Below are 56612 nucleotides of genomic sequence, written 5' to 3' on the forward strand. Positions count from 1 at the left end.
GGGCGACGAGGCCAGGCACCTGATCCTGCAGAGCAACCATCCATCGCCTTTGTCCGCCACGCGCGGGCCGGTGCCATTCGTGGGCAATGGCCATTTCAGCCAGGCCTGTGCGTTCTGGCAAGAAAAGGGCGCCGAGCTGGACTGGTCGCTGAGCTGATCGGCGTCTGCCGCGCGCATGCCCGCGTGTGACGCATGCACAACATCAGGGCAGAAATGCCGACATGTATTGTAACGCGAAGCGTTAAATTCGCGGCTATTGAAACGGGTGCGTACAAGTACCACCTGTTTGCGGGGCCTAGGGTTCACCCTGATTCGACCGGAAACATTGGAAAATCCTGCATATCGTTCAGCGAAAACTGAATGCATCCATTTTCCGATAGCCCGCGTACGTGCTTCTCTGCTTCGTGTGTACCTGGCAGTGCTTCAGAGGGACCCTCACCATGACCGAAAACCAGTTTTCTGGCCAGCAGGCACCCTCCAGCAGCCTGGGTGTGGTCATCGTCAACTACCAGACCTACGACCTGACCATGCAGTGCGTGGCGTCCTTGCTGGAGCACCACATTGCCCTGCCGCAGCACATCGTCGTGGTCGACAACGATTCGCCGGATGGCTCGGGCCAGCGGCTGAACCAGAGTCTGCCTGAGGGCGTGGTGCGCGTCTTGTCCAAGGTCAATGGGGGTTTCGGTGCGGGCGTGAACCTGGGCGTCGCGGCCCTGAAAACCGATCTGGTGCTGGTGCTCAACCCGGACACCCACTTCCTGCGCAACAACATGGACGTGGTGCGCCGCCTGTTCGACCAGCGTCCCCGGCTGGGTGTGGTGGGCCTCAAGCTCATCAACCCCGATGGCAGCCTGCAGTATTCGGCCCGCCGCTTCTATTCCTTGCCCGACATCCTGGCGCGGCGCACGCCGTTGGGCCGCCTGGCGCCCATGCGCAAGCTGGAGCGCTCGCACCTGCTGACTCGCAAATGGCGCGACGAGCCTTTCGAGGCGGACTGGGTCATGGGCACGGGCTTCATCGTGCGCCGCAGCGCCTTCGACATGGTGGGCCGCATGGACGAAGGCTACTTCCTGTATTTCGAGGAGGTGGATTTGTGCGCCCGCATGTGGGCTTACGGCTGGCGTGTGCTGGCCGTGCCCGAGGTCGAACTGGTGCATGACCACCAACGTGCCAGCGGCGCCGGCATCCTGTCGCGTTCGGGCAAGACCCACCTGCGCAGCATGGCGCGCTTTTTCGCCAAGTTCGGAGTGCCCTGGGTGCGGCGCCCTTCGCGCAACCGCATGGCCGCGGCGCTGGTGCGCTGGCAGCACTCGATCGGCGCAGCGGCGCACATCACGAAGCCACAACATGGGGGGTGAGCCCCGCCATGCGGGTAGCCTGCCGGGTTTCGACCTCTTATCATCCGCGCACGGGCGTTCGCTCGTGCCGAGCCCTGTCTGTGTTTCATGAAGATGTACCTAGTGCGCCTGCTGACCTTTGTGCTTGCGGTATGCAGCCTGTGTGCCTGCACGCCCATGAGCGTCCTCGAGACGCCGGACGAAGCGTCGCTCCAGGTGATCACCTTGTCGACCGCCCAGCTGGCCGCCATGCCCAAGGCGCCGACGCGCATCCACGCGGGGGACACCTTGCGCATCGTGCGCGACGCGCAGGATTCGGCCTCGCTGGACTTGCGCAACCTGGTGGAAGACAGCCAGACACAGCTTTACGTGGTGCGTTCCGATGGCACGTTCTCGTTCCGTTACGCGGGCACCGTCGAAGCCGCGGGCAAGACGCCTGATGAACTGGCCACCCTGTTGCGCAGCAAGCTCGACACCTACTACCGCGAGCCCGGCGTGACGGTCAACATCGTGTCTTCGCCTTCCAGCAAGGTGGTGATCGGTGGCGCGGTGCGCAACCCCCTGACCATCGACCTCAATGCCGTGGCCAACCTGGAGCAGGCCATGTTCGCCGCGGGCGGGCTGGCCGTGTCGGCCGACCCCAGCCGCGTGGCCCTGCTGCGCCTGGATGACAAGGACCGCTACCAGGTCTACTACGTCAACTTCAGCAACGTGCTGCAACAAGCCGGCGATGGGCGCACGTCGATTGCGCTGCAGCGCGGCGACATCGTGTTCGTGCCCAAGTCCACGGCCGGGGGCAAGGCCGATGGGGTGGACTTGTATTTCAATCAGCTGCTGCCGTTCTCGCGCTCCGTGGGTGTGGGCCTCAACGGCAATGTCAATCTGAATCACTGATCGCGCTCTTTACATGATCGATATTCGTTCTTTGCGCGATCTGATTCGCCTGTTCTACATCTTCAACCCTCAGTTCCGCCTGGCCTTCGTGACGACGGTGGTGCTGGCCGTGCTCGGCGCCTTCCTGCTGCCGCACAAATACGTCTCGGATGCGCGCCTGCTGGTCAAGCCTGGGCGCGAGAACATGACCGTGCCCATTGATGCGGGCGACCGTCAGACCATCTACCCGCAGAGCACCACGCGTGACCCGATCATTGACGAGGAGAAGATGATCACGGGCCGCCCCGTGTTGATGGAGGTGGCGCGGCTGTACCTGAACGAGATGAGCGCCGAGAAGCCCAGGGACGGCGTGTTCGCGTCGATCAAGGGTGGGCTGAAGGCCGCCAGGCGCGCCGTGGGCAAGGCCGTCGCCGAGGGGCTGTCCTTCATCGGCCTGGCCGAGGTCCAAAGCGAAGAAGAGGCTCTGGCCGAGTTGCTGGCGGCGCGCTTTCAGGTCAGCCACGGGCCGGGCTCCAATGTGATGGAGTTGAGCTTCACCTGGAGCGATCCGCAACAGGCGCAGCGCGTGCTGCAGACCTGGGTGCGTGTCTACATGGATCAACGCACGGCCGCATTGGGCCGCAAGGGCCTGGTCCTGTTCTATGAGGGCAAGGTGCGTGATGTGGATCAGCAGATCGAATCCGCCAAGTCCCTGCTGCGTACGCGTCTCGAAGAGATCGACGGCACCAGTGCGCAGGAGCGCCTGGACAACCTGGGCAAGCGGCTCAATGACCTGCGCACCCGCCTGGCCGAGATCGTGGCCGAGCGCAATGCCTTGCAGAACGGCATCAGCTTCGCAGCGGGCCGCGCGCGCGCCCTGCCCAAGGAGTCCGTGTCCGAGCGTGACCTGAGCCAGAGCGCCAGCTGGCAGGCGCTGAGTGCGCAACTGGCCGAGCTCAAGCGCCAGCGCGCCGATGCGCTGCGCGTGTTCAAGGACACCGCGCCCACCATCCTCGCCCTCAACGAAAGCATCAGCACGCTGGCGTCGCAACTCAAGGCCGAAGACCGTGTGGTGCAGCGTTCCGAGAAGCGCACGCCCAATGAGCTCAATGTGAGCATGGAGCGCAACCAGCTGGAGAAGTCGGTGCGCCTGCAGGAGCTCAACACCCTGTACGCCGCCTTCGACAAGGAGATCAACGATCTGCAAGCCACGCGCCGCAAGGTGCTGGAGCATGAGCCCGAGCTGGCGCGGCTCGAGCAGGTGCTGTCGGTGGCGGAGAAGAGCCGTGGCCTGTACCTGGACAGCCTGGAGAAGGCGCGCATCGACCAGGCCCTGGACGACCAGCGCATCAACAACATCGCCGAGATCCAGGAGCCCACGTTCAACCCGACCCGCAGCTCGCCCAAGAGCTTGTTGCTGATCCTGATGGCCTTGCCGGCCGGTGGCATGGTCGGGCTGCTGGTGGTGTACCTGTGCTCGCTGTTTGACCAGCGCATCCACGATGGTGGTCGCTTCGAGGAGCGCTTTGGCGTGCCGTTGTGGTCCACCGTGAAGGACATCACCGAAGGCGGGCCGGACAACGACTTCCATGCCAGCCTCTACCGCATCTACGGCACGCTGCCACTGGCGCGCATCAAGCAGGAAGGCCTCGTCCTGGGCCTGGCCTCGGCGCGTGCCGGCGAAGGGGTGAGCTTCATCGTCGCCCACCTGAAAGCCTTGCTGGATGCGCAGGAGGTGGCGGTACGTGTCAACCCCGATGTCGCCAAAGCCGCACCGGGTGAGGTCGTTTTGCTTGAAGCTTCGGGTTTGCACAGCAACCGTGAGGCATTTGTGCGACTCAGTCAGGCCAATCTCATCGTCTTGGTGGTGGAAGCACGCGCCAGCACCATCCCCGTGGTGGACAATGCGCTGGGTGTCTTGCGCACCGCCTTCCGCAAAGTGGACGGCGTCATTGTCAACCGCCGGCGATTCGAACTTCCCCCGAAGGTGCTTCGCTGGCTGCAACGTTGAGGGGCGTTATGCGTCTGGCCTTGTTGTCGCCTTTGCCACCTGAACAAAACGGGATCGCCGATTACGCGGCCCATTTCCGCACCTCGCTCAACCAGGCGGGGGTCGATGTGCTCACGCCGCTGGCAGGGCAGCGTCCGATCGAGTCCCTGGCTGCTGCGCGCGCCTGGGTGGCCGAGCGCGACTGGCGCCGTGTGGACGTGGTCCATGCCGAGCTAGGGGGCGGTCGTCAAAGCGAATTTCTCACCTTGTGCGCCCTGGCCAGTCTGCCGAATCGGCCGGCCTTGTCGGCCACCGTGCACGATCCCGAACGCCTGATCTGGAAGCCCGTCAACCGCGTGTGGTCCATGGTCAACGGCATGTCGGCCATGCCACGCACGGCCAAGCAGGCCGTGGCCTTGCTGTCCGACCCCGCCACGCTGATGGCCGAACGCAAGCTGGCGCGTCAGCTGGATGGCCTGGTCACCTTGACCCAGACCGGCGCGAGCCGCCTGGTCAAGCGCATGAAGCTGCCGGTCGACCGCGTCAGCGTCATCTCGCATGGCGCCCTGACCCTGCCGCACAAGCCGCTGCCGCCGCTGGACCCGATCCGCCTGCTGTACTTCGGTTTCATCTACAGCGGCAAGGGCATCGAGGACCTGATCGACGCGGTGGGCAAGGTCAAGGCGCAACAGCCTGAACTCGCTTCGCGTCTGCGCTTGACGATTGCGGGCGGCACGTCCCCCGACATCGCGTTTGGCGCGCAAGGCAGCTACCTGGACCAGTTGCGCGCCCGTGTCGAGCGACGCGGCCTCACGCCCCAGGTCGACTGGGAGCTCGATGTCGACGAGCGTGACATCCCTTACCTCATCCAGCGTCACCATTTGATGGTGCTGCCTTACCGCGAGTCGCGCAAGCTGGCCTTGCTCGGGCAGATGCGCGGCACCAGTGGCTCGCTGGCCTGGGCCATCGCCTGCGGCCGCGGCGCCATCACCTCGGATGCCCGCGCGTTTGCTGAAGAGATCAGCCATGGCAACGGTTCGTCCTATCGCCAGGGCGACGTGGCGGCCTTGGCCGCGCAGATCGAAGGCGTGCTCAACAAGCCCGAGATCCTGTCGCAATGGGCCGACCGCGCCAGCGCGCTGGCCCAGGAGCGCGCCTGGCCCATGACCGGCCAGCGTTTTGTCGGCCACTTCCAGCGGGCCGTGGCCCGTGCGCCGCGTGCGCGTGGCGTGTCCAGCAGCGGCCCCGCATCGGTGTGGTCGCAAAAGGAATCCCTGTGACCCTGCCGGCCGCCACCCGGCGCCAGCAGCTGCGCCTCGGTGGCGCGCTGGCGCTCGGTGCCGTCGGGATCGGCTCGGGTGGTCGGGCCCTGGCCGGGTGGTCGATGTGGCCCCGCAAGAAGCCGCCTGCCTTGGCATTGATACCCATGCGCCCGGTTGTGTGGCAGGACTTTCTCGGCGTCAATGCGCAGTTTCAGTGGTTCCCGCCCGATGTGGCGCGCCTGCAGGTCGAGCGCCTCAAGGCCCTGGGTTTGAACTGGGTTCGGCTGGCCTTGCACTGGATGCTGATCGAGCCTGAAGCCGGCAAGTGGCAGCTCGACACCACCGACCGCATGATGAGCCTGGTCAAGCAGGCCGGCCTGCACAGCCTGACCTATGTGGTGGGGACACCCCGCTTTGCCAGTTCGGCGCCCGCCGGCGCACCCTACAGCGACAAGTACCCACCCAAAGACCCGGGCGTGTACGCGCAGCGCTTGCAGGGTCTGGTCAAGCGCTACCCCAATGTGGACGTCTGGCAGGTCTGGAACGAGCCCAACATCCCTGCCTTCTGGCAACCTCGCATCGACCCCGAAGGCTATGGCCGCCTGCTGCAACCGGCCGTGGCCGCCTTGCGCCAGGCCGCGCCTGACAAGCCTGTGGCCATGGCAGGCATGGCCTATTACAGCCAGATGGCCGGCCGCGATGGCCTGATGCTCGATGCCATGGGCAAGCTGGGCGCCTACCAGCTCAAGCTGATTGCCTGCTACCACCCCTACACCGCCGAGCCCGAAGGCGCTGACGACGGCTCGCGTGATCTGCTCACGCACGTGCCCTTCCTGAACAAGGGCTTGCGTGCCTATGGCGTCAAACAGATATGGGCCACCGAGTGGGGCTGGTCCAGTTACGACGGCCCGGTGGAAGAGCAGCCCCTGGTGGGCGAAGACGGCCAGGCCAGCTACACGCTCAAGCGCCTGGCCCTCATGGCCACGCAGGACTTCGACCGCGTCTTCCTGTTCACCCTGGCCGATCTGGATGACCCTCGCGTTGGCCCACGCGACAAGCGCTACGGCCTGCTGCGCGCCAATGGCCAGCCCAAGCCGGTCTACACGGCCTTGCAACGCTTCCTGTCCATCAGCGGGGCACGCCTGGAGCCTGCCCCGCTGATGCGACTGGCCGAGGGCAAGCCTGAAGGGCTGGTCAGCATCCAGTGGCAACGCGGCGATGGCAAGCGCCTGTGGATGGCCTGGGCGCACGAGCCCATGCGCGTGACCCTGCCCGACGTCAAGGCCGGCGTCTGGCACGACCCACAGCGCGGCACACAGCGCGCGCTCAAGGCGGATGCACAAGGCCTGGTGCTGGACATCGGCACCGATCTTCAGATGCTGGTGTACGCATGAAGCCTTTGCGCATCTTGCTGACCATGCCTTATCTGCCCTGGCCCATCACCAGCGGGGGCAAGGCGCGCCAATATCACCTGCTGCGTGCGATGGCGCAGCGTGGCCATGACATCACCCTGCTCGTGCAAGCCAAGACAGAGGCCGATGCCGATGTGAAAGCGGCGCTGGCCCCATGGGTCAAAGAACTCATCGTCTTGCCGCGTCGCGCCCTGAAGGACCCGCGTACCTTGTGGCGTGCGGCCTTCTCGCCCTTGCCCCTGCTGACCACGGTCAACGGCCATGCACCGGCCTTGACCCGCCAGTTCGAGCAGCTGCTCCAGCGCCAGCATTGGGACATCGTCCAGATCGAGCACAGCTATGGCTACCAGCCTTTCGAGGCCGTGTTGAGTCGCCATCGTCAGCCCTTTGTGCTCGTTGAGCACAACGTGGAGTCCGAACTCGGGGCGGCCACCTACGGCAAGTGGCCCGCGTGGGCCAAGCCCTTTGCGCGTTACGACCAATGGCGTGGCCGACGCTGGGAACGGCATGTGCTGGGTCAGGCCAGCCTGGTCGTGGCCGTCACCGAATCGGATGCGCGCAAGCTGGGGGCCTGGACGCGCCGCCCGCCGCATGTCGTCACCAATGGCGCGGACATCCAGGGTTTTGCCAGCGTCAAGCCTGATCTGGCCAGCAAGCGCGTGCTGTTCGTGGGCAACTACGAATACGCACCCAATGTGGACGCCATCGAGTGGGCCATGGAGGCCATCTGGCCGCGCCTGTGGGCCTTGCAGCCTGACGCGCGCTTCGTGGTGTGCGGCCACGCCTTGCCACCGGCCTGGCGCCAGCGCTGGGCCGACCCGCGCATCGAATGGCGCGGTTATGTCGACCACCTGCCCTCGGTGCAGTCGCAGTCGGCGGTGTTCCTGGCGGCGCTGCGCTTTGGTGGCGGCTCCAAGCTCAAGGTGCTGGAAGCCCTGGCAGCTGGCCTGCCCGTGGTCAGCACCACCGAAGGGCTCTCCGGCCTGGGGGTGAAAGCGGGCGAGCAAGCCATGGTGGCCGACAACGCCGAGGCCATTGCCCAGGCTGTGTCTCACTTGCTCGATCACCCCGAGCAGGCGGTGCAGATGGGCCTGCGCGCACGCGCACACGTTACCGCGCGCTTTGACTGGCAGGCCTGTGCCACGCAACTCGAAGCGGCCTACGCTGCCTTGCTGGCCGATGACAGAAGGGAGCCAGCATGCGCGTAGGGCTGGACATCCGCCCCTTGACCGCGGCGCCTTACTCCGGTGTGGGCCGCCAGGCCCTGGCGCTATACAACACCGTGCGCCTGCGTGCAGACACCGAGGTCGTGCCGTTCACCAACGCGCCCTTGACGCACCAGCACCGCACCTGGGCCTGTGCGCCGCAGCGCCCCGCCGCCATCGAGGGCCTGCGCAGCCCGCGCGAGCGCCTGCGCTTCGAGCGCGACTTCCTGCCTGACGCACTCAGCGCCCTGGCCATTGATGTGTACGTGGCCACGGGCAACATGGGCCTGCCCATCGGCCTGAGTGATGTGCGCCGCCAGCGCACACGCTGGGTGCTGCAGCTGCACGATGTCTTTCAGATCACGCAGCGCGACCCGCAGCAAACGGGCGTGAAGGCGCTGTTTCATCGCTGGTGTGACCGCTGGAGCATCGGCCATGCCACTCGTCTGGCCGATGCCATCTGGGTGCCGTCCACCTACACCGCGCAGGCCCTGGTTGATCTGTTTCCTGACACGCGGCAACGCATCCGCCTCCTGCCTGGTGCGGTGCCTTTTGAGGCCTGGCAATGCCTGCAGCAGGATGTCTTCGCGCCGCCGCGTTACTGGTTGATGGTGGGCACGCACGCACCGCGCAAGAACATCGCCTGGTTCCTGCAGGCCTGGCAACAAGCCCGCGACACCTGGCCGGACCTGATCCCGCAACTGGTGGTCATCGGCCACCCACGCGATGTGCCCGACGCACCCTCCCAGGTGCGTTTCGTGCATGGCATCAACGATGCGCAACTGGGCAACTGGTACCGCCAGGCCGAGCGCCTGTGGCATCCCTCGCTGGCCGAAGGCTTTGGCCTGCCCGTGCTCGAAGCGGCGGCTTGCGGCACGCCCGTGGCCACAGCCCGCGGCTCGTCGCTGGATGAAGTCACGCCACATGGCGCCCCGCGTTTCGACCCCGAGGACAGCGTGGGCCTGGTCCAGCTGATGCACCGCGTGGCACGGCAGGGCCGCAGCGAGGATGAGTCGCTGGGTGCCTTGCATCAATGGGCGCAACGTTATGACCTGCCCACTTACGCCAGTCGCGTCGACGAACTCTTGCGGGAGCTGGCATGAGCCTGCTGCCCCGTTTGCAACTGAGCGCGTCCACTCTGCTGCCCGTGCTGGCCGGGCTGCTGTTTGGCAGTTTGATGCTGCTGGGCGGCCCGCCCGCCTTGGTGGGCGCATTGGTCGCCGTGCTCACAGTGGTGGCCATCCTGACCCGGCCCGTGCGTGGCCTGCTGCTGTTTTGCCTGATCGCCCCCTTCGTGCCCTGGACGACGGTCACCATTGGCATCCGCATGACGGTCTCCGAGGCCCTGCTGGCGCTGACATGGGCAGGCGTTTTCACACAGTGGCTCATGGGGCGTTTGCCTTCGTGGAAGGCGGGCCCCACCGAGCGGCGCATGCTGTGGCTCATGGCCTGGAGCATCGTGCCGCTGGTGGCGGGCCAGTACATGGTTCATGAAGAGGGCAATGGCCCGGTCAACTGGGTGCGCTGGCTGCTCAACGTGTCCACGCTGTTGCTCGTCCCCATCCTCACCCCGACACCAGCCTTGCGCCAACGCATGATGGATTGCCTGGTGATCGGCTTCACGGCCATGCTGGCCTTGTCCTTGGGTGTGTTCATCAAGAGCCCCGACGCCCGCACCATGATCCCGGTGTTGGCCAGCCTGCACTATGCGCACCCCGAGGCCCTGATGGACATCTTCTCGTCCATGTACAACCGCATGGCCTCGCCCTGGGTGCACCCCAACTCCACCGGTGGGGTGCTGCTGCTGGGGGTGCCCTTGGCCGCGTTTTATGGCGTGTCGCAAACAGGTTGGCGGCGAGCCCTGAGCCTGTTCGTGGCGCTGGCGGGTTCGGCCGGCATCGTGTTCAGCGGCTCGCGGGGGGCCTTGTTGTGCCTGGCCGCACTCGTGGTCTGGCTGGCCTGGCGCCGCGTGCCCATGGCCGGTCGCGCCCTGTTGATCGGTACCTTGCTGGCGGCCACGATGCTGGTGGCCTACCCGCCAGCGCGTGAACGCCTGGTCTCGCTGACCCAAGGCTCGCAAGACGCCAGCACCAGTGTCCGTTTTGATGAATATCGCAACTTCCACCGTGCGGTCGAACGCTACCCGCTGGGCCTGGGCTTCAAGGTCGAAACCCCGGCCACCGGCGGTGGCGTGTACGGCATCTCCAACCTCTGGCTCAACTACTGGTACAAGCTGGGCCTGCCCGGCATGCTGTTCTTCATCGCCTTGACCGTGGCCTGGTGGCGAGAAGTCCGCCTGACGGGCGACCTCTCCAAGATGAAGGCCGACCAGGCCCTGCACGTGGGCAGCGTTGGCGCGATGCTTGCTGCGCTCCTGACAGGCTTCATCGATCACTACTTCAGCTTCACCCAGGTTTTGATCGCCTTGTTCTGGCTGACCATGGCCATCAGCCTGCAGGCCTCGCGCCCCTTGCCGCAGCCTGTTCGCGAAACGACACCGTCATGAAACACCGCATCCTTCACAGCAACAACCTGCGCGAACGCCTGGCCGACTACGTCGCGCGCCTGAACGTGGATCTGCCCGCGCTGGCCGAGGCCTTTGACTGGATGTGCACCCACGATGTGGCCTTCGAGCAGCCAGGTCGCGGTGGCGTGACGCAGACCTACATCGCTTACGTCAACATCGAAAAGCGCATCGAGCATCCGCTGGCGCGGCGCTTCTATGCCATGTTGCGCGACGAGATCCCGGCGGGCTTCGTGCCCCTGTACGGCATCAACTGGCCCACCCTGGTGGACCGTTGGCGCCGAGCCTGGGAGCAGGTCTACAACATGCTGATCAACAAGATCCCCAGCCACACCATCCGCCTGGCCTGGTTGCGCATCGGTGGCGCCAAGATCGGCAAGGGCTCGACCTTGTGGCGCAACACCGAGGTGCTGGGCATCGAGGGGCTGCAGATCGGTGACGACACCTGCATAGGCTGGCACTGCCAGATCGATGCCCGGGGTGGTCTGCGCATCGGCAACCACGTGACCATCGCGTCCCACACGCTCATGATCGCTGGCGGCCATGACATGAAGGCGCCCGAGTTCTGGGCCGTGGGTGGCCCCATCGTCATCGAGGACTACGCCTGGATCACCACCCGCGTGATCTTGCTCACAGGTGCCTACATTGGCGAAGGCGCCGTGGTGGCCGCCAACACGGTGGTGGCGCGTGCCGTTGAGCCCTACACCATCGTGGGTGGAGAGGGGCCCAAAGTGATGGGTGAGCGCGTGCGTGGCCTCAACTACAAGGTGGGCGGCAAAGGCCTGTTCACCTTGTTCCACTGACCGGTCCGCAACGTGCTGGGCTCGGCATCCCTGCTGACCTTGGTCACGCTGGCTGGCTTGGTGGCGGGCTTTGCGCGTGAATGGCTGCTGGTCGCCAACTGGGGCGCGGGCGCACGCACCGATGCCTTTGTGATCGCCATGTTCCTGCCCGAGGCCATCCGCAGCATGCTGGCGGCCGGTTTGCTGACCTCGTCCGCATTGGCCTTGTGGCAAGGGCGAACGCCCGTTCAGCGGTCACACTGGTTCAGCCAGCTCAGCATGGTGCTGGGTCTGGGGAGCGTGGCCCTGGCTGCGTTGATCAGTCTGGCGTCACCCGGGCTGGTTCACCTCATGGGGCCGGGGCTGACGGCGGCGCAGCAAGCCGATACCGTGGGCGCTTTGCGCATCCTCGCCTGGAGCCTGCCCGGGCTGGTGCTGCAGGCCTGGTGGGCGGTGCCCAGGCAGGCCGCCGGTCACTTCCTGCTCGCCGGCATGGGCTCCCTGCTCTACAACCTGCCCGCCATGCTCTACCTGGCGTGGCAGCGCCAGCAATCGCAAGAGGCCATGCTGTCATGGGCCTTCGTCGGCGGCAGCCTGGCCATGGGCCTGATCATGCTGCCATCGGCCGTGCAAAGTGGCCTGCGCCCGGTGTCCTTGCGGGGCAGTCGCGCCACCATGGTCGAACTGGGGCACAAGTTGGCGCCCTTGCTGGGCAGCGCCCTGGCGGGCCAGGGCCTGACCTTGCTGGAGCGCATCGTGGCGTCCTACCTGGGCGAGGGCGTCGTCACGGCGGTCAACCTGGCGCGCAAACTCATCAACCTGCCCTTGATTGCGCTGCAAAGCCTCAACCAGGTGCTCCTGAGCCTGATGAGCCGCAGCGAAAACGAGCGGCTTGTCTTGCTGAAGAGGGGCCTGGCCGCGGTCACGGTGGTGTCCCTGCCGGCGGCGGTGGGCTTGATGCTGGGCGCGCCGGCCTTGGTTGGCATGCTGTTTCCCAAGGTGCAGGGCACGGCGGTGGTGGTGCCGCTGCTGGCCGGTTATGCCGCTGTCCTGGTCCTGGCCAGCTGGAACACCTTGCTGGCGAGATACCACTACGCCGAAGGCGACACGCGCGGCCCGGTTGTGGCCGAACTGCGGGGTAGCCTGCTGCAGGCCTTGGCGCTGGCGCCCCTTGCGTGGGTATCTGGCTCTTTGGGCATCGTCTGGGCCCTCCTGGCGGGCACCTTGTTGACGGGGCACCGTTTGCTGCGTGCACCCGGTCTTCAGCAGGGGCTGGGCTTGTGGCCCCAGGCCTTGGCGTCTGCTGCGTGGTTGGTGCTCGCGTGGTGGGGGCTCAGGCCCTGGCTGAGTTCGGATGCATGGTGGCAACTGGCTGAAGCCGCCGCCGCCGGGGTGGCCTGCCTGCTGAGCATGGCCATCTGGCTGCGCCCCTGGCGCCTCCGGTGAAATCGCACAAAAAACCACAAAACCTTGGCAAGGCCTGAAAAGCTGTGCTAAAGTCTAGGGCTTCCCTGGAGGGGTGCCCGAGTGGCTAAAGGGGGCAGACTGTAAATCTGTTGGCTTACGCCTACGCTGGTTCGAATCCAGCCTCCTCCACCAGGGAAACCTAATTCGTACATGCTGAACGTCAGACCAGGGTTGGTTGGCTCGCCGAAGGTGGGTTGATGGCCATGTGAAGGCTCCCGAGCGGGAGTAGTTCAATGGTAGAACCTTAGCCTTCCAAGCTAATGACGCGGGTTCGATTCCCGTCTCCCGCTCCAAGGTCACGGTTCTGTCACTGCAGGCGTGCTACAGTCGCGGTCTTCGCACGGTAATGCGAAGGGTGCAAAAGTGTCAGGTCGGCACTGGTTTGCGTTCAGGCCCTGGTGGCGGAATTCAAACCTGTGTCGATGCCCATGTGGCTCAGTGGTAGAGCACCCCCTTGGTAAGGGGGAGGTCGGCAGTTCGATCCTGCCCATGGGCACCACACACCCCATCCCTTTTTTTCTTTTCATTCGGCTTTTCATTCGGGCCAATCAGGGCGCCAGGAGCGAGAAACATGGCAAAAGGTAAGTTTGAACGGACCAAGCCGCACGTGAACGTGGGCACCATCGGTCACGTTGACCACGGCAAGACCACGCTGACGGCTGCTATCGCTACCGTTCTGTCGAAGAAGTTTGGCGGCGAAGCCAAGGCTTACGACCAGATCGACGCTGCTCCTGAAGAAAAGGCCCGCGGCATCACCATCAACACCGCTCACGTCGAGTACGAAACGGCCAACCGCCACTACGCTCACGTGGACTGCCCTGGCCACGCCGACTATGTGAAGAACATGATCACCGGCGCTGCCCAGATGGACGGCGCGATCCTGGTGTGCTCGGCCGCTGACGGCCCGATGCCCCAGACCCGTGAACACATCCTGCTGTCCCGCCAGGTGGGCGTGCCTTACATCATCGTCTTCCTGAACAAGGCTGACATGGTGGACGACGCCGAACTGCTGGAACTGGTGGAAATGGAAGTGCGCGAGCTGCTGTCCAAGTACGACTTCCCCGGCGACGACACCCCCATCATCAAGGGTTCGGCCAAGCTGGCTCTGGAAGGCGACACCGGCGAGCTGGGCGAACAAGCCATCATGAAGCTGGCCGAAGCCCTGGACACCTACATCCCCACGCCTGAGCGCGCCATCGACGGCACGTTCCTGATGCCTGTGGAAGACGTGTTCTCGATCTCCGGTCGCGGCACCGTGGTGACCGGCCGTATCGAGCGCGGCATCATCAAGGTCGGCGAAGAAATCGAAATCGTCGGTATCAAGGCCACCCAGAAGACCACCTGCACGGGCGTGGAAATGTTCCGCAAGCTGCTGGACCAGGGTCAAGCTGGCGACAACGTCGGTATCCTGCTGCGCGGCACCAAGCGTGAAGACGTGGAACGCGGCCAAGTGCTGTGCAAGCCCGGCTCCATCAAGCCCCACACGCACTTCACCGGCGAAATCTACGTGCTGTCCAAGGACGAAGGCGGCCGTCACACCCCGTTCTTCAACAACTACCGCCCTCAGTTCTACTTCCGTACGACTGACGTGACCGGTTCCATCGAGCTGCCCGCCGACAAGGAAATGGTCATGCCTGGTGACAACGTGTCGATCACCGTCAAGCTGATCGCCCCGATCGCCATGGAAGAAGGCCTGCGCTTCGCCATCCGCGAAGGTGGTCGTACCGTTGGCGCCGGTGTGGTTGCCAAGATTCTCGACTAAAATACGCAGTTCAGTTTTTGGCCAGTAGGGGTATAGCTCAATTGGCAGAGCGTCGGTCTCCAAAACCGAAGGTTGTAGGTTCGATTCCTACTGCCCCTGCCAGACACTGAACAAAGACACTGTCGCTGTATCACAGCAGCCCGCAGACCGAGAGGTCCGCGGGCTTTGCTGCCTCAAACATTTCGTTCATGGCTACTACGCAAATCGAAACCGTCACGACAAGTGCCGACAAAGCCAAGCTGGCCGTCACAGGCCTGCTGGTCGTGGGCGCCGTGGCCGTGTTCTACCTGCTGGGCAAGCAGGACCTGTGGGTTCGTGTCCTGGCTCTGCTGGTCCTGATTGCCGCGGCCGTGGGCGTGTTCTTCACCTCCGCGCAAGGCAAGGAACTGATCGCTTTTGGTCAGGACTCTGCCAAGGAGCTGCGCAAGGTCGTGTGGCCCAGCCGCCCTGAAGCCACCCAGATGACCGCCTATGTGTTCGCCTTCGTGGTGATCATGGCGCTCTTCCTGTGGCTGACCGACAAGACGCTGGAGTGGGTGATCTACGGCCTGATCCTGGGCTGGAAGCACTGATTTCTGCAAGCAGACACATCGAAGCGAGGTTGATCCCATGACTGACGTTCAAACCACCCCCGCCACCGCTGCCGCACCGCTGCGCTGGTATGTGGTGCACGCCTATTCCGGCATGGAAAAGGCCGTCGAACGCAACCTGCGCGAGCGCATTGACCGCGCCGGCATGCAAGACCAGTTCGGTCGCATCCTGGTGCCGACCGAAGAAGTCGTCGAAGTCAAGAACGGCAAGAAGTCCGTGACCGAGCGCCGTTTCTTCCCCGGCTACGTGCTGGTCGAAATGGTCATGAGCGACGACACCTGGCACCTGGTCAAGAACACCTCCAAGGTGACGGGTTTTGTGGGCGGCGCCAAGAACCGTCCGGTGCCCATCTCGGAAGACGAAGTCATGAAGATCGTCAACCAGATGCAAGAGGGCATCGAGAAGCCGCGTCCCAAGGTTGAGTGGGAAAACGGCGAAGTCGTTCGTGTCAAGGAAGGCCCGTTCACGGACTTCAACGGCTCGATCGAAGACGTGAACTACGAAAAATCCAAGCTGCGCGTGTCTGTCACGATCTTCGGTCGTGCCACCCCCGTCGAGCTGGACTTCGGTCAGGTCGAGAAGATCTAACCGGGCAGATTCAGGCCTTGCAGGTGAGGCCGCAGTCGCAAGGCTGCATCCACCTGCCGTACCAGGCGCGAACGAGACCGCGTCAAGAGGAGCCAGGAAGTTCGTTGTGAACAAGCCTGGCGTTTGACTCAACCGTACTGGCGTGGCCGCCAGGCGGTTCTAGGAGAAATACATGGCCAAGAAAATTGTCGGCTTCATCAAGCTGCAAATTCCGGCTGGCAAGGCAAACCCTTCGCCTCCAGTCGGTCCCGCACTGGGTCAGCGCGGTCTGAACATCATGGAATTCTGCAAGGCGTTCAACGCCCAGACCCAAGGCGTCGAGCCCGGTCTGAAGCTGCCCGTGGTGATCACTGCCTACGCAGACAAGTCCTTCACCTTCATCATCAAGACACCGCCCGCAACGGTGCTGCTGAAGAAGGCTGCCAAGATCGACAAGGGTTCGCCCCGTCCTCAGTCTGACAAGGTCGGCAAGCTGACCCGTGAGCAACTGGAAGAAATCGCCAAGACCAAGCAGAAGGACCTGACCGCTGCTGACTTGGACGCTGCTGTTCGCACGATCGCCGGTTCGGCTCGTTCGATGGGCATCATCGTGGAAGGTGTTTAATCATGGCTAAGCTGACCAAACGCCAAAAGGCTTTCGCTGGCAAGGTGGACACCACCAAGCTGTACGCCTTCGACGACGCCCTGAGCCTGATCAAGGAAGCCGCCGTTGCCAAGTTCGATGAATCCATCGACGTGGCCGTGCAACTGGGCGTGGACGCCAAGAAGTCGGACCAAGTGGTTCGTGGCGCTGTCGTGATGCCCAACGGCACCGGCAAGACCAAGCGCGTGGCCGTGTTCGCCCAAGGTGCCAAGGCTGAAGAAGCCAAGGCCGCCGGTGCTGACGTCGTCGGCATGGAAGACCTGGCTGAGCAAGTCAAGGCTGGCAACATCAACTTCGACGTGGTGATCGCCTCCCCTGACACGATGCGTATCGTCGGTACCCTGGGTACGGTGCTGGGTCCTCGCGGCCTGATGCCTAACCCCAAGGTCGGCACCGTGACGCCTGACGTCGCCACCGCTGTCAAGAACGCCAAGGCTGGTCAAGTCCAGTTCCGCGTTGACAAGGCCGGCATCATCCACGGCACCATCGGTCGCCGTTCGTTCGACGCCGACAAGCTCAAGGGCAACCTGGCTGCTCTGCTGGACGCGCTGAACAAGCTCAAGCCTGCTTCGAGCAAGGGCGTGTACCTGAAGAAGGTCGCCGTGTCGTCCACCATGGGTGTGGGCGTGCGCGTGGACGTCAACAGCATCACGGGCGCCTGATAGGCAACAGACATTGTCGGCTCGGGTCGCAAGGCCTGAGTTGACCGGATCCCGCGCGAGTCTGGTGCGGTGTATCTGAACAAGATTGGTGGGCTGGGGTCCGACGCAAGTCGAGTCCCAGGCTATCAAAGACCGTAGGCGTCAAAGAGCGTGCTTGTACAGGTGCTCCGAGGCTTAATCGTCCAGCCTACGCAGATGGCGTACCCGCTGTTGAAGTGTCCGTGTCGTGCAGCCCTTCGGGGTCTGGATGGCATGGGTTCCGAGGCAGAAGGTCGCTGAAACTGGGTGTGTCCCCAGGTGTCCGCTCCCGATGGGGTGGGTGCCCAAGGACATGTTTTAAGGAGTAGACCTTGAGTCTCAATCGCAACGAAAAAGAAGCCGTCATTGCGGAAGTGGCTGCCCAGGCGGGCAAGTCGCAGACGCTTGCACTGGCTGAGTACCGCGGTCTCACGGTGGCTCAACTGGATCAGCTGCGCAAAACCGCACGCGCCCAAGGTGTGTATCTTCACGTGCTGAAGAACACCCTGGCTCGTCGCGCTGTTGCCGGCACCCCGTTCGAAGTCGCCGCCGAGAGCATGAGCGGCCCGCTGATCTACGGCTTCTCTGAAGACGCCGTGGCTGCAGCAAAGGTGATCGCTGACTTTGCCAAGGGCAATGACAAGCTGGTCATCAAGGCTGGTGCATACGCTGGCAAGGCTCTGGACGCCAATGGCGTCAAGTCCTTGGCATCGATCCCCAGCAAGGAAGTTCTGCTGGCCCAAATTTGCGGTCTGCTGCAATCGCCGATCTCGGGCTTCGCCCGCGTGCTGGCTGCAGTGTCCGAGCAAAAGGGTGGTGGCGCTCCTGCTGCCGAGGCAGCTCCTGCCGAAGCTCCCGCTGCTTGATCTGCTCACCGAGCAATCAACCGTACCGCATTCAACTTTTACCGATTTTAGGAACCCAAAATGGCATTCGATAAAGACGCATTCCTGACCGCCCTGGACAGCATGTCCGTGATGGAGCTCAACGAGCTGGTCAAGGCCATCGAAGAGAAGTTCGGCGTGTCCGCCGCTGCAATGGCTGCTCCCGCTGCTGGCGGCGCTGCTGGCGGTGGCGCTGCTGCTGCTGAAGAGAAGACTGAATTCAACGTGGTGCTGACCGGCGCCGGCGCCAACAAGGTTGGCGTGATCAAGGCCGTGCGCGAAATCACCGGCCTGGGTCTGAAGGAAGCCAAGGACCTGGTTGACGGCGCTCCCAAGAACGTCAAGGAAGGCATTGCCAAGGCTGACGCTGAAGCCGCTGTGAAGAAGCTGGTTGAAGCTGGCGCTACTGCCGAAATGAAGTGATTCCCTGCCCGCCTTCTGGCGGGCGTCGGAAGACGATGAGCTGCCCTCCTCGTGAGGGCGGCTTTCGGCTTTTCAGGGGTGAAAATCCCTGAGAGCAGCCGAAAAGCCATCCGGTAGTACACTGGAGGGCTTTTCGAGTGTTCTCTGAACCGACTGCGGAGAACCGGTTTGGTCGAGCCTGTGTGCAATGCGCGGGTTGTCTGCCAGCGGTTGGTAGTGGCCAACCACCAAGCCTCGGACGCAAGGTCCGAATGGCCAGTCGCCGAACAACAGCGCGCCCCCACGGCCAGGGAGCGGGCTGAATTCGAAACGGTGCATCGCTGATGGTGCCCGAAACGGAGAGTTTATGGCGCAAGCAACCCCCTATAGCTACACCGAGCGCAAGCGGATCCGCAAGAGCTTTGGCAAGCGCGGCAGCGTATTGAACGTGCCTTATCTGCTGACGATGCAGAAGGACTCGTACGTCGCCTTCCTGCAAAAGGAAGTGCCGCCGCAACAACGCAAACCCGAAGGCCTGCAAGCCGCTTTCATTTCGGCGTTCCCCATTGTTTCGCACAATGGTTTCGTCGAGATGAAGTTCATCGAGTACAACATCGCCAAGCCGGCGTTCGATGAGCGTGAGTGCCAGCTGCGGGGGCTGACTTTCGCTTCTGCCGTGCGTGCGCGCCTGCAGATGATCATCTATGACCGTGAGACGTCCACGTCCCAGTCCAAGGTGGTCAAGGAAGTGAAGGAACAAGAGGTCTACATGGGCGAAGTGCCCCTGATGACCGACTACGGCTCCTTCATCATCAACGGTACCGAGCGCGTCATCGTGTCGCAGCTGCACCGTTCGCCTGGCGTGTTCTTCGAGCACGACAAGGGCAAGACGCACTCGTCGGGCAAGCTGCTGTTCAGCGCCCGCATCATCCCTTACCGTGGCTCCTGGCTGGACTTCGAATTCGATCCGAAGGACCTGCTGTACTTCCGCGTGGACCGTCGCCGCAAGATGCCGGTGACGACCCTGCTGAAGGCCATCGGCATGAACAACGAGCAGATCCTCTCGACGTTCTTCCAGAATGACCACTTCAAGCTGATGGATTCCGGCGCGCAGATGGCCTACGTGCCTGAGCGCGTCAAGGGTGAAATCGCCCGTTTCGACATCACCGACAAGTCTGGTTCGGTCATCGTCGAGAAGGACAAGCGCATCACCGCGCGCCACACCCGCCAACTGGAACAGTCCGGCACCACGCACCTGAGCGTGCCCGAGGACTACCTGCTGGGCCGCGTGCTGGCCAAGAACCAGATCGACCCTGACACCGGCGAAATCATCGCCAAGGCCAACGAAGAGCTGACCGAAGCCCTGCTCAAGAAGCTGCGCGCGGCCAAGATCCTCGACATCGAAGTCCTGTTCACCAATGAACTGGACCAGGGCGCCTACATCTCGCAAACGCTGGCCACCGACGAAACCGCCGATGAGCTGGCTGCACGCGTGGCCATCTACCGCATGATGCGCCCTGGCGAGCCGCCCACCGAAGATGCCGTGCAGGCGCTGTTCGGTCGCCTCTTCTACAACGAAGACACGTACGACCTGTCGCGCGTGGGCCGCATGAAGTTCAACGCCCGCGTGGGCCGCGACGAGGGCACGGGCCCGATGGTGCTGTCCAACGACGACATCCTGGCCGTCGTGAAGATCCTGGTCGAGCTGCGCAATGGTCGCGGCGAAGTCGATGACATCGACCACCTGGGCAACCGCCGCGTGCGTTGCGTGGGCGAACTGGCCGAGAACCAGTACCGCTCGGGCCTGGCTCGTATCGAAAAGGCCGTGAAGGAACGTCTGGGTCAGGCTGAAACCGAAGCCCTGATGCCGCACGACCTGATCAACTCCAAGCCGATCTCGGCTGCCTTGAAGGAGTTCTTCGGTGCGTCGCAGCTGTCGCAGTTCATGGACCAGACCAACCCCCTGTCGGAAATCACGCACAAGCGTCGCGTTTCCGCTCTGGGCCCGGGTGGTCTGACCCGCGAACGTGCCGGCTTCGAAGTGCGTGACGTGCACCCGACCCACTACGGTCGTGTGTGCCCGATCGAAACGCCTGAAGGCCCGAACATCGGTCTGATCAACTCGCTGGCGCTGTACGCCCGCCTGAACGAATACGGCTTCCTGGAGACGCCTTATCGTCGCGTGAACGATGGCCAGACCACGATGCAGATCGACTACCTGTCGGCCATCGAAGAAGGCAAGTACGTGATCGCGCAGGCCAACGCCTCGCTGGACAAGGACGGCCGTCTGACCGACGAGCTGGTGTCTGCCCGTGAAAACGGCGAATCCGTGCTGACCTCGCCCGAGCGCATCCAGTACATGGACGTGGCCCCGACGCAGATCGTGTCGGTCGCTGCCTCGCTCGTGCCCTTCCTGGAGCACGACGACGCGAACCGCGCGTTGATGGGCGCCAACATGCAGCGTCAGGCTGTGCCTGTGCTGCGTCCTGAAAAGGCCGTGGTTGGTACGGGCGTCGAGCGTGTGGCTGCGGTTGACTCGGGTACCGTCGTGACCGCCAAGCGCGGTGGCGTGGTGGACTATGTCGACACCAACCGTATCGTGATCCGTGTGAACGACGCGGAAACGGTGGCCGGTGAAGTCGGCGTCGACATCTACAACCTGATCAAGTACCAGCGTTCCAACCAGAACACCAACATCCACCAGCGCGCCATCGTCAAGCGTGGCGACAAGGTGGGCAAGGGTGACGTGGTGGCCGACGGCGCATCGACCGACCTGGGCGAACTCGCTCTGGGTCAGAACATGCTCGTGGCCTTCATGCCCTGGAACGGCTACAACTTCGAAGACTCGATCATGATCTCGGAGCGTGTGGTGGCCGAAGACCGCTACACCTCGATCCACATCGAAGAACTCGTCGTGATGGCCCGCGACACCAAGCTGGGCTCTGAAGAAATCACGCGCGACATCCCGAACCTGTCCGAGAACCAACTGGCTCGTCTGGACGAATCCGGCATCGTGTTCATCGGTGCAGAAGTTGGCCCCGGCGACGTGCTGGTCGGCAAGGTGACGCCGAAGGGCGAAACCACGCTGACGCCTGAAGAGAAGCTGCTGCGCGCCATCTTCGGCGAGAAGGCTTCGGATGTGAAGGACACCTCGCTGCGGGTGGACCAGGGCACCTCCGGTACCGTGATCGACGTGCAGGTCTTCACCCGCGAAGGCATCCAGCGTGACAAGCGCGCCCAGCAGATCATCGACGATGAACTCAAGCGCTTCCGCCTGGACCTGAACGACCAGTTGCGTATTGTGGAGGCTGACGCCTTCGACCGTATCAAGAAGCTGCTGATCGGCAAGGTCGCCAACGGTGGCCCCAACAAGCTGGCCAAGGGCACGACCCTGGACGACGCTTACCTGTCGTCGGTTGACAAGTTCCACTGGTTCGACATCCGTCCTGCCGAAGACGAACTGGCCAACCAGCTGGAATCCATCAAGAACTCGCTGGAGCAGACCCGCCACAGCTTCGACCTGGCTTTTGAAGAAAAGCGCAAGAAGCTGACCCAAGGCGACGAGCTGCCCGCTGGCGTGCTGAAGATGGTCAAGGTGCACCTAGCTGTGAAGCGTCGCTTGCAGCCTGGCGACAAGATGGCCGGCCGTCACGGTAACAAGGGTGTGGTCTCCAAGATCGTCCCGATCGAAGACATGCCTTACATGGCCGACGGCACCCCTGCCGACATCGTGCTGAACCCCCTGGGTGTGCCTTCGCGTATGAACGTGGGTCAGGTGCTGGAAGTGCACTTGGGCTGGGCTGCCAAGGGCATTGGTCAGCGCATCGGCAACATGCTGCAGCAGGAAGCGGCCGCGGCCGAGCTGCGCAAGTTCTTCGACGAGCTGTACAACAAGTCCGGCGGCAAGAAGGAAGACATCGACTCCTTCAGCGACACCGAGATCATCGAGATGGCCGGCAACCTGTCCAAGGGTGTGCCGTTCGCCACGCCGGTGTTCGATGGTGCCAAGGAAGAAGAAATCCGCGCCATGTTGCAGCTGGCTTACCCCGCTGACATCGCCAAGGCCAAGGGCCTCACCCCGACCCGCACGCAGGCCATCCTGCATGACGGTCGCACCGGTGAAGCCTTCGAGCGTCCTGTCACCGTCGGCTACATGCACGTGCTGAAGCTGCACCACTTGGTCGACGACAAGATGCACGCCCGCTCGACTGGTCCTTACTCGCTGGTCACCCAGCAGCCTCTGGGCGGTAAGGCACAGTTCGGTGGTCAGCGCTTCGGTGAAATGGAAGTGTGGGCACTGGAAGCGTACGGCGCGTCCTATGTGCTGCAGGAAATGCTCACGGTCAAGTCCGACGACGTCAATGGTCGTACCAAGGTCTACGAGAACATCGTCAAGGGCGAGCACTCGATCGACGCTGGTATGCCGGAGTCGTTCAACGTGCTCGTGAAAGAAATCCGGTCCCTGGGTATTGACATCGAACTGGAGAAAAACTGATCTGAGTGCCCCATGCCACGCCATGCGGCGTTGGTCGGTCGGTTGCATAGCGCTGCTATGCCGCCCTCCCGCCCGCCTTGCCTGGCCTGCCATGGACCCCTCAGATTCGTTGCCACGTCGACACGGTACCCAACTGAAATATTTAGGAGAAAGCCATGAAAGGCTTGCTGGACCTCTTTAAGCAATTCACCCCTGATGAGCACTTCGATGCCATCAAGATCGGCCTGGCCTCGCCCGAGAAGATTCGGTCGTGGTCGTTCGGCGAAGTGAAGAAGCCCGAAACCATCAACTACCGTACGTTCAAGCCTGAGCGTGATGGCCTGTTCTGCGCCAAGATCTTTGGCCCGATCAAGGATTACGAGTGCCTGTGCGGCAAGTACAAGCGCCTGAAGCACCGCGGCGTGATCTGTGAGAAGTGCGGCGTCGAAGTGACCCAGACCAAGGTCCGTCGTGACCGCATGGGCCACATCGAACTGGCTGCGCCTTGCGCCCACATCTGGTTCCTGAAGTCGCTGCCTTCGCGTCTGGGCCTGGTCCTGGACATGACGCTGCGCGACATCGAGCGCGTGCTGTACTTTGAAGCCTACGTGGTGGTGGACCCCGGCATGACCCCGCTGAAGAAGTTCAGCATCATGTCCGAGGACGATTACGACGCCAAGCGCATCGAGTACGGCGATGAATTCGAAGCCCTGATGGGCGCCGAAGGCATCAAGAAGTTGCTCGAAGAGATGGACCTGGACGTCGAGATCGACAAGCTGCGCAACGACATGACGGGCAGCGAGCTGAAGATCAAGAAGAACGCCAAGCGCCTGAAGGTGATGGAAGCGTTCAAGAAGTCCGGCATCAAGCCCAACTGGATGGTGATGGACGTGCTGCCCGTGCTGCCGCCCGATCTGCGTCCGCTGGTGCCGCTGGACGGCGGTCGTTTCGCGACATCCGACCTGAACGACCTGTACCGCCGCGTCATCAACCGTAACAACCGTCTGGCCCGCTTGCTCGAACTGAAGGCGCCAGAAATCATCGTGCGCAACGAAAAGCGCATGCTGCAGGAATCGGTTGACTCGCTGCTGGACAACGGCCGTCGTGGCAAGGCCATGACCGGTGCGAACAAGCGTGCCCTGAAGTCGCTGGCCGACATGATCAAGGGTAAGAGCGGTCGCTTCCGTCAGAACTTGCTGGGTAAGCGCGTCGACTACTCCGGTCGTTCCGTGATCACCGTGGGCCCGACCCTGAAGCTGCACCAGTGCGGTCTGCCCAAGCTGATGGCGCTTGAACTGTTCAAGCCCTTCATCTTCGCGCGCCTGGAAGCCATGGGTATCGCCACCACGATCAAGGCTGCCAAGAAGGAAGTCGAATCCGGCACCCCTGTGGTGTGGGACATCCTTGAAGAAGTGATCAAGGAACACCCCGTGATGCTGAACCGTGCGCCTACGCTGCACCGTCTCGGCATCCAGGCGTTCGAGCCTGTGCTGATCGAAGGCAAGGCCATCCAGCTGCACCCCCTCGTTTGCGCGGCCTTCAACGCCGACTTCGACGGTGACCAGATGGCCGTTCACGTGCCGCTGTCGATCGAAGCCCAGATGGAAGCCCGCACCCTGATGCTGGCCTCCAACAACGTGCTGTTCCCTGCCAACGGCGAACCTTCCATTGTGCCGTCGCAAGACGTGGTGCTGGGTCTTTACTACGCCACCCGCGAGCGCATCAACGGCAAGGGCGAAGGCATGGTCTTCTCCGATATCCCCGAGCTGCAACGCGCGCTGGATAACGGTGTGGTCGAGATCACTGCCCGCATCAACATCCGTCTGACCGAGTACACCAAGAACAAGGACACGGGCGAGTTCGTCCCCGAGACCAAGCTGGTGGAAACGACCGTCGGTCGTGCGCTGCTGTCCGAGATCCTGCCCAAGGGCCTGCCTTTTGCGAACATCAACAAGGCGCTCAAGAAGAAGGAAATCTCCCGCCTCATCAATACTTCGTTCCGCAAGTGCGGTCTGAAGGAAACGGTGGTGCTGGCTGACAAGCTGCTGCAAAACGGCTTCCGTCTGGCGACCCGCGCTGGCATCTCCATCGGCATCGACGACATGCTCGTGCCGAAGGAAAAGTACGGCCTGATCGAGCGCGCCGAAAAGGAAGTCAAGGAAATCGAACAGCAGTACGTCTCCGGTCTGGTGACGGCTGGCGAGCGATACAACAAGGTGGTGGACATCTGGGGCAAGACCGGCGACGAAGTCGGCAAGGTCATGATGTCGCAGCTGTCCAAGCAAAAGACCATCGACCGCAACGGCGTGGAAGTCGATCAGGAATCGTTCAACTCGATTTACATGATGGCTGACTCCGGTGCCCGTGGTTCTGCCGCTCAGATCCGCCAGCTGGCCGGTATGCGGGGCCTGATGGCCAAGCCTGACGGCTCCATCATCGAGACCCCCATCACGGCTAACTTCCGTGAAGGTCTGAACGTGTTGCAGTACTTCATCTCGACCCACGGCGCCCGTAAGGGTCTGGCCGACACGGCGTTGAAGACCGCGAACTCCGGTTACCTGACCCGTCGTCTGGTGGACGTGACGCAGGACTTGGTTGTGACCGAGGAAGATTGCGGCACCGACCAGGGTATCGCCACGCGCGCCCTGGTTGAAGGCGGTGAAGTCATCGAATCGCTGCGCGACCGTATCCTGGGCCGCGTGCCCGCGATCGACGTGCTGCACCCCGAGACCCAACAGGTCGTCATCACCGCCGGCACCATGCTGGACGAAGACGCCCTGGACATCCTCGAAGCCGCTGGCGTCGACGAAGTCAAGGTCCGCACGCCGCTGACTTGCGCCACACGCTTCGGCCTGTGCGCCAAGTGCTACGGCCGCGACCTGGGCCGCGGTGGCCTGGTGAACTCCGGTGAAGCTGTCGGCGTGATCGCTGCGCAGTCCATCGGTGAACCCGGCACGCAGTTGACGATGCGTACCTTCCACATCGGTGGTGCCGCTTCGCGTGCCGCCATCGCTTCGAGCGTGGAAGCCAAGTCGGACGGCATCATCGGCTTCAATGCCACGATGCGTTACGTCACGAACGGCAAGGGCGATCTGGTGGTGATTTCGCGTTCCGGCGAAATCATCATCGCCGACCAGCACGGCCGTGAGCGTGAGCGCCACAAGGTGCCGTATGGCGCGCAGCTCAACGTCAAGGCCGACCAGACCGTCAAGGCTGGCCTGATCCTGGCAACCTGGGATCCGCTGACCCGTCCGATCATCACCGAGTTCGCCGGTAAGGCCAAGTTCGAGAACGTCGAAGAAGGCGTGACCGTGGCCAAGCAGGTGGACGAAGTGACCGGTCTGTCGACCCTGGTCGTGATCGACCCCAAGCGCCGTGGCGCTGCCAAGGTCATCCGTCCTCAGGTCAAGCTGCTCGACGCCTCTGGCGCCGAAGTGAAGATCCCCGGTACCGACCACGCCGTGACCATCGGCTTCCAGGTTGGCGCGCTGATTCAGGTGCGCGACGGCCAGGATCTGTCGCCTGGTGAAGTGCTGGCCCGTATCCCAATCGAAGGTCAGAAGACCCGCGACATTACCGGCGGTCTGCCGCGTGTGGCCGAGCTGTTCGAAGCCCGTTCGCCCAAGGACAAGGGTTCGCTGGCCGAGATCACGGGTACCGTGTCCTTCGGTAAGGAAACCAAGGGCAAGGTTCGCTTGCAGATCACCGACCCCGAAGGCAAGGTCTGGGAAGACCTGGTTCCGAAGGAAAAGAACATCCTGGTGCACGAAGGCCAGGTGGTCAACAAGGGCGAATCCATCGTCGACGGCCCGGCCGATCCGCAGGACATCCTGCGTCTGCTGGGTATCGAAGAGCTGGCCCGCTACATCGTCGACGAAGTGCAGGACGTCTACCGTTTGCAAGGCGTGAAGATCAACGACAAGCACATCCAGGTGATCGTTCGCCAGATGCTGCGTCGTGTTCAGATCACCAATGCCGGTGACACCAACTACATCGTTGGCGAACAGGTGGAACGTTCGGAACTGCTGGACACCAACGACCGCATGCGCGCCGAGGGCAAGATGATCGCCACGCACAGCGATGTGCTGCTGGGTATCACCAAGGCTTCGCTGTCGACCGACTCCTTCATCTCGGCCGCTTCCTTCCAGGAAACGACCCGCGTGCTGACCGAGGCTGCCATCATGGGCAAGCGCGACGAGCTGCGCGGCCTGAAGGAAAACGTCATCGTGGGTCGCCTGATCCCCGCTGGTACCGGCATGGCCTTCCACCAGGCTCGCAAGGCCAAGGAAGAGATGGACGACAGCGAACGCCGCGCCATCGCCATGCAGGAAGCCCAGGAGCGCGCTGCGCTCGAACTGGCTGCCCTGGATGGTGACGACGATGGTGCCGATGCCGCCGCACCCGCTGAAGGTGGTGCCGCTGCCGAGTAATCGCCAGTTGTTCTGACCGCTTTTCAAGCGATCGCCAAGCGCCAGGCCCGAAAGGGTGCTGGCGCTTTTTCTTTGTTCGGGCGTGAGCCGTGCAATTCGTCACGCTCATCAAAGCTGGTTGCACGCGCTGTTCACAAGCGGCTGGAAAGAGCCGGTTTTTCTGCCCATGAAGCCAGGGTGGCCTCTCATATCTTTCGACGCATCCCATTCATCACAGGTGTGTCGCTTCATGAGCTCTCTTGCCCATAACTTCGAGGTTTGTATCGCCAGCACGGAGGCCGAACTGACGCAGGCCTGTATCGTGCGCAAGGTGGCTTATGGCCACCATCTCGGCGACGAAGCGGTGGCGGGGTTCTCGTCCGTCGAAGCGCTGGACCGCACACCCGGTACGGTGGTGCTGCTGTGCCGCGACAAGCTGACGGGTGAGGCGGTCGGCACGGCGCGCATCAATGTGGGCCATGAAGCCCATGCCCTGCTCATTGAGCGCCATGTGATCCTGCCTCGCCAGATCACCTCACGGCTGCGTGCCGAGGTGACGCGCCTGGCGGTGCTGCCCGGCGCCCATGGCCTGGTCAAACTGTGCCTGATGAAGGCGGTGTACCACTACTGCCTGGCCAAGGGCATCGACTGGCTGGTCATCGCCGCCCGCAACGATGCGCTGGGCCGCGCCTACCGGGGCCTGGGCTTCAAGGACTTTCTGGCACCCGGGCAGATGATGCCCCTGGCTTATGCGGGCAACCTGCCGCACTACATCTTCACGATGGATGTGCAAGGTGCCGAGCCCGCCTGGCGCCAGTCAGGTCACCGCCTGCTGGGTTTCATGATGGACCTGTCGCTGCGGGACATGCCCGACTTCGGCCTCAAGCCTCAGCCTGCTGTGGCTTCGCCGTCGCGGGCTTTGGTGGCTTGACGCCGGGACCGCTCCAGCGCGCAATGGTCGCGGACAACTCTTCGAGCGTGCAGGGCTTGGGCAGGAAGTCGTCCATGCCGGCATCCAGGCAGTCCTGGCGTTCGGAATCGGTGGCCGTGGCGGTCAGGGCCACGATGGGCACCCGCGGCAGCCCTAGCGCCCGCTCTTGCTCGCGGATCATGCGCGAAGCCTGGTAACCGCTCATCACCGGCATCTGGCAGTCCATGAGGATGAGGTCGGGACGATGCTCGCCGGCAAGGGCTTGATGCAGGGCCTCGGCGCCATCCTTGGCCCGGACCGCCTGCATGCCCAGGATCTCCAGAAAGTTCATGGCCACCAGGGCGCTGACGTCGTTGTCTTCGGCCAGCAGGGCCTTGCAAGGGGTGGGGGCGCTGGGCTGTGCGGCAGGCGATGCCGCTGGATGAGGGCCTGCCGCCGTGGCCTGTGGCAGCCTGGCCGTGAAGGTCAAGGTGCTGCCTTCTCCGGGCACGCTGCGCGCGACCACATCGCCGCCCATGGCGCGGGCGATGTCGCGGGCAATGGTCAGGCCCAGGCCGGCGCCTTCGGTGTTGCCATTGCTCGCCTCTGATTGCTGGAAGGCCTCGAAGATCCGGCTCAGATCGGCGGGAGGAATGCCCGGGCCGGTGTCGCGCACCTCAGCTTGCACCATGCCCGTGGCCTCGTCGCGGCTGATGCTCAGGGTCACGCCACCGTGCCGTGTGAACTTGACGGCATTGCCCAGCAGGTTGTGCAGGACCTGCCGGAATCGCCCGGGGTCCACCAGCACCCAGCAGGGCTTGGGCAAGTCATCCTGCAGTTGAAAGCTGAGCCCCTTTTCTTCGCAGCGCACCGTGTAGACACCGGCGATCTGCTCGATCTGTGCCGCCAGATCGTTGCGCTCGCTGCGGATCAGGAACTGGCCTGATTCGATGCGGGAGATGTCCAGCAAGTCGTTGATCAGGTTGAGCAGGTGGGCACCCGAGGTCTCGATCAGCTCGACGCGGCGGCTCAGTGCGGGTTCCGGCACGGCATCGCGCAAGAGCCTGGCCACCCCCAGGATGCCGTGCAGCGGGGTGCGCAGCTCGTGGCTGATGTTGGCCAGGAACTGCGTGCGAACCGCGCTCTGGCGCATCGCCACCTTCAGGGCTTCGGCCTTGTCCTGGGCCAGCGCCTCGGCTTGAAGCCGCAGCTGGATGCCTTCCTGGATCCGCTTTTCGGTGCGTGCGGCCGTGGCCATCTGCAGTACCAGCAACAGCAGCAAGCCGATGCCACCGAGCTCGCCGTAGATCTCGCCCCGCATGAACAGCCCCAGCGCGGCCGGCGCCATGATCGGCGCGGCGTAACCCATGGTGAAGCGGGCGCTGACCTGCAGCCCGAAGGTCGCCACGCAGGAGATGCAGGCCAGCACGGCCGCAAAAAAGGAGGCCATGGGCCAGGGCGCCATGTTGATCACGTAAAAGCCGGCCACACCCCAGACGGCGCCGTCGGCGATCAAGGCGACCAGGGTGCCGGTGGCCCAGGCGGGCGGGTGGGTCGCGCGGCGGGCATACAGCCAGCCCTGGACGAAGCGAAAGCCCGAGATCGCCAGCTTCAGGGCCAGCCAGGCATCCACCATTGTCTTGGGCGCGACGACACCACGCAGGGCCACGGCCAGCGCCACCGCAAATGCAGTGGCCACAACCATGCCAAGCCGAGCATGGGTCCAGACCATGTCCAGCTGTTCATCGCTGATCTTGTGTCGATACCAGTCCGGGCGTGGTGATGGGCGCATTGCCGTTCCCGCAAGGAGCGCAACTTCCGCCTTGTCGTCCCTAGTTAGTCACCGCAACACTTTGCGCCAAAAACGGCGCAAGGTCCAGTGCCGTTCCTGTCGCGCTTTGGCGTCAGAAAATGGCAGCCGGGTCGCCACCTCACTGCCAGCCCGGCATCACAGGCAGGTCGGTCGGGCCGATGTCGGCGCCCAGCTGGGTGAGCAGGGTCGTGATCTGGCCTCGGTGGTGCGTCTGGTGGTTGAACAGGTGCATCACGGCGACCACGTAGGGCATGGTGATCTGCTTCTGGTAGCTCACGCTGAAGAAGCTCAGCAGCCGGGACGGCGTCTCGGCCTGCAGGCCCTCTGCCCAGTCCATCAGGCGCTGGTCCATGGCCTGGCCGGTCGGCGCGCAAGGCGGTGAACTCACTGTGCAGCTCCTGATCCGGGGATGTCATCGTGACGGCCTGGCCGTGCAGGCGCTGCATCCAGGCCTCATCGGTCAGCAGCAGGTGGTTGAGCGTGCCGTGGATGGAGCGGAAAAAGGCGCCTCGATCGGCCTTGCGCTGCTCGTCCGCCAGCGAGTCGGCCGCAGCGTACAGCTTCTCGTTCATCCAGCGGTTGTAGCGTGCCATGGTGGTGGCGTAGTCACGCAAGTCCCACGGTGCGGGTGGCGGGTGCTCGTTCATGCAGGCCTCCTTTGTTGGCGACATGGTGCAAGCAAGGCTAAACCTTGTGGAATGCTCGGGCTTTGTCACGGGGTATGGCCTGGCGCTGACTAGAGTGTGGCGTGCGGGCGCCATGGGCGGTGCCCGCCCCTGATCAAAAGAGGTGAGCAGATGGACATGCACGCGATACAGCTGTTTCTCAGCACCACGGTGACGGAGCTGGCCATCAAGGTGGTGGCCGCCATCCTGTTCTGGGTCATCGGGCGATGGTTGATCAGCAAGGTGATCGCCATCATGTCGATGACGATGAGCCGCAACCATGTGGACCCGACGCTGACCAAGTACCTGGGCTCCATCGTGGCCGTGGCCCTCAACATCGCCTTGGTGCTGGGCATCCTGGGCTACTTCGGCATCCAGACCACCTCGTTTGCGGCCATGCTGGCCGGCGCGGGGGTGGCCATTGGCGCGGCCTGGAGCGGCTTGCTGGGCAACTTCGCGGCGGGCGCCTTCATGCTGGTGCTGCGCCCCTTCAAGGTGGGGGATTTCGTGTCCATCGGGGGCGTGGTCGGCACGGTGCACGAACTGGGTTTGTTCGGCACCACCATCGTCACGCCGGACAACGTGCTCACCGTGGTGGGCAACGGCAAGATCTTTGGCGAGACCATCCAGAACTTTGATGCGCTGCCCGTGCGCCGGGTGGACCGCATCGCCCAGCTGGCCAATGGCGTGGACCCGCTGGACGCGATCGCGCGCCTGCAGGCCGCCGTGGCCCAGATCCCCAACGTGGCGCAGTCCCCCGCACCCGAGATCAACCTGCTGGACATGAAGCTGGAAGGCCCGCAGATTGCGGTGCGCCCCTACACGGCCAACGCCAACTACTGGCAGGTGTACTTCGCCACCAACGAGGCCATCGTCAAGGTCTGCGCCGAAGCCGGCTGGCCGGCACCGGCCCTGACGCAGATCCACAAGGTGCAGCAGGCGGCCTGATGCGTCAGGGGCATTCGAGGTTTCAGGGCTTGGCCGGCAGGTAGAACTCGCTGGCCAGCAGCTTGCTGCCCTTGCGTGTGCCGCCATCCAGCGCATGCAGGCGCACCGGCACGATGGCGCCTGCCGCCAGGATGCCCGTGCTGCCCAGTGCCTCATAACCGGCCTGAATCTGCTTGTCGCTGGCGCCAGTCAGGCTCAAGTCCAGATCGGGGTTGAGCACCGGCGCGATCACATTGAGCTTGGTGGCCGCCAGCGAAGGGCAGGGGGCCGTGATGCACACGATGCCCGTGCTCTTGACGCCGTAGAAGCTGCCCAAAGGCTTGTTGCGCAGGCCCTGGCCTTGCCAGGCCTCGGTGATGGTCAGCTGATCGGCCGTGTAGAAGCCTGCCGGTGCGGGCTCCAGCAGGCCGCGGACCAGTGCGTGGCCTTGCGCGAACTCGGCGTCAAACGCGGCGCGCTGTTCACTTGTCCAGCCCAGTGCATTGGCGTTCAGTTGCACAGCATGACACTCTCTTTGCATGCTGCCATCCGCGCAGCGTGTCTGGGCCTGATTGACGGCCTTCACGAAGTAGCCGCCGCACATCGGGTAGGCGCACTTGCGGGTGTCCACGCGTGTGACGATCAGGTAAGCATCGCGGGTCTGCAGCGTGGGCGTGGTGGCGTCTTGTGCGGTGGCGAATAGGGGGCTGCCAAGCAGCATCAGCGCGCTGCATGCGCTCAAGGTCAGTCGTTTGATCATGATGAGGGCCTCCATGGCGTGGGTTGTGCCGCGCAATATAGGCGCCTGCCATGTGAATGGCATCAGGGTCTGGCCACCAGCAGAGGCAAGAGGTATTGCAGCTTGTAAACGGCACGCTGAATGCCCCGCTGGCTACGCTGCAAGCGGCAGCAAGCCGTCCCAGTGCCGCTCAGCGTCGCTCGCTGTCTTCGGGCGTGGGCAAGCCAGGATGCGGCCAGCCCAGCAGTTCGGCCAGGCGCGTCACCACCCACACGGCTTCGGCCTCCTGCACCGCGCCATCGGGCGACAACAGGCCCTTGAGGCAGCGATCCAGCACCTCCTGCTCGTCCACACCGATCTCGACATGGATGCTGCGGCAGTGTTCGGTCAGGTGCTGGGCCAGGTCCTCGCACACCTCGTAGCGGTCGCGCAGTTCGCACAAGGGGATCGTCAACCGCTTGCGTGCATCGCTGTGCAAGGCGATGAACGAAGGTGGGATCTCGATTTGGTATTCATCCGACATGCTGGCTTTGTACCTCAAGCCACCCCCGCGGCGTTGGACAATCTCGCCATGCCCGCCACTTCCCAGCCGGCGCCGCCTCCAACCAGTGGCTGGCGCTTTCGTCCCCGCCTGACCTTGCAGACCCTGACCCGGGGCGATGGCCTGCTGGGCATGCAGGCGCAAGGGCGCTTCGGGCCGCGGGGCCCCCAGGTCACGCTGGCACGCGTGGACTGGACCTACACCGGCCCGCAAGGCAGCTGGTGGGCCATGCCCGCGCCCACCAGCGTGCTCTACGTCCGCCAGGGCCTGGCCGTGGACGTGCCCGACACCAACGGCCGCCTGCACACCCTGCAGCGCGACGTGCAGGCCGAAGCGGACGCCCTCGACGACTTGCTGGACAGCGGCCTGCGCCCCTTGCCCGACGAGACCCTGCAATGGCGCGCCCCCCAGCTGGCCCAGGCGGCCGGCCAGGCCCACGAGCCCTTGTGGTCCCTGCACCAGGAAGACCAGTTCGCCGACTACTGGGTCGAGCAACTGCCCCGCTTGCAGGCCCGCGGCTGGTCCATCGTCGTGCGGCCCGGCTTTGCGCACCAGAGCACGCCCGTATCGGCCTGGCGCCTGGTCATCAGCCCGGAAACCGGCGAGGCCACCGGGCAGGAGCTGGTCGGCACCATTGCCGCACCGCCAACGCCGGTGCGGGCCCTGGGCGCCCCTCGCCGCGAAGGCTCCTGGCTGGTCACCCTGGGCGTGGAGGTCGATGGCCAGCAGCTCGACCTCGCCCCCTTGATCGCGGACCTCATCAAGCGCGACAAGCGTTGGCTCAACGCCAGCGACATCGCCGACATCGACGACCGGGCTATCGTCATCCTCAGGGCGCCCGGGGGCAAACGCATCGAAGCCCCGGCGGCCCCACTCAAGGCCATCGTGGGCGCCATGGTCGACCTGCTGACCGACCCACGCCGCCGCGAAGGCCCGCTCAAGCTGCACGACTGGGATGCCATGCGGCTGGAGAAACTGCGCGAGCAGCTGGCCGACAGCCAGGCCGCGCGCGCCGGCCAACATGGCCGCTGGCAATTGCAAGGTGACGCCGGCTTGCGCAGCCTGGCCCAACGCCTGCGCGCGGCCGGCAGCCCGCAGCCTGTGCCTGATCCCCAGGGGCTGGGCATCCAGCTGCGCCCCTATCAACAGCAAGGCGTGGCCTGGCTGCAATACCTGCGCGAACAGCAACTCGCCGGCATCCTGGCCGACGACATGGGCCTGGGCAAGACCGCGCAAGCCCTCACACACCTGCTGATCGAGCAGCAAGCCGGCCGGCTGGATCACCCCGCGCTGATCGTTTTGCCGACCTCGCTCGTCTTCAACTGGCAGGCCGAAGCGCAACGCATGGCGCCCAGCTTGCGCGTGCTGGTGCTGCAAGGGCCGGACCGCGCCGCGCACTTCCCGCGCATCGCCGAACACGACATCGTGCTCACCACCTACCCCCTGCTGTGGCGCGACATCGATCACCTGGCGGCCCAACCCTTCCACACCGTCATCCTGGACGAAGCCCAAACCGTCAAGAACGCCACCAGCAAAAGCGCCGCGGCCGTGCGCCGCCTGCAATCCCGCCACCGCCTGTGCCTCACCGGCACCCCGCTGGAGAACCACCTGGGCGAGCTGTGGGCCCAGTTCGACTTCCTGATGCCTGGTTTCCTGGGCGACATGCGCAGCTTCCAGCGCCAATGGCGCGACCCCATCGAGCAAAACGGCGAAACCCTGCGCGCCCAGTTGCTGGCCCAACGCGTGCGGCCCTTCATCCTGCGCCGCCGCAAGGCCGATGTGCTGGCCGAGCTGCCGCCCAAGACCGAAGTCGTGCAACACCTCCAGCTCGAAGGCCACCAGAAGGCCCTGTATGAAAGCGTGCGTGTGGCCGCCGACGAGATGGTGCGCCGCGCCCTGACCAAACAAGGCTTCGAGGGATCCCAGATTGCCGTGCTGGACGCCCTGCTCAAGCTCCGCCAGGTCTGCTGCGACCCCTGGCTGGTCAAGGGCCGCAAGATGCCCCGCGCCATGGAGCGCGCCAAACTCGCCTGGCTGGTGGACACGCTGCCCGCCCTGGTCGAAGAAGGGCGGCGCGTGCTGGTGTTTTCCCAGTTCGCCGAGATGCTGGGCCTGATCGCCGACGAACTGGTCGAGCTGCGCCTGCCGTTTGCCATGCTCACGGGCGAAACCCCGCCCGCACAGCGCGCCGAGGTCGTCCGGACCTTCCAGGCCCGCGAAACGCCGCTGATGCTGGTCAGCCTCAAGGCCGGCGGCGTGGGCCTGAACCTCACGGCGGCCGACACGGTGATCCATGTGGACCCCTGGTGGAACCCCGCCGTGGAGCAACAGGCGACCGACCGCGCCCACCGCATCGGGCAGGACCAGGCCGTCACGGTTTACAAGCTGGTGGTGGCCGGCAGCATCGAGGAGCGCATCCAGGCCTTGCAGGCGCGCAAGGCCGCCTTGGCCAATGGCGTGCTCGGCGAGGACGCGCAGGGGGCCGTGAAGTTCAGCGAAACCGATCTCGTGGCGCTGTTGGCCCCATTGGGTTGACGTTTAACAACGCCCAGCGCCAAAGTCCGGAAAATTGCATTCTGTTACCTAGGGTTTTTACCCACTACCGAGTGTTTTCCCCTAGACTGAATGCCATCGAACACAAGGAGTCCCATCATGGCTCAGACAGGTTTCAAGCTGCATCAAGTCTCGCACCAGAGCCCGGCTGATCTGGCGCACAAGCAACTGGAAGTGGAAAAGGTCGGCGTGATCGCCGGTTTCCTGGCCGGTTTGCCCCTGGCTGTGGGGACGGTTCAGGAAGTGCTCAATGCGCACGCCGCACCTGAATGGCTGGTGGGCTTGGCCATGGTCATGACCGTGGCGGCCACCACCTCGGTCGGTTTGCGTGTGGGTGCGGCCCTTGCCGGCCTGATGGGCAAGCGCCACTGACGCGTCCAGCTTGCATCTCGCGGGCGCGGCAGGCTTGCCGCTGACGCGATTCTCCAGAGCAGACGGCTCGGTCCTGATCAGACCGGGCCGTTTTGTTTTTTAGGTTGCTGAGCGGCTGGCAATCGCCCATGAAAAAACCGCCCGAAGGCGGTTTCTTGAACGACGCAAGCGGCGATCAGCCCTGGCGACGACGCTTGACCAGCGCCAGACCCACCAGGCCCAGGCCCATCAGCGCGTAGCTGGCGGGTTCGGGCACAGCGGCCACGGCATTGATGCCCGCCAGACGGAAGGCGCTCAGGTTGCCCGTTGCCTGGATGGTGAAGGTGTTGCTCACCACATTGCCCAGGTCGAAGGTCTTGAGGATCAGGCCATTGTCGTTGCTGTTGCTCAGCAGCTTGGAGCCACCCACCCAGCTCACCGTGGCGTGGTCGAAGGTATTGAACAGGTAGTCGTTTTCCCACATCGAGAAACGCAGGCTGCTCAGCTTGACCGCCTTGTTGAAGCTCAGCACCAGCTTCTCGCCGGGGTTGGCAAACAGGCTGCTGTTGAGCTCGCCCGGCTCCAGGAGGCCGCCGCTGGCGCCGATGCCATCCCAGCGCTTGTCCACGTCGATCTGCTGGCCAGCACCGTTGTAGGCGCGGATGGTCACGCCCAGATCACCCGACACGAACGTCGGGGCGGTGCTGACTTCGTCAAAGACCGGGCCTTCAAAATAGAACTGGAACGTGCTGTTGGGAACGGTGGCGTGGGCAGACAACGGCGCAACCACGGCCAGGGCCAACAACAGATTCTTCTTGATCAGAGACATGCGCTCTCCTGTGCATGAAATGGTGTGAGGCCTGACACGTTTCAGGCTCGTCCACAGAGGGTTTCCACTTTAACCGGATCGGGTTAGTTTCCGCATCCCCATTGTCGCGGGGGTGGGGGTGGCACGAGGGGGTAAAGCGCGAACAAAGTCACGCCTGATCTGGGGTGCTTGCGCCCGCCAGGGCTGTGGCGCTACAATGGAAAGCTTTTCGGCTTGCGCCAGGCCTTTTCGTCTCCACAGGAAATGTGGCGAAAAGACATGGCGCGGGCCGATTTGTGCTTGTCGCAAGCGTGGTCGGTTGTTCGTTCAAACACCACCAAGTGCTTGATTTTCAAGTGTTTTTTCAACGGGAACCAACTCAATGCCAACGATCAATCAGCTCGTGCGCCAAGGCCGTCAGGTCGAGGTCACGAAATCCAAGTCGCCTGCGATGCAGAACTGCCCGCAGCGCCGTGGTGTGTGCACCCGCGTGTACACCACCACGCCCAAGAAGCCTAACTCCGCTCTGCGTAAGGTCGCCAAGGTGCGCCTGACCAACGGTTTCGAGGTGATCTCCTACATCGGCGGTGAAGGCCACAACCTGCAGGAACACAGCGTCGTGCTGGTTCGCGGCGGTCGTGTGAAGGACTTGCCTGGTGTGCGTTACCACATCGTGCGCGGCTCGCTTGACCTGCAAGGCGTCAAGGACCGTAAGCAGTCCCGCTCCAAGTACGGCGCCAAGCGCCCGAAGAAGGCCTAATCAGCCTGCTAGAGAATTTGTCGGTCCATCTTCATCGGCGCGTCACCAAGTGGGCGCAAGCTGTTGTCGAGAAGGCCGAGGTGGCGGTTGTGTCCGGGTTGTCCGGCATGAACCGAGTAAGTGGAGTGTTCAGCCTCATTTTTGATGGCGCTCCAGATGCAGGCGAAAGTCAGCATCAACTGAAGCATTGAAAGGAAACGAAATGCCTCGTCGTCGCGAAGTACCCAAGCGTGAAATCCTCCCAGATCCCAAGTTCGGATCTGTGGACCTCTCCAAGTTCATGAACGTGATCATGGAATCCGGCAAGAAGGCCGTTGCAGAGCGCATCATTTACGGTGCTCTGGAACAGGTCGAAAAGAAGGCCGGCAAGGATCCGCTGGAAATCTTTAACGTCGCTTTGAACAACATCAAGCCCGTGGTGGAAGTGAAATCCCGCCGCGTGGGTGGTGCGAACTACCAGGTTCCCGTTGAAGTTCGCCCTGCTCGTCGTATGGCCCTGGCCATGCGTTGGTTGAAAGAATCGTCGCGCAAGCGTTCCGAGAAGTCGATGGCCCAACGTCTGGCCAACGAACTGCTGGAAGCCGCTGAAGGCCGCGGCGGCGCGATGAAGAAGCGTGACGAAGTCCACCGTATGGCTGAGGCCAACAAGGCCTTCTCGCACTTCCGCTTCTAATCCACCACCTGCGGCTTCGGCCGCAAAAAAGCGCCCGGTCCGTGATTCTGTGTTCGACAGACACGGCCGGCGCTTTGTCAAATCTGGAGTGACACCATGTCCCGCAAGACCCCGATTGAGCGTTACCGCAACATTGGTATCTCGGCTCACATCGACGCCGGCAAGACCACCACGACCGAACGCATCCTGTACTACACCGGCGTGAACCACAAGATCGGTGAAGTGCACGAAGGCGCTGCCACCATGGACTGGATGGAGCAGGAACAAGAGCGCGGCATCACGATCACGTCGGCTGCCACGACCTGCTTCTGGAAGGGCATGGACCTGTCCTACCCCGAGCACCGCTTCAACATCATCGACACCCCGGGCCACGTGGACTTCACCATCGAGGTGGAGCGTTCCATGCGCGTGCTCGACGGCGCCTGCATGGTGTACTGCGCCGTGGGCGGCGTGCAGCCTCAGTCTGAAACCGTGTGGCGTCAGGCTAACAAGTACAAGGTGCCCCGCCTGGCCTTCGTCAACAAGATGGACCGTACCGGTGCCAACTTCTTCAAGGTCTACGACCAGATGAAGCTGCGCCTGAAGGCCAACCCCGTGCCCGTGGTGATCCCCATCGGCGCCGAAGAAAACTTCGTGGGCGTGGTCGACCTGCTCAAGATGAAGGCCATCATCTGGGACGAAGCCTCGCAAGGCATGAAGTTCGACTACCAGGACATCCCTGCGAACCTGGTGGAAGACGCCAAGAAGTGGCGCGAGAACATGATCGAAACGGCGGCCGAAGCCACCGAAGATCTGATGAACAAGTACCTCGAAGAGGGCGACCTCTCCGAAGAAGACATCAAGCTGGCCCTGCGCACTCGCACCATCAACTGCGAGATCCAGCCCATGCTGTGCGGCACCGCGTTCAAGAACAAGGGCGTGCAACGCATGCTGGACGCCGTGATCGACTACCTGCCTTCGCCCGTGGACATCCCTCCCGTGGCCGGCACGGACGACAACGAGCAGCCCACCACGCGCCGTGCTGACGACAACGAGAAGTTCGCCGCCCTGGCCTTCAAGCTGATGACCGACCCGTACGTCGGTCAGCTGACCTTCGTGCGCGTCTACTCCGGCGTGCTGAAGTCGGGCGACTCCGTCTTCAACCCGATCAAGGGCAAGAAGGAACGTATCGGCCGTATTCTGCAGATGCACGCCAACCAGCGTGAAGAAATCTCCGAAATTCTGGCTGGCGACATCGCCGCTTGCGTGGGCCTGAAGGAAGTCACCACGGGTGAGACCCTGTGTGATCCGGACGCCATCGTGACGCTGGAAAAGATGGTCTTCCCTGAGCCCGTGATCTCGCAGGCTGTCGAGCCCAAGACCAAGGCTGACCAGGAAAAGATGGGTATCGCCCTGAGCCGTCTGGCCAAGGAAGACCCGTCCTTCCGTTTGCGCACCGACGAAGAATCGGGCCAGACCATCATCTCCGGCATGGGCGAGCTCCACCTGGAAATCATCGTCGACCGCATGAAGCGCGAATTCGGCGTGGAAGCCAACGTGGGCAAGCCTCAAGTGGCTTACCGCGAAACCATCCGCAAGACCGTCACCGAAGTCGAAGGCAAGTTCGTTCGCCAGTCGGGCGGTAAGGGCCAGTACGGTCACGTCGTGCTGACCGTCGAGCCGTTGGAACCCGGCGGCAAGGGCTTCGAGTTCGTCGACGAAATCAAGGGTGGTGTGGTTCCTCGTGAATACATCCCCGCGGTGGAAAAGGGCATCATCGACACGCTGCCTGCCGGCGTGCTGGCTGGTTACCCCGTCGTCGACGTGCGCGTGCGCCTGACCTTCGGTTCGTACCACGACGTGGACTCCAACGAAAACGCCTTCAAGATGGCTGCTTCGATGGGCTTCAAGGAAGGTATGCGCAAGGCCAGCCCCGTGATCCTCGAGCCGATGATGGCCGTGGAAGTGGAAACGCCGGAAGACTACGCCGGTACCGTGATGGGTGACCTGTCGTCTCGTCGCGGCATGGTGCAGGGCATGGACGACATGGTCGGCGGTGGCAAGGTCATCAAGGCCGAAGTGCCGCTGTCGGAAATGTTCGGCTACTCGACCTCGCTGCGTTCCGCCACGCAAGGTCGCGCCACGTACACGATGGAGTTCAAGCAGTACGCTGAAGCTCCGAAGAACGTGGCCGACGCCATCATCAGCGCTCGCTCCAAGTAAAGTCCACCCCCTACGCGCTTCGCGCGCCCCCTCAAGGGGGCGCGCGGCGTAAAGGGTGTGCTTTGTGCTCCGTCGATTGATGGTGCCGGGTTCGGGTGGTAACATCCGGCCCCTCCCTTTGTTGGGACCAATTTCAAGCCGGTCTTCGGCGCCTCCTTTGTGGGGTTGGCTTGCTGCCCATGGCAAGCCTGTGCTGGAGACCTAAAACACGCATGGGCAACTGTTCTTTGTTGGAGAAACAAATGGCAAAAGGTAAATTCGAACGGACCAAGCCGCACGTGAACGTGGGCACCATCGGTCACGTTGACCACGGCAAGACCACGCTGACGGCTGCTATCGCTACCGTTCTGTCGAAGAAGTTTGGCGGCGAAGCCAAGGCTTACGACCAGATCGACGCTGCTCCTGAAGAAAAGGCCCGCGGCATCACCATCAACACCGCTCACGTCGAGTACGAAACGGCCAACCGCCACTACGCTCACGTGGACTGCCCTGGCCACGCCGACTATGTGAAGAACATGATCACCGGCGCTGCCCAGATGGACGGCGCGATCCTGGTGTGCTCGGCCGCTGACGGCCCGATGCCCCAGACCCGTGAACACATCCTGCTGTCCCGCCAGGTGGGCGTGCCTTACATCATCGTCTTCCTGAACAAGGCTGACATGGTGGACGACGCCGAACTGCTGGAACTGGTGGAAATGGAAGTGCGCGAGCTGCTGTCCAAGTACGACTTCCCCGGCGACGACACCCCCATCATCAAGGGTTCGGCCAAGCTGGCTCTGGAAGGCGACACCGGCGAGCTGGGCGAACAAGCCATCATGAAGCTGGCCGAAGCCCTGGACACCTACATCCCCACGCCTGAGCGCGCCATCGACGGCACGTTCCTGATGCCTGTGGAAGACGTGTTCTCGATCTCCGGTCGCGGCACCGTGGTGACCGGCCGTATCGAGCGCGGCATCATCAAGGTCGGCGAAGAAATCGAAATCGTCGGTATCAAGGCCACCCAGAAGACCACCTGCACGGGCGTGGAAATGTTCCGCAAGCTGCTGGACCAGGGTCAAGCTGGCGACAACGTCGGTATCCTGCTGCGCGGCACCAAGCGTGAAGACGTGGAACGCGGCCAAGTGCTGTGCAAGCCCGGCTCCATCAAGCCCCACACGCACTTCACCGGCGAAATCTACGTGCTGTCCAAGGACGAAGGCGGCCGTCACACCCCGTTCTTCAACAACTACCGCCCTCAGTTCTACTTCCGTACGACTGACGTGACCGGTTCCATCGAGCTGCCCGCCGACAAGGAAATGGTCATGCCTGGTGACAACGTGTCGATCACCGTCAAGCTGATCGCCCCGATCGCCATGGAAGAAGGCCTGCGCTTCGCCATCCGCGAAGGTGGTCGTACCGTTGGCGCCGGCGTGGTTGCCAAGATTCTCGACTGATTTGCATGACACCTGCCCGTCTCTGGCCTTCGGGTCTTGACGGGCGTCTCATCGCTCTTTAATTAAAGGAAGTGTGTCATGGCACAACAGAAGATCCGCATCCGCCTGAAGGCGTTTGACTACAAGCTGATCGACCAGTCGTCGGCTGAAATCGTGGAAACCGCCAAGCGTACCGGCGCCATCGTCAAGGGCCCTGTGCCCCTGCCGACCCGCCTGCAACGTTTCGACATCCTGCGTTCGCCGCACGTCAACAAGACGTCGCGCGACCAGTTCGAAATCCGCACCCACCAGCGTCTGATGGACATCGTGGACCCGACCGATAAGACGGTTGACGCCCTGATGAAGCTCGACCTGCCGGCTGGCGTGGACGTCGAAATCAAGCTGCAGTGATGTGATGCGTTCCTGGTGAACGCATGGCAGAACTGAGAAACCGCCTCAGGGCTTCGGCTCTCGGGCGGTTTTTTCATGCCCGGGGCCTGCGTGCGGCTTGCGCAATGTTCGGTGCATTGTTATACTCGCAGGCTTTCCCGTAATGGGTGGATTGCGCGTTGCCTAAATTTTAAGCAGCAAACAACCATTCGAGCAGGAATTCGAAGGCGCTTGCCATGTCCGTACGAGTGACAGGCGCCGAAAGAGTCGGCCCGGCCAATCGATGTCGGGCTTGTGTAAAAGGCTCCCAATTGTGGAGCTGGAGAAAAAACCATGAGTCTTAGCAATCGCCTCGGATTGCTGGGCCGCAAGGTGGGCATGATGCGCATCTACACAGACGACGGCGACGCCGTGCCTGTGACTGTGCTCGACGTGTCCAACAACCGCGTGTCCCAGGTCAAAACCGTTGAGACTGACGGCTACACCGCTGTGCAAGTGGTGTTCGGCTCGCGCAAAGCATCGCGCGTGACCAAGCCTGAAGCTGGCCATATGGCCAAAGCTGGTGTGGAAGCTGGTGAAATCACCCGCGAATTCCGCGTCGCTCCTGAAGTCGCCGCCGATCTGAAGGCCGGTGCCACCATTGCCCCCGCCACCCTGTTCCAGGCTGGCCAGCTGGTTGACGTGCAAGGCACCTCGATCGGTAAGGGCTACGCCGGCACCATCAAGCGCCACAACTTCGGTTCGCAACGTGCCTCGCACGGTAACTCGCGTTCGCACAACGTTCCTGGCTCCATCTCGATGGCGCAGGATCCTGGCCGCGTGTTCCCTGGCAAGCGCATGACGGGCCACATGGGCGATGAAACCGTGACCACGCAAAACCTCGACGTCGTGCGCGTTGACGAAGCTCGTCAACTGCTGCTGGTCAAGGGTGCCGTGCCTGGCGCCAAGGGTGGCTTTGTCACCGTGCGTCCTGCCGTCAAGGTCAAGATCAAGAAAGGGGCCAACTGATGGCACAGCTGGAACTCCTGAATGAACAGGGTCAGGCTGCCTCCAAGGTTGAGGCTTCTGACACCGTGTTCGGCCGTGAGTACAACGAAGCCCTGATCCATCAGGTCGTCGTCGCTTACCAGGCCAATGCCCGTCAAGGTACCCGCGCCCAGAAGGACCGCGAGACCGTCAAGCACACCACCAAGAAGCCCTGGCGCCAAAAGGGCACCGGTCGCGCTCGTGCTGGTATGTCGTCCTCGCCCCTGTGGCGTGGCGGTGGTCGGATCTTCCCGAACAGCCCTGACGAAAACTTCACCCACAAGGTCAACAAGAAGATGTACCGCGCCGGTATGGCCGCCATCTTCTCGCAGCTGGCCCGCGAAGGCCGCCTGGCCGTGGTGGATTCGATCACGGTCGAAGCCCCCAAGACCAAGTTGCTGGCTGCCAAGCTGAAGGCCATGAACCTGGACCACGTCCTGGTCATCGCTGACACCGTGGACGAGAACCTGTTCCTGGCCGCTCGCAACCTGCCCAACGTGCTGGTGGTTGAGCCCCGTTACGCCGATCCCCTGTCCCTGGTCCATTACAAGAAGGTTCTGGTCACCAAGGGCGCGATCGACAAGCTGCAGGAGATGTTCGCATGAGCACTCTGAAATTCGATGAAAGCCGCCTGCTGAAGGTGCTGGTCGCTCCGATCATTTCGGAAAAGGCCACCGCTGCTGCTGAAGAGCGCGGCCAAGTGCTGTTCAAGGTGATGCGCGACGCCACCAAGCCCGAGATCAAGGCCGCTGTTGAGCTGCTGTTCAAGGTCGAAGTGAAGTCGGTGCAAGTCCTGAACCAGAAGGGCAAGACCAAGCGTTTCGGTGGCCGTACCGGCCGTCGTGACCACGCCAAGAAGGCCTTCGTGGCCCTCAAGGAAGGTCAAGAGCTGAACTTCTCCGGGGAGGCTGCGTAATCATGGCCGTCGTTAAAGTCAAACCAACCTCGCCTGGCCGCCGTGGCGTGGTCAAGGTGGTGCACAAGCACCTGCACAAGGGCAAGCCGGAAGCCTCGCTGCTGGAACCCCAGAAGCAGAACTCGGGCCGTAACAACAACGGTCACATCACGGTTCGCCACAAGGGCGGTGGTCACAAGCACCACTACCGCGTGGTCGATTTCATCCGTAACAAGGATGGCATCCCCGCGAAGGTCGAGCGCATCGAGTACGACCCCAACCGCACGGCTCACATCGCTCTGGTGTGTTATGCCGACGGTGAGCGTCGCTACATCATCGCTCCCCGTGGCCTGGAAGCTGGCGCTACCGTGATCAGCGGCTCTGAAGCCCCGATCAAGGCTGGCAACACGCTGCCTATCCGCAACATCCCCGTGGGTTCGACCATCCACAACATCGAACTGAAGCCTGGCAAGGGCGGTCAGATCGCTCGTTCGGCTGGTACGTCCGCTGTGCTGATGGCCCGCGAAGGCACCTACGCTCAGGTTCGCCTGCGCTCCGGTGAAGTTCGCAAGGTGCACATCGAATGCCGCGCCACCCTGGGTGAAGTGAGCAACGAAGAGCACAGCCTGCGTCAATACGGTAAGGCCGGTGCCATCCGCTGGAAGGGTATCCGCCCGACCGTTCGTGGCGTCGCCATGAACCCGGTGGACCACCCGCACGGTGGTGGCGAAGGCCGTACTGGCGAAGGTCAAGTCCCTGTGTCCCCATGGAACACACTGACGAAGGGCTATCGCACCCGCAACAACAAGCGCACGCAGACCTTCATTGTGTCGCGTCGCAAGAAGTAAGAGGTAGGCTGATATGGCTCGTTCTCTTAAAAAGGGTCCTTTCATTGACCACCACTTGGCCGCCAAGGTCGAGAAGGCTGTGGCAACCAAGGACAAAAAGCCCATCAAGACCTGGTCGCGTCGTTCGACCATCCTGCCTGAGTTCATCGGCCTGACGATTGCTGTGCACAACGGTAAGCAGCACGTGCCCGTGTACATCCAGGATCAGATGGTTGGCCACAAGCTCGGCGAGTTCGCCCTGACCCGTACGTTCAAGGGTCACCCAGGCGACAAGAAAGCCAAGAAATAAGGAGCAGCGACGATGGAAACGAAAGCAATCGTTCGCGGTGTTCGCCTGTCTTGCGACAAGGGTCGTCTGGTTGCAGACATGATCCGTGGCAAGAAGGTTGACCAAGCCCTGAACATCCTGGAATTCACCCAGAAGAAGGCCGCTGGCATCATCAAGAAGGCTCTGGAGTCGGCAATCGCCAACGCCGAGCACAACGACGGTGCTGACATCGATGAACTGAAGGTCAAGACCATCTATGTGGAGCAAGGCACCACGTTGAAGCGTTTCACCGCCCGCGCAAAGGGCCGTGGCAATCGCATCAGCAAGCCGACCTGCCACATCTATGTGACCGTGGGCAACTAAGCAGAGGCTGACTATGGGACAGAAAATCCACCCAACCGGCTTCCGCCTGGCCGTCACCCGCAATTGGGCATCGCGTTGGTACGCTACCAACCGTCAATTTGCCTCGATGCTGGCTGAAGACCTGGAAGTCCGTGAATTCCTGAAGAAGAAGCTCAAGAACGCGGCCGTGTCGCGCATCTTGATCGAGCGTCCCGCCAAGAGCGCACGCATCACCATTTTCTCGGCTCGTCCGGGCGTGGTGATCGGCAAGAAGGGCGAAGACATCGAAAACCTGAAGCTCGAACTGGCCAAGCGTCTGAATTGCCCGGTCTCGGTGAACATCGAAGAAGTGCGCAAGCCTGAAGTCGATGCTCAACTGATCGCCGATTCGATCACGCAGCAGCTGGAAAAGCGCATCATGTTCCGCCGCGCCATGAAGCGCGCGATGCAGAACGCCATGCGTCTGGGCGCCCAGGGCATCAAGATCATGTCGTCGGGTCGCCTCAACGGCATCGAAATCGCTCGTACCGAGTGGTACCGTGAAGGCCGCGTGCCTCTCCACACCCTGCGTGCGGACATCGACTACGGCACCTCCGAAGCTCACACCACCTACGGTGTGATCGGCGTGAAGGTGTGGGTCTACCGCGGTGACCGTCTGGCCAATGGCGAAGCCCCTGTGCTCAAGGGCGACGACAGCCAGGATGACCGTCGCAACCGCCGTGGCCCTCGTAACGACCGTCCCGGTGGCGATCGCCGCCCTGGTGGTCGTGGCCCTGGTCGTGGTGCCCCTCGTGCCGATGGCGCTCCGTCTGATGGCAGCGACAAGCCTGCTGTCGCCGCTGACGCCAAGCGCGTTCGCAAGGCAGCTCCTGCTGCCGAGGCGAAAGGAGAATAAACATGTTGCAACCTAATCGTCGCAAGTTCCGCAAGGAGCACAAGGGCCGTAACACGGGTGTCGCCACCCGCGGTGCCGATGTGTCCTTTGGTGATTTCGGCCTGAAGGCGACCGAACGTGGCCGTATCACGGCTCGTCAGATCGAAGCCGCACGTCGTGCGATTTCGCGTCACATCAAGCGTGGCGGTCGTATCTTCATCCGCATCTTCCCGGACAAGCCCATTTCGAACAAGCCTGCCGAAGTCCGTATGGGCAACGGTAAGGGTAACGTCGAGTACTACGTGGCTGAAATTCAGCCCGGCAAGGTGCTCTACGAAATCCAGGGCGTGCCCGAAGAACTCGCTCGCGAGGCGTTCACGCTGGCCGCTGCCAAGCTGCCACTGAGCACCACGTTCGTTGGCCGCCAGTTCGGCATCTAATTCAAGGCGTAAGGAGAAAGTTATGGCGAAAGCCTCTGAACTGCGCGCCAAGGATGTGGCCGCACTGGAAACCGAAATCAAGGACTTGCTGAAGTCGCACTTCAACCTGCGTATGCAGCGTGCCACCCAGCAGCTCAATGACCACTCGGCTCTGAAGAAGACTCGTCGCGACATCGCTCGCGCCAAGACGATTCTGACCGAGAAGAAAGGAGCCGCCCAATGACGGAAGCTCAAACCAAAGTGACCCGTACCCTGGTGGGTAAGGTTGTCAGCGACGCTCGCGCCAAGACCGTGACCGTGCTGGTCGAGCGTCGTGTCAAGCACGAGCTCTACGGCAAGATCGTGGCCAAGTCGAGCAAGTACCACGCTCACGATGAGAACAATGAGTTCCACATCGGCGACGTGGTCGAGATCACCGAAAGCCGCCCGCTGTCCAAGACCAAGAACTGGGTTGTGTCCCGTCTGGTCGAGAAGGCTCAAGGCGTCTGATCTGTCCTTGCTGACACCCTAGGCAACTCACATTGCCACAAAGCCACCGGGGCGTAATCCTCGGTGGTGCAAGCAAAACCGGCTTGCCAGTCATACTGGCGGCCGGTTTTTTCATTGCTGATTTGATTTCAGGAGACGAACATGATCAAGGTTGGTGACAAGCTGCCCGCAGGCACGCTGTTCGAGTTCATCGAGGTGGAAGGCGAAGGCTGTAGCCTGGGTCCCAATGCCTTTGACATTGGCAAGGCCACAGCGGGCAAGACCATCGCGCTGTTCGGGTTGCCGGGTGCGTTCACCCCCACCTGCTCGGCCCAGCATGCGCCAGGCTACATCGCTCAGGCCGAGGCCTTCAAGGCGGTCGGTGTGGACGAGATCTGGTGCGTGTCGGTGAACGATGCCTTCGTGATGGGCGCCTGGGGCCGTGAGCTGAAGGCTGCCGGCAAGGTCCGCATGATGGCCGATGGCAGTGCCGACTTCGCCAAGGCGACCGGCCTGACGCTGGACCTGACGGCCAAGGGCCTGGGCCTGCGTTCAGGGCGCTACAGCATGCTGGTCAAGGACGGCGTGGTGGCCGCCTTGAACGTGGAAGAGGGCGGCGGCTACAAGGTGAGCGATGCCGAGACGCTGCTGACTCAGGCGCGCAAGCTGCAGGCCTGATCAGGCCTTGAAGCGCGCGGCGAGCGCCAATGAAGAAGGGCGATGCACATGCGGCATCGCCCTTTTGTATTGGGGGTGGGTGAGGTGGCGAGCGAGTGAGACTTCAGCGGGGCGCACCGGCTCGCGCATTAACCTCTGCTTCGACATCCTTGCGCAGGCCCATCAGGAAGCCGGCTTCGGCGGCGATGAACAGGGGGCCGATCAGCAGGCCGATGAGGTCATCGACGAAGGCAGGTTTGCGGCCCTCGAAGTAATGGCCCACGAACTGGATGACCCAGCCCAGGAAGAACAGGCACACACCCATGCCCAGCCAGGCGCCTGTTGACCAGGCTGCCATGGATTGCGCGCCGGCCAGGCAGGCCCAGAGGTAGGCGCCCAGGACGACGCCATAGCGCACGTCGAGCCTGAGGTAGTAGAGCGTGACCAGGGCCGAGATCACGGCGCCAGGTGTGAGCCACGGCAGATCGGCGGACAAGGCGGGGCGTGACAGCAGGATGCACATGGAGGCCACGATCATCGGGATGCCGATGAAGTGGGTGACGATGTTGCGCCGGTCGCGGTGGTAGGTCGCGTACTGGGTGAGTTGGTCCGTGAGGGTCTTCATGTCAACGCGGGGGTGTCTGAACTGAGCAGCATGCTAGCGAGCTGCGGCCGGCCAAGGTGTCACATACCGGACGATTGACGACGATTGGCCTGCGATTGCGTGTAAACGAGACTATCGGGCTGATCAATCCAGATCAAGCCATGGCTCAGGCAACCGTGCTACATTAGCAATCATGAATCGCGCTCGCTTTTACTTTTGGTACTTTTACTTCTCGCCCGTTACCGGCGCAGGAGTGGCCAACGCATAAGCGAACCACACCATATCCTGAAAACCGCCGGTCTAGCCCCGGCGGTTTTTTTTCGACTCCGACTTTCGTCCGCCCATCGCATCAAGAGGAAGCCCCATGAACGCCAAATCCAGTGCCGCAGAAGGCTGGGTACCCCCCGCCGACAAGACGTCGCAGACCGACGATCAACGCATCAAGAACGTCACGCCGCTGCCGCCGCCCGAGCACTTGATCCGCTTCTTCCCGATCCGTGGCACGCCGGTCGAGGCGCTGGTGGCGCACACCCGCAAGGCCATTGGCAAGATCGTGCACGGCAAGGACGACCGCATGCTGGTCGTCATCGGCCCTTGCTCGATCCATGACCCGGCTGCCGCCGTCGAATACGCGAGCAAGCTGCGTGTGCTGCGCGAACAGTACGCCGACACGCTGGAAGTGGTCATGCGCGTGTACTTCGAGAAACCGCGCACGACCGTGGGCTGGAAGGGGCTGATCAACGACCCGTACATGGACGAGAGCTTCAAGATCGACGAAGGCCTGCGCATGGCCCGTCATCTGCTGCTGGAGATCAACCGCCTGGGCGTGCCGGCCGCCAGCGAGTTCCTGGACGTGGTCTCGCCGCAGTACATCGGTGACCTGATCAGTTGGGGCGCCATTGGTGCGCGCACCACCGAGAGCCAGGTCCACCGCGAGCTGGCCTCGGGCTTGAGCGCCCCGATTGGTTTCAAGAACGGCACGGACGGCAACATCAAGATCGCCACCGACGCCATCCAGGCTGCGGCACGCCCGCACCACTTCCTGTCGGTTCACAAGAACGGCCAGGTGGCGATTGTCGAGACGGCCGGCAACCCCGATTGCCACGTGATCCTGCGTGGTGGCAAGGCCCCGAACTACGACGCGGACAGCGTGGCAGCGGCCTGCAAGGACCTGGAAGCGGCCAAGCTGCATCCTTCGCTGATGGTGGACTTCTCGCACGCCAACAGCTCCAAGCAGCACGAGCGCCAGGTGGTGGTGGCCAAGGACATCGCTGCGCAGGTGTCGGGCGGTTCGCACAAGGTGTTCGGCGTGATGGTGGAAAGCCACCTGTGCGCCGGTGCCCAGAAGTTCACGCCGGGCAAGGATGACCCGTCGAAGCTGGTCTATGGCCAGAGCATCACCGATGCCTGTATCGGTTGGGATGATTCTGCGGAAGTGCTGCAGATCCTGTCGGATGCCGTGAAGGCGCGTCGCGCGCGCTGAGATATCACCCTTAAGAGGGGAATAGGGGCCGATCCTGAGTGATCGGCCTTTTTTATGCGCGCCGAAGCGCGATACTGCAGGAGCCTGTCTGTCTTGAATCCATGAGTGCGCCGCATCCCCATTTCCTGCTGGTTGATGACCATGCCCTGTTTCGCACGGGCCTGGGCTTGATGCTGTCGGAGCACTGGCCACAAGGGCGGGTGACGCAGGCCGTCAACCTGGCGCAGGCGCTGGAGAGCCTCGGGCGCGAGACGCCGGATCTGGTCTTGCTGGATGTGCACCTGCCTGATGGCCATGGCCTGGCAGACCTGCCAGCTTTGCGGGCGAAGGCGCCGGCATGCCCGGTGCTGATGATGTCGGCCGATGTCAGTGGGCAGCAGATCCTGCAGGCGCGGGCGGCCGGGGTCACGGGCTTTTTGCCCAAGGTGGCGTCGGCGGCCGAGGTGCTTGCCGCGGTGCACTCGGCCCTGGCTGGGCAGCCCAGTTATGCCGCGGTGCCGTATGCGGTGCTGACCCAGGCCAGTGCGCCGCAGGCCCTGGTGGCGCCGCCGGTGATGCAGGTGGCCGAGGCCGAACCGCATCTGTCGCAGCGCCAGTTGCTGATCCTGGGCTATCTGGGGCGCGGCACGCCTAATAAAGCCATCGCCCGCCAGATGGGCATGAACGAAAACGAGGTGCGTGCCGAGGTGTCGTGGCTGACGGAGTGGCTGGGTGCCAGCAGCCGTGAGCAGGCGCATGCCGAGGCGGTGGCCCGAGGCTTGTTGCAGCCATGAGCGTGAGGGCGCTCCTGACGCGGGCGTGGCGTTTTGACAGCCCGCGCGTGCTGTCCGCGCAGATGACGCTGCTGGACCGCAACCTGCCTTATGCCTTTGTGATCTCGGCGCTGGTGGCCTTGTTGACGGCATGGATCGGCAGCCGCACGGTGCATGTGGCCGGGACCTGGGCATGGGCTGGCGCCACAATGGCGATGACCTTGTTGTGCCTGTCGGTGCGGCATGCGCTGCCGCGGCCCAGCGATGTCGCGCGCGTGGCGGTGTATGCCCATGTGGTGCGCCTGATGGCTGTCATCCTTGGGCTGTGCTGGGGCGCGATGGGCGTGTTGTGGCTGGACAAGGCCAACCCCATGTCGATCGCCATCGTGCTGGGCATCTCGGCGGGCATGAACTCTGGGGGGTTGGCGGTGTTCGCGCCGTCGTGGCCGGTGGCCATCGGCTACTGGGTGGCCAGCATCGTGCCCGTGATGACCGTGTTGCTGCGCTCCAGCGATGAGTTCAGTTTCATGATGGGGTTGGCCGTGGCGCTCTACCTGCTGGCCATGACGGTGTTCTCTTACTTCGCGGCACAGGGCGCCTTGAAGGCCATTGAGCTGGGCTTTGAAAACGAGGGCCTGGTCAGGCGTTTGCGTGACCAGACGCAGCGCGCGCTGGAGGCGCGGCAGGTGGCCGAGGTGGCGCTGGCCGAGGCCGAGGAGGCCAACCGGGCCAAGACGGTGTTCCTGGCTTCAGCCAGCCACGACCTGCGCCAGCCGCTGCATGCCATGGGCCTGTTCCTCAACGCCCTGGCGCGAGCCGGCCTCAATGAACGCCAGCAGCAATTGCTGCAGCAGGCGCAGGCCTCGGCGTCGGCCACGGGCGAGATGCTCAACACCTTGATGGATTTTTCCAAGGTGGATGCGGGCGTGGTCAAGCCGCAGATGCAGCCTTTCGCCTTGCAGCCGATGTTCCGCAAGCTGGAGCGCGAGATGGCGCCACTGGCCGAGGAAAAAGGCCTGGCGTTTCGCATGCGGGACACCTCGGTGATCCTGCACGCGGACCCGGCGCTGGTGGAGATGATCCTGCGCAACCTGGTGCTCAATGCCATCCGCTACACTGAGCGGGGCGCCTTGTTGCTGGCTTGCCGGCGTCGCGGTGCGCGGGCCTGGCTGGAAGTCTGGGACACCGGCGTGGGCATCCCGGCGGATCAGCACGAAGCGATCTTTCGGGAGTTCCACCAGTTGGGCAACCCGGAGCGGGACCGCCGCAAGGGCCTGGGGCTGGGGCTGGCCATCGTGCAGGGCCTGGCCCGGGCGATGAGCGTGGACATCAGCCTTCAGTCCAGGCCCGGGCGAGGCTCGGTGTTTCGCCTGGCGCTGCCGGTGAGCAAGTCGCCCTGGCACCCTGCTGACGTGGTGGCCACAGACGAGCCCGATCTCAGCGGCTTGCGGGTGCTGTTGATCGATGACGATGAGACCGTGCGTGCGGCCATGTGCGATCTGCTGGCCACCTGGGGCTGCTGGTGCGAGCCGGCGGCCTCGGATGCGGAGGCGCTGCGCATCCTGGATCGCTTCGAGCCTGACGTGGTCCTGGCCGATTACCGGCTGCGCAGCCACCGTACGGGCTTGCAGGCGGTGCAGGCCGTGCGTGAGCGCATGGGGCGCATGGTGCCGTCTGCCATCATCACCGGGGACACGGCGCCTGAGCGCCTGCGTGAGGCGCACGCCAGCGGGCTGCCTTTGTTGCACAAGCCTGTGCCGGCCGATTGCCTGCAGTCGATGCTGTTCAGCTTGTGGCGCGAGGCGGCGCCTCCGGCGTCTTCCGCGTTTGCATGAGCAGCAGGCTGAGCGCCAGTACCGCCAGCCAGCTGCCCTGGCCACCCACGCCGAAGTGGTCAAACACCCAGCCGCTGACCAGCGGGCCCAAGGCGCCACCAGCGGTGTAACCCGCGATCATGGCCGAGGTACCCGCCAGGGCCGAGGTGTCGGCGAAATCGTGGGCCACGCGGATCATGCTGAGCGTGTAGAGCGCGCCGCCTATGCCGCCCCAGGCTGCGGCACACACCCAGATCAGCGTGGGCCAGGTCGAGGCCTGAACGAAGGCGAGTGCGCTCAGCACCAGCGCCCCAGCCCCCAGCGCAAACAGGCGCCGTGCGGGCAGGTGGTCGGCCAGCCAGCCCGTGGGGTACTGGAAGACGAAGCTGCCCATGCCCAGCGCGCCCGCGATGGACGTGGCAGCGGCCAGGTTCATGCCGATCTGCGAGCCGTAAGCCGTGGTGATGGAGCCCAGGCCAACCTCGAAGACCCCACCGACCACGGCGGCCCAGGCCAGGCCAGGCCGAAAGCGCCAGGCGCTCAGCAGGCTCATGGGCTCGTGGTCGTCGTGCATGGCCTTGAGCTGGGTGACGGCGGGCGTCAGCGTGATCAGCAGGCCCAGGGCCAGGCCACCTGCGGCGATGGCATTGGCCTCGATGGGGCCGATGCGCAGCAGGCCGGGCAGCATGGGGCCCAGCGCCATGCCCGCGCCCAGCAGGGCCTGGTAAAGGCCGGTGAGGCGGCCGCGGTGGCTGGGCGGCACGTTGTGCGCGATCAGGGCTTCGGTGGCGTTCCAGGCCGCGGCGGCGCCCATGCCGGCCATCAGGCCCAGGCCGCACCAGATGCGGTAGTCATCGGTGAGCAGGTAGCCCAGGCAGGAGATGAGCTCCAGCAGCAGGCCGGCGCGGTAGGCCTGGCCCACGCCCACGCGGGCAAACAGCTGCGGCACCAGCGGCACGAGCGCGGCCACGCTGATGAAGGGCAGCATGGCGAACAGGCCGATGGCGGTGCTGCTGGCACCGGCGGTCTGCAGGCGCACGGCCAGCACGGGGTTGAGCAGGCTGTAGCTCAGCACCACCAGGGTGGTGCCCAGCATCACGCGCAGCAGGCCAGGGGGCAGCTTGGGGGCGGCGGAGGTCAGGTCAGCCATCCTCGCTTGTAGAAGTACCACATGGGCACCAGCGCGCTGGCCACCATCAGGGCCACGGTATAGGGGTAGCTCCACTCACCCAGCCACAGCAGCTCGGGGAAGCGCAGGTTCATGCCGTACACGCTGGCCACCAGGGTGGGTGGCAGCAGGGCCACCGAGGCCACCGAGAAGATCTTGATGATCTTGTTCTGGTTGATGTTGATGAAACCGACGGTGGCGTCCATCAGGAAGTTGATCTTGTCGAACAGGAAGGCCGTGTGGCTGTCCAGCGAGTCGATGTCGCGCAGGATCTGGCGGGCCTCTTCGAACTGGTCGGCGTTGAGCATGCGGGCGCGCATCATGAAGCTCACGGCGCGGCGCGTGTCCATCACGTTGCGGCGGATGCGGCCGTTCAAGTCTTCCTGGCGGGCGATGGCGGCCAGGGCCTCGGCGGCCGCGGCGTCGTTCACCGCGTTCTGCAGCACCTTCTTGCTGACCTTTTCGAGGTCGTCGTAGATGCCTTCGAGCGTGTCGGCGGAGTACTCGGCATCGGCGTCATACAGCTTGAGCAGCACGTCCTTGGCGTCTTCGATCAGGGCCGGGATGCGGCGCGCGCGCATGCGCAGCAGGCGGAACACCGGCAGGTCTTCCTTGTGGACGGAGAACAGCACGTTCTCATGCAGGATGAAGGCCACGCGGACGTTGCGCGGGGCTTCGTCGTCGTCGATCAGGAAGTCGGAGCGGATGTGCACGGCGCCGTCTTCTTCGTAGAAGCGGGCGGATTCTTCCAGGTCGTCGTCGATGATGTCGGCGGGGATGACCAGGCCGAACTTGACGGCGATCCAGCCTTTTTCTTCAGGGGTGGGGGCTTCCAGGTCGACCCAGACCGGACGAGCGGGCGTGAGCTCGTCGAGGCTGTCGATTTCTTCCTGAAACAGCCGGCCATTGGCCAGCGTGAACACGTTGAGCATGCGGTCTCCAGCACGTGGGCCCCGGGCTCAGGCCAGCGGGTGAACGTACAGGTTGAGGGACGGGGTGAATGGTGTGGCCGCCCCCTCCCGCTTGGCCGGCCGCCCGGATGTTGCATGGGCTGGCTGGGCCTCACCTGGCTTGCGTGCCCCTTGACTGCAGGGCCGGGTCCAGGTGGCTGGAGTGGGCGGTCACCGAGGGTGACTGTCCAAGGTGATCGCTCCAAAGTCGCCGCATGGCGGCAAGGCTTGCATTATCGCCTGCTCTGGCCGGGCGAGCAGGGCTTGTTGCACCAAGATTGCACCAAAAAGTCGGCATGAATGTCTTGATGCGTGGCCTGATGAACGCGCGCTGGCGAGCGGCCGGCCGGGGTGTATGGTGGCGGCATGGTCTTGCCTGCATCCCGACTCGATCTCAACCTGTTTCGCGTGATGGACGCCGTGTACGAGCACGGCGGGATATCGGGCGCGGCGCGCCACTTGCACCTGAGCCAGCCGGCGGTCAGCCACGCCCTGACCCGCTTGCGGCGTGCCTGGGGTGACCCGCTGTTTGTGCGCCAGGGCAACCGCATGGTGCCCACCGAGCTGACGCGGCGGGTGATCGGCGAGGTACAGGCGCACCTGCGCGGCTTGCAGACCTTGATGGGACAGGCCGATACCTTCGACCCCGCGACGCTGGACATGACCTTGCGCCTGGGCATGCGCGACGTGCTGGAGGCCATCACCCTGCCGCCGCTGATGGCGCGCCTGGCCGAGGTGGCGCCCCGCGCGAAGCTGGCCAGCGTGCGGGTCGCGCACGATGCGCTGGAGCAGGTGCTGACGCAAGGCGAGGTTGATCTGGTGATCGACCGGCAGCGGCGTGTCGGTGGGCACATCAAAGGGGTACACCTGGCCGACGAGACGCTGGCGGTGATCATGCGACAGGGGCATCCTCTGGCCAGGCGCAAGCTGGATCTGGCCGCGTACTTGAAGCAGCAGCATGTGATGGTGACGCTGCAGCCTGAGCAGCCGGACCCGCTGCAGGCGGTCTGGGCGGCGATGGGGCAGGGGCAGCGCGACGTGATCCTGCGTTGCCAGCATTACTTTGCGGCTGCGAATGTGGTCGCACACAGCGATACTTTGCTGACCTTGCCGCGCACCTATGCGCTGGAGCTGACGCGGGCCTTGCCCCTGTTGGTGTGCGAACTGCCGGTGGCGGTGCCACCATTGGGGATCTGGATGTACTGGCACGCCGACCGGGAGGCGGACCCGGTGCATGCCTGGCTGCGCGAGAGCCTGCAGCAGGGCGTGTACGCGTCCATGGGCTTGTTGCAGCCACGTTGAGGAGGCTTCCCGACATGAACACCCGCATGAGCCGTTTCGGGCGTAGCGACGATGGACGGCGCCTGGCCGTGCTGGCCGAGGCGCTGTACCTCACGAACCTGCTGGTGCTGCCCGGTCTGGCCTTTGTCGCCCTGTTGTGGCTGTGGCTGCAACACAAGGACGGCGCACCGCCGCTGGCGCGTCAGCACCTGAAGCAGGCAGTGTGGGCCAGCGTTGTCAGCGGGGTCCTGATCGTCTGCCTGTCGGTGGGTCTGGTGGCCCTGGGCGACTGGCATCAGCCGCTGACCTGGGTGGTGGTCATCACCTACTTCGTGTGCGTGCACGGCATGCTGGTGCTGCTGGGCATGTTCGCGCTGGCCAAGGCCATGGCGGGCCTGCCGTGGCGCTACCCGGTGATCGGGCCCCGCCAGGCCGAAGGCGTGTGACGCGTGGCCCACAAGTCATGCAGGATGTGCATGACTTGCGATGAAAATTCATCATTTGATGCACACCTTGAAGCGGCGTAGCATCCCTGACGTTGACCGAATGACCCACCCATCAGGAGACGAGCATGGACTTCCAGCCCAGTGAACGCGCAGCCAAAACCGCGGCCCGTGTGCGCGCTTTCATCAAGGAACACATCGAACCCGTTGAGCAGGAACACTGGGAAGGCATCCTGGGCCAGCGCCATGGTGGGGACTGGACGCAGTGGA

General features: G+C 63.5%; 54 protein-coding genes, 4 tRNA genes and 1 pseudogene (2 of these 59 cut by a window edge). 50 read left to right on the forward strand and 9 right to left on the reverse strand.

Annotation, left to right across the window (positions count from 1 at the left end; translation table 11 throughout):
- The 25 genes from JY96_RS12500 to JY96_RS12620 form a co-directional block, all read left to right on the forward strand.
- Positions 1–157: the 3' portion of a uracil-DNA glycosylase gene (locus tag JY96_RS12500; protein WP_081961228.1), read on the forward strand. 689 nt of this gene lie to the left of the window's left edge; only the last 157 of its 846 coding nucleotides appear in the window; its start codon lies off the left edge, out of view; the stop codon is at positions 155–157.
- 283 nt (positions 158–440) lie between these two features.
- A complete protein-coding gene (locus JY96_RS12505; RefSeq protein WP_081961229.1) occupies positions 441–1358 on the forward strand; it encodes a glycosyltransferase family 2 protein in 918 nt (305 codons plus the stop codon).
- A 156-nt stretch (positions 1359–1514) separates the two neighbouring features.
- A complete protein-coding gene (locus JY96_RS12510; RefSeq protein ID WP_161784318.1) occupies positions 1515–2231 on the forward strand; it encodes a polysaccharide biosynthesis/export family protein in 717 nt (238 codons plus the stop codon).
- A 13-nt stretch (positions 2232–2244) separates the two neighbouring features.
- Entirely contained in the window at positions 2245–4221 is a 1977-nt protein-coding gene (locus JY96_RS12515) for a hypothetical protein (RefSeq protein WP_035037869.1), read from the forward strand.
- Positions 4222–4229: 8 nt separating this feature from the next.
- Positions 4230–5480 carry a glycosyltransferase gene (locus JY96_RS12520; protein ID WP_081961230.1) on the forward strand — a complete coding sequence of 417 codons (1251 nt, stop codon included), beginning with the start codon at positions 4230–4232 and terminating at the stop codon, positions 5478–5480.
- Positions 5477–6856, forward strand: coding sequence for a cellulase family glycosylhydrolase (locus tag JY96_RS12525; protein ID WP_035037872.1), 1380 nt, complete (start codon positions 5477–5479; stop codon positions 6854–6856). The genes JY96_RS12520 and JY96_RS12525 overlap by 4 nt, the downstream gene beginning before the upstream one ends.
- Positions 6853–8082: a glycosyltransferase family 4 protein gene (locus tag JY96_RS12530; protein WP_200883500.1), complete on the forward strand. Its 1230-nt coding sequence runs from the start codon at positions 6853–6855 to the stop codon at positions 8080–8082. Before JY96_RS12525 ends, JY96_RS12530 begins: the two co-directional genes overlap by 4 nt.
- Entirely contained in the window at positions 8073–9182 is a 1110-nt protein-coding gene (locus tag JY96_RS12535) for a glycosyltransferase family 1 protein (protein WP_035037873.1), read from the forward strand. The genes JY96_RS12530 and JY96_RS12535 overlap by 10 nt, the downstream gene beginning before the upstream one ends.
- Positions 9179–10585 carry an O-antigen ligase gene (locus JY96_RS12540; RefSeq protein ID WP_052162468.1) on the forward strand — a complete coding sequence of 469 codons (1407 nt, stop codon included), beginning with the start codon at positions 9179–9181 and terminating at the stop codon, positions 10583–10585. The genes JY96_RS12535 and JY96_RS12540 overlap by 4 nt, the downstream gene beginning before the upstream one ends.
- Complete coding sequence (locus tag JY96_RS12545; RefSeq protein ID WP_035037875.1) at positions 10582–11406, forward strand: acyltransferase; 825 nt, start codon at positions 10582–10584, stop codon at positions 11404–11406. Before JY96_RS12540 ends, JY96_RS12545 begins: the two co-directional genes overlap by 4 nt.
- A 12-nt stretch (positions 11407–11418) precedes the next feature.
- Positions 11419–12831: a lipid II flippase MurJ gene (locus JY96_RS12550; RefSeq protein WP_035037877.1), complete on the forward strand. Its 1413-nt coding sequence runs from the start codon at positions 11419–11421 to the stop codon at positions 12829–12831.
- A gap of 67 nt (positions 12832–12898) precedes the next feature.
- Positions 12899–12984: transfer RNA gene (locus tag JY96_RS12555), tRNA-Tyr, on the forward strand.
- 87 nt (positions 12985–13071) lie between these two features.
- A tRNA-Gly gene (locus JY96_RS12560) sits at positions 13072–13145 on the forward strand.
- Positions 13146–13276: 131 nt separating this feature from the next.
- Positions 13277–13351, forward strand: a tRNA-Thr gene (locus tag JY96_RS12565).
- Positions 13352–13423: 72 nt separating this feature from the next.
- Entirely contained in the window at positions 13424–14614 is a 1191-nt protein-coding gene (gene tuf, locus JY96_RS12570; protein WP_035037879.1) for an elongation factor Tu, read from the forward strand.
- Between the two features lie 26 nt (positions 14615–14640).
- Positions 14641–14716: transfer RNA gene (locus JY96_RS12575), tRNA-Trp, on the forward strand.
- Positions 14717–14802: 86 nt separating this feature from the next.
- Complete coding sequence (secE, locus tag JY96_RS12580) at positions 14803–15186, forward strand: preprotein translocase subunit SecE (protein ID WP_035037881.1); 384 nt, start codon at positions 14803–14805, stop codon at positions 15184–15186.
- 37 nt (positions 15187–15223) lie between these two features.
- Positions 15224–15793: a transcription termination/antitermination protein NusG gene (gene nusG / locus JY96_RS12585; RefSeq protein ID WP_035037883.1), complete on the forward strand. Its 570-nt coding sequence runs from the start codon at positions 15224–15226 to the stop codon at positions 15791–15793.
- 172 nt (positions 15794–15965) lie between these two features.
- Entirely contained in the window at positions 15966–16397 is a 432-nt protein-coding gene (gene rplK, locus JY96_RS12590; RefSeq protein WP_035037885.1) for a 50S ribosomal protein L11, read from the forward strand.
- A 2-nt stretch (positions 16398–16399) separates the two neighbouring features.
- Entirely contained in the window at positions 16400–17098 is a 699-nt protein-coding gene (rplA, locus tag JY96_RS12595) for a 50S ribosomal protein L1 (protein WP_035037887.1), read from the forward strand.
- A 350-nt stretch (positions 17099–17448) separates the two neighbouring features.
- Positions 17449–17982 (forward strand): 50S ribosomal protein L10, encoded by a 534-nt coding sequence (gene rplJ, locus JY96_RS12600; RefSeq protein ID WP_035037889.1) that lies wholly within the window; start codon positions 17449–17451, stop codon positions 17980–17982.
- Between the two features lie 60 nt (positions 17983–18042).
- Positions 18043–18423, forward strand: coding sequence for a 50S ribosomal protein L7/L12 (rplL, locus tag JY96_RS12605; RefSeq protein ID WP_035037894.1), 381 nt, complete (start codon positions 18043–18045; stop codon positions 18421–18423).
- 346 nt (positions 18424–18769) lie between these two features.
- Complete coding sequence (gene rpoB / locus JY96_RS12610) at positions 18770–22897, forward strand: DNA-directed RNA polymerase subunit beta (RefSeq protein ID WP_035037897.1); 4128 nt, start codon at positions 18770–18772, stop codon at positions 22895–22897.
- 155 nt (positions 22898–23052) lie between these two features.
- A complete protein-coding gene (gene rpoC / locus JY96_RS12615) occupies positions 23053–27306 on the forward strand; it encodes a DNA-directed RNA polymerase subunit beta' (RefSeq protein WP_035037900.1) in 4254 nt (1417 codons plus the stop codon).
- Positions 27307–27535: 229 nt separating this feature from the next.
- Positions 27536–28216 (forward strand): hypothetical protein, encoded by a 681-nt coding sequence (locus tag JY96_RS12620; RefSeq protein ID WP_035037902.1) that lies wholly within the window; start codon positions 27536–27538, stop codon positions 28214–28216.
- Here the strand turns inward: JY96_RS12620 and JY96_RS12625 are convergent.
- From JY96_RS12625 to JY96_RS24275, 3 genes and pseudogenes are all read right to left on the reverse strand, one after another.
- Positions 28167–29987, reverse strand: coding sequence for an ATP-binding protein (locus JY96_RS12625; RefSeq protein WP_052162469.1), 1821 nt, complete (start codon positions 29985–29987; stop codon positions 28167–28169). The two genes, JY96_RS12620 and JY96_RS12625, sit on opposite strands and share 50 nt — an antisense overlap.
- 139 nt (positions 29988–30126) lie before the next feature.
- A complete protein-coding gene (locus JY96_RS24140; RefSeq protein ID WP_200883502.1) occupies positions 30127–30396 on the reverse strand; it encodes a DinB family protein in 270 nt (89 codons plus the stop codon).
- A 37-nt stretch (positions 30397–30433) separates the two neighbouring features.
- Positions 30434–30769: pseudogene (locus JY96_RS24275) on the reverse strand (DinB family protein); the annotation flags it as partial.
- A 36-nt stretch (positions 30770–30805) separates the two neighbouring features.
- On the opposite strand from JY96_RS24275, the gene JY96_RS12635 reads away from it, so the two are divergent.
- On the forward strand, positions 30806–31621 hold the full coding sequence (locus JY96_RS12635; protein ID WP_035037905.1) for a mechanosensitive ion channel family protein: 816 nt from the start codon (positions 30806–30808) through the stop codon (positions 31619–31621).
- A 22-nt stretch (positions 31622–31643) separates the two neighbouring features.
- Here the strand turns inward: JY96_RS12635 and JY96_RS12640 are convergent, their stop codons facing one another.
- Both JY96_RS12640 and JY96_RS12645 read right to left on the reverse strand, forming a co-directional pair.
- Positions 31644–32360: a DUF6748 domain-containing protein gene (locus tag JY96_RS12640; protein ID WP_152606488.1), complete on the reverse strand. Its 717-nt coding sequence runs from the start codon at positions 32358–32360 to the stop codon at positions 31644–31646.
- 169 nt (positions 32361–32529) lie between these two features.
- On the reverse strand, positions 32530–32862 hold the full coding sequence (locus tag JY96_RS12645; RefSeq protein ID WP_035037908.1) for a hypothetical protein: 333 nt from the start codon (positions 32860–32862) through the stop codon (positions 32530–32532).
- Between the two features lie 48 nt (positions 32863–32910).
- Here JY96_RS12645 and JY96_RS12650 point away from each other — a divergent pair, with 48 nt between their 5' ends.
- Together JY96_RS12650 and JY96_RS12655 are read left to right on the forward strand one after the other, a co-directional pair.
- Complete coding sequence (locus JY96_RS12650) at positions 32911–35415, forward strand: DEAD/DEAH box helicase (RefSeq protein ID WP_035042616.1); 2505 nt, start codon at positions 32911–32913, stop codon at positions 35413–35415.
- Positions 35416–35532: 117 nt separating this feature from the next.
- Positions 35533–35805: a hypothetical protein gene (locus JY96_RS12655; protein WP_035037910.1), complete on the forward strand. Its 273-nt coding sequence runs from the start codon at positions 35533–35535 to the stop codon at positions 35803–35805.
- 175 nt (positions 35806–35980) lie between these two features.
- On the opposite strand, the gene JY96_RS12660 is transcribed toward JY96_RS12655, so the two are convergent.
- Complete coding sequence (locus tag JY96_RS12660) at positions 35981–36613, reverse strand: PEP-CTERM sorting domain-containing protein (protein ID WP_035037912.1); 633 nt, start codon at positions 36611–36613, stop codon at positions 35981–35983.
- A gap of 361 nt (positions 36614–36974) precedes the next feature.
- On the opposite strand from JY96_RS12660, the gene rpsL reads away from it, so the two are divergent.
- From rpsL to JY96_RS12745, 16 genes are all read left to right on the forward strand, one after another.
- Complete coding sequence (rpsL, locus tag JY96_RS12665) at positions 36975–37352, forward strand: 30S ribosomal protein S12 (RefSeq protein WP_035037914.1); 378 nt, start codon at positions 36975–36977, stop codon at positions 37350–37352.
- A gap of 202 nt (positions 37353–37554) precedes the next feature.
- Positions 37555–38025 (forward strand): 30S ribosomal protein S7, encoded by a 471-nt coding sequence (gene rpsG, locus JY96_RS12675; RefSeq protein ID WP_035037918.1) that lies wholly within the window; start codon positions 37555–37557, stop codon positions 38023–38025.
- 96 nt (positions 38026–38121) lie between these two features.
- Entirely contained in the window at positions 38122–40227 is a 2106-nt protein-coding gene (fusA, locus tag JY96_RS12680; protein WP_035037920.1) for an elongation factor G, read from the forward strand.
- A 242-nt stretch (positions 40228–40469) separates the two neighbouring features.
- On the forward strand, positions 40470–41660 hold the full coding sequence (gene tuf / locus JY96_RS12685; RefSeq protein ID WP_035037879.1) for an elongation factor Tu: 1191 nt from the start codon (positions 40470–40472) through the stop codon (positions 41658–41660).
- A gap of 78 nt (positions 41661–41738) precedes the next feature.
- Positions 41739–42050 (forward strand): 30S ribosomal protein S10, encoded by a 312-nt coding sequence (gene rpsJ, locus JY96_RS12690; protein ID WP_035037922.1) that lies wholly within the window; start codon positions 41739–41741, stop codon positions 42048–42050.
- Between the two features lie 312 nt (positions 42051–42362).
- A complete protein-coding gene (gene rplC, locus JY96_RS12695) occupies positions 42363–43037 on the forward strand; it encodes a 50S ribosomal protein L3 (RefSeq protein ID WP_035037924.1) in 675 nt (224 codons plus the stop codon).
- Positions 43037–43660 (forward strand): 50S ribosomal protein L4, encoded by a 624-nt coding sequence (gene rplD / locus JY96_RS12700; protein ID WP_035037926.1) that lies wholly within the window; start codon positions 43037–43039, stop codon positions 43658–43660. Before rplC ends, rplD begins: the two co-directional genes overlap by 1 nt.
- On the forward strand, positions 43657–43971 hold the full coding sequence (rplW, locus tag JY96_RS12705; RefSeq protein ID WP_035037928.1) for a 50S ribosomal protein L23: 315 nt from the start codon (positions 43657–43659) through the stop codon (positions 43969–43971). The genes rplD and rplW overlap by 4 nt, the downstream gene beginning before the upstream one ends.
- A 2-nt stretch (positions 43972–43973) precedes the next feature.
- Positions 43974–44798: a 50S ribosomal protein L2 gene (gene rplB, locus JY96_RS12710; RefSeq protein ID WP_035037930.1), complete on the forward strand. Its 825-nt coding sequence runs from the start codon at positions 43974–43976 to the stop codon at positions 44796–44798.
- Positions 44799–44811: 13 nt separating this feature from the next.
- Positions 44812–45087 carry a 30S ribosomal protein S19 gene (gene rpsS, locus JY96_RS12715; RefSeq protein ID WP_035037932.1) on the forward strand — a complete coding sequence of 92 codons (276 nt, stop codon included), beginning with the start codon at positions 44812–44814 and terminating at the stop codon, positions 45085–45087.
- Positions 45088–45099: 12 nt separating this feature from the next.
- Positions 45100–45429: a 50S ribosomal protein L22 gene (gene rplV / locus JY96_RS12720; RefSeq protein WP_035037934.1), complete on the forward strand. Its 330-nt coding sequence runs from the start codon at positions 45100–45102 to the stop codon at positions 45427–45429.
- Between the two features lie 13 nt (positions 45430–45442).
- Complete coding sequence (gene rpsC, locus JY96_RS12725; protein WP_035037935.1) at positions 45443–46303, forward strand: 30S ribosomal protein S3; 861 nt, start codon at positions 45443–45445, stop codon at positions 46301–46303.
- A gap of 2 nt (positions 46304–46305) precedes the next feature.
- Positions 46306–46722, forward strand: a complete 417-nt coding sequence (gene rplP, locus JY96_RS12730) for a 50S ribosomal protein L16 (RefSeq protein WP_035037937.1) — start codon at positions 46306–46308, stop codon at positions 46720–46722.
- A gap of 22 nt (positions 46723–46744) precedes the next feature.
- Positions 46745–46945, forward strand: a complete 201-nt coding sequence (rpmC, locus tag JY96_RS12735; RefSeq protein ID WP_035037939.1) for a 50S ribosomal protein L29 — start codon at positions 46745–46747, stop codon at positions 46943–46945.
- Positions 46942–47211 carry a 30S ribosomal protein S17 gene (gene rpsQ / locus JY96_RS12740; protein WP_035037942.1) on the forward strand — a complete coding sequence of 90 codons (270 nt, stop codon included), beginning with the start codon at positions 46942–46944 and terminating at the stop codon, positions 47209–47211. The genes rpmC and rpsQ overlap by 4 nt, the downstream gene beginning before the upstream one ends.
- A 141-nt stretch (positions 47212–47352) precedes the next feature.
- On the forward strand, positions 47353–47868 hold the full coding sequence (locus JY96_RS12745) for a peroxiredoxin (RefSeq protein WP_035037944.1): 516 nt from the start codon (positions 47353–47355) through the stop codon (positions 47866–47868).
- Positions 47869–47971: 103 nt separating this feature from the next.
- Here the strand turns inward: JY96_RS12745 and JY96_RS12750 are convergent, their stop codons facing one another.
- On the reverse strand, positions 47972–48472 hold the full coding sequence (locus tag JY96_RS12750; protein WP_035037946.1) for a DUF962 domain-containing protein: 501 nt from the start codon (positions 48470–48472) through the stop codon (positions 47972–47974).
- A gap of 343 nt (positions 48473–48815) precedes the next feature.
- On the opposite strand from JY96_RS12750, the gene JY96_RS12755 reads away from it, so the two are divergent.
- The 3 genes from JY96_RS12755 to JY96_RS12765 all read left to right on the forward strand — a co-directional run bounded on the left by JY96_RS12755 (position 48816) and on the right by JY96_RS12765 (position 52521).
- Positions 48816–49934 carry a 3-deoxy-7-phosphoheptulonate synthase gene (locus JY96_RS12755; RefSeq protein ID WP_035037948.1) on the forward strand — a complete coding sequence of 373 codons (1119 nt, stop codon included), beginning with the start codon at positions 48816–48818 and terminating at the stop codon, positions 49932–49934.
- A 101-nt stretch (positions 49935–50035) separates the two neighbouring features.
- Positions 50036–50707: a response regulator transcription factor gene (locus JY96_RS12760; RefSeq protein ID WP_052162471.1), complete on the forward strand. Its 672-nt coding sequence runs from the start codon at positions 50036–50038 to the stop codon at positions 50705–50707.
- Positions 50704–52521, forward strand: a complete 1818-nt coding sequence (locus tag JY96_RS12765; RefSeq protein WP_035037950.1) for a hybrid sensor histidine kinase/response regulator — start codon at positions 50704–50706, stop codon at positions 52519–52521. Before JY96_RS12760 ends, JY96_RS12765 begins: the two co-directional genes overlap by 4 nt.
- Here JY96_RS12765 and JY96_RS12770 read toward each other — a convergent pair.
- Positions 52472–53650 carry an MFS transporter gene (locus JY96_RS12770; RefSeq protein ID WP_035037952.1) on the reverse strand — a complete coding sequence of 393 codons (1179 nt, stop codon included), beginning with the start codon at positions 53648–53650 and terminating at the stop codon, positions 52472–52474. The two genes, JY96_RS12765 and JY96_RS12770, sit on opposite strands and share 50 nt — an antisense overlap.
- Positions 53638–54600, reverse strand: a complete 963-nt coding sequence (gene corA, locus JY96_RS12775) for a magnesium/cobalt transporter CorA (RefSeq protein ID WP_035037955.1) — start codon at positions 54598–54600, stop codon at positions 53638–53640. The genes JY96_RS12770 and corA overlap by 13 nt, the downstream gene beginning before the upstream one ends.
- A gap of 384 nt (positions 54601–54984) precedes the next feature.
- On the opposite strand from corA, the gene JY96_RS12780 reads away from it, so the two are divergent.
- From JY96_RS12780 to JY96_RS12790, 3 genes are all read left to right on the forward strand, one after another.
- A complete protein-coding gene (locus JY96_RS12780; protein WP_052162945.1) occupies positions 54985–55920 on the forward strand; it encodes a LysR family transcriptional regulator in 936 nt (311 codons plus the stop codon).
- Positions 55921–55934: 14 nt separating this feature from the next.
- On the forward strand, positions 55935–56345 hold the full coding sequence (locus JY96_RS12785; RefSeq protein WP_200883504.1) for a hypothetical protein: 411 nt from the start codon (positions 55935–55937) through the stop codon (positions 56343–56345).
- A 125-nt stretch (positions 56346–56470) separates the two neighbouring features.
- Positions 56471–56612, forward strand: partial view of an acyl-CoA dehydrogenase family protein gene (locus JY96_RS12790; protein ID WP_035037958.1) — the 5' portion only. Its footprint extends 1091 nt past the window's final position; 142 of the gene's 1233 nt are visible here — the first part of the coding sequence; it begins with the start codon at positions 56471–56473; its stop codon lies beyond the right edge, outside the window.

It is taken from the genome of Aquabacterium sp. NJ1 (assembly GCF_000768065.1).
Taxonomy (GTDB): Bacteria; Pseudomonadota; Gammaproteobacteria; order Burkholderiales; family Burkholderiaceae_C; genus Aquabacterium.

Bases quoted from the DNA above. Each gene is read 5' to 3' on its own strand.
- rplD (WP_035037926.1), top strand. From the start codon at position 43,037: ATGGCACAGCTGGAACTCCTGAATGAACAGGGTCAGGCTGCCTCCAAG.
- rpsQ (WP_035037942.1), top strand. From the start codon at position 46,942: ATGACGGAAGCTCAAACCAAAGTGACCCGTACCCTGGTGGGTAAGGTT.
- rplP (WP_035037937.1), top strand. From the start codon at position 46,306: ATGTTGCAACCTAATCGTCGCAAGTTCCGCAAGGAGCACAAGGGCCGT.
- fusA (WP_035037920.1), top strand. From the start codon at position 38,122: ATGTCCCGCAAGACCCCGATTGAGCGTTACCGCAACATTGGTATCTCG.
- JY96_RS12515 (WP_035037869.1), top strand. From the start codon at position 2,245: ATGATCGATATTCGTTCTTTGCGCGATCTGATTCGCCTGTTCTACATC.
- JY96_RS12510 (WP_161784318.1), top strand. From the start codon at position 1,515: ATGAGCGTCCTCGAGACGCCGGACGAAGCGTCGCTCCAGGTGATCACC.
- JY96_RS12660 (WP_035037912.1), bottom strand. From the start codon at position 36,613: ATGTCTCTGATCAAGAAGAATCTGTTGTTGGCCCTGGCCGTGGTTGCG.
- JY96_RS12650 (WP_035042616.1), top strand. From the start codon at position 32,911: ATGCCCGCCACTTCCCAGCCGGCGCCGCCTCCAACCAGTGGCTGGCGC.
- rplW (WP_035037928.1), top strand. From the start codon at position 43,657: ATGAGCACTCTGAAATTCGATGAAAGCCGCCTGCTGAAGGTGCTGGTC.
- rpsC (WP_035037935.1), top strand. From the start codon at position 45,443: ATGGGACAGAAAATCCACCCAACCGGCTTCCGCCTGGCCGTCACCCGC.
- rplB (WP_035037930.1), top strand. From the start codon at position 43,974: ATGGCCGTCGTTAAAGTCAAACCAACCTCGCCTGGCCGCCGTGGCGTG.
- corA (WP_035037955.1), bottom strand. From the start codon at position 54,600: ATGCTCAACGTGTTCACGCTGGCCAATGGCCGGCTGTTTCAGGAAGAA.
- rplL (WP_035037894.1), top strand. From the start codon at position 18,043: ATGGCATTCGATAAAGACGCATTCCTGACCGCCCTGGACAGCATGTCC.
- JY96_RS12505 (WP_081961229.1), top strand. From the start codon at position 441: ATGACCGAAAACCAGTTTTCTGGCCAGCAGGCACCCTCCAGCAGCCTG.
- nusG (WP_035037883.1), top strand. From the start codon at position 15,224: ATGACTGACGTTCAAACCACCCCCGCCACCGCTGCCGCACCGCTGCGC.
- JY96_RS12620 (WP_035037902.1), top strand. From the start codon at position 27,536: ATGAGCTCTCTTGCCCATAACTTCGAGGTTTGTATCGCCAGCACGGAG.
- JY96_RS12745 (WP_035037944.1), top strand. From the start codon at position 47,353: ATGATCAAGGTTGGTGACAAGCTGCCCGCAGGCACGCTGTTCGAGTTC.
- JY96_RS12765 (WP_035037950.1), top strand. From the start codon at position 50,704: ATGAGCGTGAGGGCGCTCCTGACGCGGGCGTGGCGTTTTGACAGCCCG.
- JY96_RS12520 (WP_081961230.1), top strand. From the start codon at position 4,230: ATGCGTCTGGCCTTGTTGTCGCCTTTGCCACCTGAACAAAACGGGATC.
- secE (WP_035037881.1), top strand. From the start codon at position 14,803: ATGGCTACTACGCAAATCGAAACCGTCACGACAAGTGCCGACAAAGCC.
- JY96_RS12785 (WP_200883504.1), top strand. From the start codon at position 55,935: ATGAACACCCGCATGAGCCGTTTCGGGCGTAGCGACGATGGACGGCGC.
- JY96_RS12770 (WP_035037952.1), bottom strand. From the start codon at position 53,650: ATGGCTGACCTGACCTCCGCCGCCCCCAAGCTGCCCCCTGGCCTGCTG.
- tuf (WP_035037879.1), top strand. From the start codon at position 40,470: ATGGCAAAAGGTAAATTCGAACGGACCAAGCCGCACGTGAACGTGGGC.
- rplV (WP_035037934.1), top strand. From the start codon at position 45,100: ATGGAAACGAAAGCAATCGTTCGCGGTGTTCGCCTGTCTTGCGACAAG.
- JY96_RS12530 (WP_200883500.1), top strand. From the start codon at position 6,853: ATGAAGCCTTTGCGCATCTTGCTGACCATGCCTTATCTGCCCTGGCCC.
- rpoC (WP_035037900.1), top strand. From the start codon at position 23,053: ATGAAAGGCTTGCTGGACCTCTTTAAGCAATTCACCCCTGATGAGCAC.
- tuf (WP_035037879.1), top strand. From the start codon at position 13,424: ATGGCAAAAGGTAAGTTTGAACGGACCAAGCCGCACGTGAACGTGGGC.
- rpsJ (WP_035037922.1), top strand. From the start codon at position 41,739: ATGGCACAACAGAAGATCCGCATCCGCCTGAAGGCGTTTGACTACAAG.
- JY96_RS12645 (WP_035037908.1), bottom strand. From the start codon at position 32,862: ATGTCGGATGAATACCAAATCGAGATCCCACCTTCGTTCATCGCCTTG.
- rplA (WP_035037887.1), top strand. From the start codon at position 16,400: ATGGCTAAGCTGACCAAACGCCAAAAGGCTTTCGCTGGCAAGGTGGAC.
- rpsS (WP_035037932.1), top strand. From the start codon at position 44,812: ATGGCTCGTTCTCTTAAAAAGGGTCCTTTCATTGACCACCACTTGGCC.
- JY96_RS12755 (WP_035037948.1), top strand. From the start codon at position 48,816: ATGAACGCCAAATCCAGTGCCGCAGAAGGCTGGGTACCCCCCGCCGAC.
- JY96_RS12750 (WP_035037946.1), bottom strand. From the start codon at position 48,472: ATGAAGACCCTCACGGACCAACTCACCCAGTACGCGACCTACCACCGC.
- JY96_RS12655 (WP_035037910.1), top strand. From the start codon at position 35,533: ATGGCTCAGACAGGTTTCAAGCTGCATCAAGTCTCGCACCAGAGCCCG.
- rplC (WP_035037924.1), top strand. From the start codon at position 42,363: ATGAGTCTTAGCAATCGCCTCGGATTGCTGGGCCGCAAGGTGGGCATG.
- JY96_RS12625 (WP_052162469.1), bottom strand. From the start codon at position 29,987: ATGCGCCCATCACCACGCCCGGACTGGTATCGACACAAGATCAGCGAT.
- JY96_RS12760 (WP_052162471.1), top strand. From the start codon at position 50,036: ATGAGTGCGCCGCATCCCCATTTCCTGCTGGTTGATGACCATGCCCTG.
- rplK (WP_035037885.1), top strand. From the start codon at position 15,966: ATGGCCAAGAAAATTGTCGGCTTCATCAAGCTGCAAATTCCGGCTGGC.
- rpsG (WP_035037918.1), top strand. From the start codon at position 37,555: ATGCCTCGTCGTCGCGAAGTACCCAAGCGTGAAATCCTCCCAGATCCC.
- rpsL (WP_035037914.1), top strand. From the start codon at position 36,975: ATGCCAACGATCAATCAGCTCGTGCGCCAAGGCCGTCAGGTCGAGGTC.
- JY96_RS12535 (WP_035037873.1), top strand. From the start codon at position 8,073: ATGCGCGTAGGGCTGGACATCCGCCCCTTGACCGCGGCGCCTTACTCC.
- JY96_RS12635 (WP_035037905.1), top strand. From the start codon at position 30,806: ATGGACATGCACGCGATACAGCTGTTTCTCAGCACCACGGTGACGGAG.
- JY96_RS12640 (WP_152606488.1), bottom strand. From the start codon at position 32,360: ATGATCAAACGACTGACCTTGAGCGCATGCAGCGCGCTGATGCTGCTT.
- JY96_RS12540 (WP_052162468.1), top strand. From the start codon at position 9,179: ATGAGCCTGCTGCCCCGTTTGCAACTGAGCGCGTCCACTCTGCTGCCC.
- rpmC (WP_035037939.1), top strand. From the start codon at position 46,745: ATGGCGAAAGCCTCTGAACTGCGCGCCAAGGATGTGGCCGCACTGGAA.
- JY96_RS12545 (WP_035037875.1), top strand. From the start codon at position 10,582: ATGAAACACCGCATCCTTCACAGCAACAACCTGCGCGAACGCCTGGCC.
- JY96_RS12780 (WP_052162945.1), top strand. From the start codon at position 54,985: ATGGTCTTGCCTGCATCCCGACTCGATCTCAACCTGTTTCGCGTGATG.
- rpoB (WP_035037897.1), top strand. From the start codon at position 18,770: ATGGCGCAAGCAACCCCCTATAGCTACACCGAGCGCAAGCGGATCCGC.